This window comes from Enterobacter nematophilus (assembly GCF_026344075.1).
Taxonomy (GTDB): Bacteria; Pseudomonadota; Gammaproteobacteria; order Enterobacterales; family Enterobacteriaceae; genus Enterobacter; species Enterobacter nematophilus.
Map to the genome: position 1 here is coordinate 575,839 of NZ_JAPKNE010000002.1, position 57,671 is coordinate 633,509.

A 57,671-nucleotide genomic window follows, 5' to 3' on the forward strand; every position below is an offset into this window, starting at 1 on the left:
CAAAGGTAAACAATTTCTGGGAAACCTCGGGGCTGAACATTCTTGAAACGCTGGCGCGCCTCGACCACGAAAGCGTGCCGCAGCTGATTGATAACCTGCTCTCCGTGCGCACCAACATCGCGACTATCTTTATTCGCACCGCTTTCCGTCAGCATCCTGAAGATGCGCTTGCGGTGCTGGCCAGCGCGAATGAAGTTGAAGATCACGCCGATGCTTTTGCCACCCTCGATTACAACGTGTTTCGCGGCCTGGCGTTTGCCTCCGGCAACCCGGTTTACGGCCTGATCCTCAACGGTATGAAAGGGCTCTATACCCGCATTGGTCGTCACTACTTCGCCAACCCTGAAGCCCGCAGCCTGGCGCTGGGCTTCTACCATAAGCTGAGCAAGCTCTGCACCGAAGGCCTGCACGATCAGGTTTATGAAACCGTTCGCCGCTATGGCCACGACTCCGGTGAAATCTGGCACCGTATGCAGAAAACGCTGCCGGGCGATTTAGCGATTCAGAGCCGTTAAAAGAAAAACCTCTCAAGTGAGAGGTTTTTTTTCGTCGGGTGGCGCTTCGCTTACCGGGCCTAGAGCGTATTCAGCCGCGCCGGGCACCGATCCAGCAGCTCCACGCTGCCGTCCTCATTCTGCTGCTCCAGCTGCACGTCAAAGCCCCACAGGCGGTGCACGTGCTTCAGCACCTCTTTGCGCCCTTTATCCAGCGGCGCGCGGTTGTGAGGGATATAGCGCAGCGTCAGGGAACGGTCGCCGCGCAGGTCCACGTTCCACACCTGAATATTGGGTTCAAGGTTGCTCAGGTTGTACTGGGAGGAGAGGCGCGAGCGGATCTCACGGTATCCCTCCTCGTTATGGATCGCTGAGATCTCCAGATAGTTGTTGCGGTCATCGTCCAGCACGGTGAAGAAGCGGAAATCACGCATGATCTTCGGCGACATAAACTGGCTGATAAAGCTCTCATCCTTAAAGTCGCGCATCGCAAAATGCAGCGTTTCCAGCCAGTCAGAACCGGCGATATCCGGGAACCAGTACTTGTCCTCTTCCGTTGGCGACTGGCAGATGCGCTTAATATCCTGGAACATCGCAAAGCCCAGCGCATACGGGTTAATCCCGCTGTACCACGGGCTGTTGTAGGGCGGCTGGAACACCACGTTGGTATGGCTGTGGAGGAATTCCATCATGAACCGCTCGGTGACTTTTCCCTCGTCATACAGATGGTTGAGGATGGTGTAGTGCCAGAATGTCGCCCAGCCTTCGTTCATCACCTGGGTCTGTTTCTGCGGATAGAAATACTGGCTCACCTTACGCACGATGCGCAAAATCTCGCGCTGCCACGGCTCCAGCAGCGGGGCGTTCTTCTCCATAAAATAGAGCAGGTTTTCCTGCGGCTCGGACGGATAGCGACGCGCTTCGGCGATCGTTTTTTCCTCCTCACGCTTCGGCAGGGTACGCCACAGCATGTTCACCTGGCTCTGCAGATACTCCTCGCGGCTTTTCTGCCGGGCTTTCTCCTCCTGCAGAGAAATTTTCTGCGGGCGTTTATAGCGGTCCACGCCGTAGTTCATCAGCGCGTGGCAGGAGTCGAGCAGCTTCTCCACTTCGTCCACGCCGTAGCGCTCTTCGCAGTCGGTAATGTATTTACGCGCGAAGATCAGGTAATCAACGATGGAGCTGGCGTCCGTCCAGCTGCGGAACAGATAGTTATTTTTAAAGAAGGAGTTATGCCCGTAGCAGGCGTGCGCCATCACCAGCGCCTGCATGGTAATGGTGTTCTCTTCCATCAGATAGGCGATACACGGGTTGGAGTTAATGACGATCTCATAAGCCAGCCCCTGCTGGCCGTGCTTGTACAGCCGCTCCGTTTCAATGAATTTTTTACCAAACGACCAGTGCGGATAGTTGATCGGCATCCCGACGCTGGAGTAAGCGTCCATCATCTGTTCGGAGGTAATCACCTCAATCTGATGGGGATAGGTATCCAGACGATACAGTTTTGCCACCCGGTCGATTTCGGCGAGGTAGACATCCAGCAGCTCGAAGGTCCAGTCGGGTCCATCGCTCAGACGTGTGTTGTCCTTGTTCAGGGAATCAATAGTAGCCATTAGCGCGCCCTCGTTGTGGGTGCTCTCTCTGTCTGGAGAGCCTCCTTTCAAGCATAGATCAACGTGTTAAAAAGCGTGCTGGCGCAGAAATTTTTTCTTTGCGATTTCCCGTTTTTGATACGGCAAAAAAAGCGCACTCATCAGAATTTTATGCTGGTTAAAAATAAAGCTCAGCAGGAGATCCCAAATTACACCTGTCCCCTGATGCTGGGGGATGTGTGAGGCAAGTCACCATAAAAAAGTCGTATGTTGAATAATATTTTCAACTAGGTTATCAATCTGTAATTAGATGATTGTTCTTTTGCTCATAATGGAGTGGCTATGCGTGTTGTCATACTGGGAAGTGGTGTCGTTGGCGTAACCAGCGCCTGGTATTTAAGTCAGGCGGGACATGAGGTTACCGTTATCGATCGTGAATCCGGCCCGGCGCTTGAAACCAGTGCGGCAAACGCCGGTCAAATCTCTCCCGGCTATGCGGCCCCGTGGGCGGCTCCCGGCGTGCCGCTGAAGGCGATCAAATGGATGTTCCAGCGCCACGCGCCGCTGGCCATCAGCCTTGACGGCACGCAGTTCCAGCTGAAGTGGATGTGGCAGATGCTGCGCAACTGCGACACCCGCCACTACATGGAAAACAAAGGGCGCATGGTGCGTCTGGCGGAATACAGCCGTGACTGCCTCAAAGCCCTGCGCGCGTCGACGGGGATCGAGTACGAAGGCCGTCAGGGCGGCACGCTGCAGCTGTTCCGCACCGAGCAACAGTATGAAAACGCCACCCGCGATATCGCCGTGCTGGAAGATGCGGGTGTACCTTACCAGCTGCTGGAGGCCAGCCAGCTGGGCCAGGTTGAACCCGCGCTGGCCGAAGTGGCCCACAAGCTGACCGGCGGCCTGCGTCTGCCGAATGACGAAACCGGCGACTGTCAGCTCTTTACCCAGCGTCTGGCGCACATGTGCGAGCAGGCGGGGGTGAAATTCCGCTTTAATACCTCCGTCGACAAACTGCTGTCTGAAGGCGAAAAAATTTACGGCGTGAAGTGCGGCGACGAGGTGATCAAAGCCGATGCCTACGTGATGGCGTTTGGTTCCTACTCCACCGCCATGCTGAAAGGCATCCTCGATATCCCGGTCTACCCGCTCAAGGGCTACTCGCTCACCATCCCGGTGAAAGAGGAGAGCGGGGCGCCCGTGTCGACCATTCTGGATGAAACCTACAAAATCGCCATTACCCGCTTCGATAACCGTATTCGCGTCGGCGGCATGGCGGAGATTGTCGGCTTCAACACCGAACTGCTGCAGCCGCGTCGTGAAACGCTGGAGATGGTGGTGGGCGATCTCTTCCCGCGCGGCGGTTTTGTTGAGCAGGCGACGTTCTGGACCGGCCTTCGTCCGATGACCCCGGACGGCACGCCGATTGTCGGACGCACGCCGTTCAAAAACCTGTGGACCAATACGGGACACGGCACGCTCGGCTGGACGATGGCCTGCGGATCGGGCCAGCTGCTGAGCGACCTGATTTCCGGGCGCACGCCGGCAATTCCGTTTGACGATTTAAGCGCTGCGCGCTATCAATCAGGATTTACGCCATCGCGTCCTCAGCACCTGCACGGCGCGCATAACTAAGGAGCTGTCATGTCCCGTCCTGTTCTGGCTCAGCTGGATCTGCAGGCCCTGAAGGAAAACCTGCAAATTGTTCGCCGGGCAGCACCTGGTTCGCGCGTCTGGTCAGTCGTCAAGGCAAACGCCTACGGCCACGGTATTGACCGTATATGGAGCGCGCTCGGCGCGACCGACGGTTTTGCGTTACTGAATCTCGAAGAGGCCATCCTGCTGCGCGAGCGCGGCTGGAAAGGGCCTGTTCTGCTGCTGGAGGGGTTCTTCCACGCGGACGATCTGCCGCTGCTGGATAAATACCGGTTGACCACCAGCGTGCACAGCAACTGGCAGATTAAAGCCATTCAGGATGCGAAGCTCCACGCTCCGCTGGATATTTATCTCAAGGTGAACAGCGGCATGAACCGCCTGGGCTTCCAGCCCGAGCGGGTCCATACGGTCTGGCAGCAGCTGCGCGCCCTGAAAAACGTCGGCGAAATGACGCTGATGGCGCACTTTGCCGATGCGGAAAAAACGGACGGTATTGCTGATGCCATGGTCCGCATTGAGCAGGCGGCTGAAGGGCTCGATTGTCCGCGCTCCCTGTCGAACTCGGCGGCGACGCTTTGGCATCCTGAAGCCCACTATAACTGGGTACGTCCGGGGATTGTTCTGTACGGTGCATCACCTTCAGGCCAGTGGCAGGATATCGCCAACAGCGGCCTGAAGCCGGTCATGACCCTGCGCAGCGAGATCATCGGCGTGCAGACGCTGAAGGCGGGCGACACGGTGGGCTACGGCAGCCGCTTCCGGGCGAAGGGCGAGCAGCGTATCGGCATCGTCGCGGGCGGTTATGCCGACGGCTATCCGCGCATCGCGCCGACCGGCACGCCGGTCTGGGTGGATGGGGTGCGCACGGGCACGGTTGGGACCGTCTCAATGGATATGCTGGCGGTTGACCTGACGCCATGCCCGCAGGCAGGGATCGGTTCACCGGTCGAGCTGTGGGGCAACGAAATCAAAATTGATGACGTGGCGGCCGCGGCGGGAACGGTAGGGTATGAACTGATGTGCGCGCTGGCACCGAGAGTGCCGGTTGTGACGGTGTAACTTGTACCTTTGCCGGGTGACGCGAAGCCGCCACCCGGCAAAAAAAACTACTCCGCGTCCTCTTCCATCGGCCTCAAACCGACCTTCCGCACCGCGTTATCTTCTTTTTCGGCAACCGTCCAGATCATCCCGGCAAACTCCACCTGGTCACCCACAACCGGCGCAGCGCCAAGCCGCTGCTGAATGATTTCGCCCAGCGTTTGCGGGTTATCGCCGTCTTCAGCACCTTCATCCAGGCCATAAATGAGCGCTACATCCGCAAATTTGGCGCTGGCTTCCAGAATAAAATCGCCGAAGAAACGCTGATCCAGCGCCACGGGAGGCGACTGGCTGAACAGCTTGCCCAGCGCGGGCAGGTCGCGCTCGCGGCCAATCACGCACAGAATATCCCCTTCGCGCAGGCGGGTGCTGCCGGTAGGGTGCAGCAGGACATTATCGCGAAACAGGGCGGCAATGCGCGTTTCGGCAGGCATGTGCAAATCGCGCAGCGAGGCTCCCACGCACCATTTGTCGGCGCTCAGCTGATAGACGAACTGCTCCCACGGGTTTTCCGGGTGAATATCCAGCCCCACGCGGGAGACCGGCCAGCCCACGGGCGGCACCACCACTTTGGCCTTTTTCGCCGCCCACCCGAGCGACGTGCCCTGGAACAGCAGGGAAATCAGCACCACGAAGAACGCCACGTTGAAGAACAGCCGCGCGTTGTCCAGACCGGCCATCATCGGGAAGACCGCAAGGATAATCGGCACCGCGCCGCGCAGGCCGACCCAGCTGATAAAGACGCGCTCGCGCAGGTTAAAGCCGCGAAACGGCAGCAGGCCCGCAAACACGGAGAGCGGACGGGCGAAGAAGATCATCCACGCCGACAGCAGCAGCGCCGGAACGGCGATCGGCAGCAGGTCCGACGGCGTCACCAGCAGGCCCAGCACCAGGAACATGCCGATTTGCGCCAGCCACGCCAGGCCGTCGAAGTTTTGCAAAATGGCATGGCGGTTGCGAATAGGGCGGTTGCCCATCAGGAACCCGCAGAGGTAGACGGCGAGAATACCGCTGCCATCCAGCGCGGTGGTGACGGCAAAAATCAGGATCCCGCCGCTGAGCGCCAGCAGAGGGTAAAGCCCCGAGGGCAGAGAAATGCGGTTGATCGTCTGCTGTAGCAGGTATCCCCCCGCCAGGCCGATGACAATCCCCAGCCCGAACTGCTGCAGAATATGTAGGGCAAACATCCAGCTCAGGCCCGTCTCGTGCTGCTGGATCATCTCTATCAGCGTGATGGTCAGGAACACCGCCATCGGATCGTTACTGCCGGATTCAATCTCAAGCGTTGAGCCAACGCGTTCGTTAAGCCCTTTACCGCCAAGCAGGGAAAAGACCGCCGCCGCATCGGTAGAACCCACGATTGCGCCAATCAGCAGTCCTTCCATCAGATCGAGATTGAAAAGCCAGGCGGCCATCATCCCGGTGAGGCCGGAAGTGATCAACACGCCGACGGTCGCCAGCGACAGCGCAGGCCCTAAGGCCACTCGGAAGGAGCTCGCCTGAGTGCGCATCCCGCCGTCGAGCAGGATCACCGCCAGCGCGAGGTTACTCACCATATAGGCGAAGGGATAGTTATCGAAGGGGATACCGCCGATGCCGTCAACGCCGGCCAGCATGCCGATGGCAAGGAAAATAACAAGAATGGGTATGCCGAGACGCGATGAAAATGAACTTAATAAAATACTGCTGGTTACAAGCACAGAACCCAAAATGAAAAGGCTGATTATCGCTGCGGCATCCAATGTTCTCTTACTCCCACCTCAATGTTAACGCTGTTACTAAAACCCTAACATATTAACAACGGTAACAGCGTTTTATTAAGGGGGTTTTTTATGCTTTTATGACCGGATGACCGCCGATCGTTAACCGACTGCCTGAAACATCGTGTGTCAGTGTCGCCTGCGCGCCCAGCGCAAGGGTAACGGTCTGCTGTTCATGACCAAAATCCAGTCCGGTGATAACCGGAATATCCAGCCGCGAGCGGATAAAATCGACCATCGTTTCCAGGGAGTAACCCGCGTCATAGTCGTTCGGGGCAGAGCCGCTAAAGCTGCCCAGCACAATTGCGGACTGGCGATCGAGAATACCGGCATGATAAAGCTGCAGTAACATGCGCTCGACGCGGAAGGGATGTTCGTTAATATCTTCCAGCACCAGAATGCCGTCCTCGATTTGCGGCATCCACGGCGTGCCGATGAGCGAGACCAGCATCGCCAGGTTACCGCCCCACAGCTGGCCCTCACATTCCCAGTGCGGCCCATTCCCCTGCCATTCCACGCTGTAGGTGGGGTTGCGCAGCGCGCGCCAGAAATGCTCCACGGTGAACGCGTCCAGTTCCGGCGCGCCGAAGTTGCCGGCCAGCATCGGGCCGCTAAACGTGATGACGTTATGCAGCGCCAGCAGACCAAGCTGGATGGCGGTGAAATCGCTGTGGCCGCATATCAGCAGCGGATCCTGCTGCTGGCGCTGCGCCAGGCCCTGCCAGTCAATGCTCTCCAGCAGCCTGCTCGCACCGTAGCCGCCGCGCACCGCAAGGACTATTCGGTTTTCGCCCTTCAGGTTTACCAGGCTATTGATATCATTCAGCCTCTGCGCTTCCGTTCCGGCAAAACGCTGCTGGCGGCGGGGGATAATTGTCTGATTTTCTACCTGATGGCCGGAATCCAGTAAGCGCTGAACGCCCCGCTGCGCCGCGTCCTGGTTAATACAGTAGCCCGACGGCGCGATGAGATGAAACTGAGACATGGCAATTCCTTGCTGAATGAGAAACTAATTGTCTATATCATGCCGCGTATACGCTGCCTGCTTCAAGGGCGGCGCACCGCGATGACCGGCTATAAGGATAGATGACGTGAAATTGAGATGGTTTGCTTTTTTGATTGTGTTGCTGGCTGGCTGTAGTTCAAAACATGATTATCAAAACCCGCCCTGGAACCCGGAAGTGCCGGTGAAACGGGCCATGCAGTGGATGCCGATCAGTGAACAAGCCGGAAAGGCCTGGGGCGTCAGCCCGCGTCTGATCACCGCCATTATTGCGGTGGAGTCCGGCGGCAATCCCACGCTTGTCAGCAAATCCAACGCGGTGGGGCTGATGCAGCTGAAAGCGTCAACGGCGGGGAGAGAGGTCTACCGCTATATGGGCTGGAGCGGCCAGCCGTCGACCAGCGAGCTGAAGAACCCGGAACGCAACATTTCTATGGGTACCGCTTACCTGAGCATTCTGGAACATGGCGTGCTTAAGGGCATCGAGGATCCGGAAGTGATGCAATACGCGCTGGTGGTCTCGTACGTGAACGGCGCAGGGGCGCTGCTCAGAACCTTCTCCTCTGACCGCAAAGAGGCGATTGAGGAGATTAACGACATGGACAAAGACGAGTTCGTCGAGCATGTGGCGAAAAATCATCCGGCACCGCAGGCGCCTCGCTATATCTGGAAAGTACAGAAAGCGATGGATGCCATGTAATGCCGCAAACGGGCGGCGCTCGCTGCCCGACTTCTCTCAAAGTACCTTATTCGCACGTTCCCGTGCTTCCCGCTCCAGCGAATAGATAATGCGCTGCAGCTCGCGCTCCGCGCCTGGCCCGACGTTCAGGAAACGAAAGCTCAGCCGCGGCGAGGTAATCGTTTCATTTTTGCTGTCCACCACCGTGCGCTCGCTGATGGCGATCAGCTGTGCATCGAAATAAAAACGTCCCCAGCCCGCCATGTCCAGTTCAATTTGCGTGAACCGCATGCCTTCGACCAGGCCCTCCGGCTTCGGGGTATCCATCAGCGCGCCCATTCCGCCCAGCGACAGGTCAAAGAGACGGAAGCGGATCTCTTTTTTGTCCGGCATTTTTGCCTTACAAAAATAGGCAGGGTGAAGCGGGGCGCTGATGCGGAAATATTCACGACGCTGAACAAACCAGAGGTTGCCAGGAAGGGGGGTAACAAAAGCCGGAAGTCCCTGGTATTCGCTCAGCTCCAGTCGCGGCAGGACAAACTCCACTTTGGCACCGTGGGTTTCGGCCATGACCACGATATTCTCTGCTTTCAGCGCCGCGCGGTTTTCATACTCCTGGCTGCCCAGGTCAATAACCAGCCGCTCCTGCGAGACGTCAAGGATTTTGCTGATGAACTGATTATTCGACCAGCTGATGCGCAGCGGCACTTCGCCTTTTTGCAGGTCGCGTAATACCCCTAATACAGCCAGCGGATTTTGCTTGAGGAACTGCTCACTGTAATGACTCACGCCGGATGGCTCCTTGATTAATGACAGACTGTCTTAGCGTTATCGGCAATCCACCCCCAAACTTAATACAAACCGGTGAGTTTTTTTTACCGTTGCCCGCAGGATAAGTCGGTGAGACGAAACTGGTTTTCCGGTGATGACCTATACTTAAGTTAGCTGTGCAGAAGGTTTTCTGCACATGCGTTTAATCTGCAAGAGGGCATTGCTATGGGTATCATCGCCTGGATTATTTTTGGCCTTATTGCTGGCGCTATCGCAAAACTGATCATGCCGGGAAACGATGGCGGCGGCTTTATTTTGACCTGCGTACTCGGGGTCGTTGGTGCGGTTGTAGGCGGCTGGCTGGCGACGATGTTTGGTTTTGGTGGTGACATCAGTGGTTTTGACATGCACAGTTTCCTTGTCGCAGTCGTGGGGGCCATTGTCGTGCTGGGCATATTCAGATTACTGCGACGAGCATAAAGTGACAGAACGGCTCTCTATGGAGGGCCGTTTTTTTTGCCGCCATATTGATTTGCTAATCTAAATGATAATAATTGTCGTTCCGTATTGCATCTAACAACAAGACGACATTATGAACACCTCACGTTTTAGGTTATGCGCCCTGGCGGGTGCCGTCACGCTGGCACTGCAGGTCCAAGCTTTCGCCGAAGAATCCACCATCGTCGTCACGGGCTCAGAGCAGGGCAGCGCGCTGCCGGCCTGGACCAACAGCGCCACAAAATCGGCCGTTGCCGAAAGTAAAACGCCGCAGGTTATCAACACGCTCTCTGCGCCGGAGATCGAAAAGCGTCACGCGAACTCCGTGAACGAAATTCTGCGCTATGCGCCGGGCGTCTCAACCGAGGTGCGGGGTAACACCTCCTATATGAGCGAATACAAAATTCGTGGCTTTACCGTTGACCAGGAGTTCTACAACGGGCTGCAGCTGCCCTATAACGTCACCGGCAACACCAAGGCGCGCATCGATCCGCTGCTAATAGACAGCGTCGATATCCTGAAAGGGCCTTCATCGGTGCTTTACGGCGGCGGTTCGCCGGGCGGGCTGGTAAATATTCAAAGTAAAAAGCCGCAGCGGGAAGCCCGAACCGAGGTCGGTTTTAACACCGGAAACCGTAATCTGAAAGAAGGCTACCTCGATTCGACCGGACAAATTGCCGACAGCGACTGGAGTTACCGGCTGCTGGGCAAGGCGACGGAGAATGACGATCAGCCGCACACCAGCCGCTATGAAAATTACCTGGTCGCCCCGTCCGTTACCTGGCAACCCGACAGCAAAACCCGCCTCACCCTGGATGCGCTGGCGCAAAACTCCCCGAGCCTGACGCCGTCGAACCCGCTGCCGCTCGCTTATCTGCGTTCGAAATATGCCGATCGCCGGGATTACGCCGGAGACGAGTGGAGCGGGTTTAAGCAGCGCCAGTGGATGCTGGGCTACAGCTTCGAACACGAGTTCGACAGCGGCTGGGGCTTTAGCCAGAAAGCGCGCTATTTCGACGTCGATACCCACCAGAACAGCGTCTACGCGACGGGAACGGGAAGTGAGGTTTATCAGCTTAACCGCTTTGCCTATACCACCGATGAAGATCTTAAGAGCTTCAACATCGACAACCAGGTGACCAAAACCGTTGCGCTGGGCGGCTGGAAACACCATCTGCTGGCCGGGTTTGACTATCAGAGGCTGAACTCCCATTTCCACTACCGTTACGCGTCGACCACGCCGGGCATGGATATGCGTAACCCGGACTATTCGCAAATCCACGAAAGCGCGCTGGGGCTCTACACCGCCCAGAAAAACCGCCTCAGCTATCAGCAGAACGGGTACTACCTGCAGGATCGGGTGGAATTTGGCGGCTTAAATCTGCTGGGCAGCCTGCGTTACGACGATTACCGATCCGTGACCACCGATTACCTGCAAAACGGCGATAAGGCATGGGTATCGCAGGATCGCGTGACCAAACGTCTGGGGGCGCTTTATGCCTTCGAAAACGGTATTTCGCCGTTTATCAGCTATTCAGAAGGTTTTGCGGCGGTGTCGCCGCAGGGGACGCTCACGGCGAAAGACGTCAAGCCGACCACCAGCAAGCAGGTAGAAGGCGGGGTAAAATATCTGCTGGCCGAGTATGCCACGACGTTTACCGCCTCGGTGTTTAACATCCGGCAGAAAAACGTCGTCACCTCCGACCCGGGCTTCCTGAACTATCGCCAGACCGGTGAAGTGGAATCCAAAGGTGCGGAGCTCTCCGCCATCAGCCGTCCGACGGACAACCTGACGCTGATTGCCAACTATGCCTACACCCACGCAATCAATACCGAAGATGATAAGTACCAGGGCAAGCGTCCAACCCAGGTGCCGGAGAATGCGTTCAACCTGTGGGGAGACTACACCTTCGAGAGCACGCCGCTGAAGGGGCTGATGCTGGGGGCAGGGGCGCGCTACACCGGCCCGATGGAGATTTCACCGTCTAACGATGCGGGTAAGCTGGGGGGCACCACGCAGTACGATCTGGCGGCCTCGTACCGGATGGGCGAAATTCTGCCTTCGCTGGCGAGGTTAACGCTTAAGGCGAGTATGCAGAACATCACCAATAAAGAGACGCTGACCTGCTACGACGCGACCAACTGCTGGATTGGGCGCGACAGGACGTATCAGCTAGGGGCGAGTTATAGCTTCTGAGGATCTAACCCTCTCCCCATTGGGGAGAGGGTTACCCCTTACTGTGCTGCGCTTTTCGCTGGCGCAGCCTCATCGTTCGCCGCAGGCTGATTTTCCGGCACGCTGTCGCACGGTTTCTCCTTAGGACAAACCAGATCCAGCATTTTCAGCGTCACGCCGTTACTCCAGCCGAAACCATCCTGAAGCGGATATTCACCGCCGCCACCGCCGGTACCGGTAGAAGAGACATCATACTTCTCCACCAGCTTCTTCTCGCGGTCGTAAGTATGCTGAACGTTCTTCAGGAAGCGCCAGGTTACGTCCATCGCCACCTTGTTCTGCCCATAGTTCTGCAACCCTTCCGTGGCCACCCACTGCAGCGGCGCCCAGCCGTTTGGCGCATCCCACTGCTGGCCGCTGTTGATGGTGGTGGTGGCGATCCCGCCCGGCTTCAACAGGCGCGCGGAGGTGGCCGCGGCCACTTTATCGGCGCGATCCTGCGCCGCTGCCTTCACGTAGAGTGGGAAGAGCGCGGCGGCCGTGAGCTGGTTGCGCACCTTCTTGCTCTTGAGATCGTAATCGGCGTACCAGCCCTCTTTATCGTTCCACAGGTGGCGCTCAATGGCTTTTTGACGGGCGGTTGCCAATGCCTCATATTTACTCGCCGCCGCGCTGTCGCCGGCCTCCTGGCCCGCTCGCGCGAGCAGTTTTTCCATTTTAAACATCAGGGCGTTCAGATCGACGGGCACAATGCTGGTGGTGCGGATAGTGCCGAGCTTTTGCGGGTCGTCCATCCAGCGGGAGCTAAAGTCCCAGCCCGAGGCCGCAGCGGAGCGCAGATCGCGGTAGATTTCCGTCGCAGGCCGGTTAGGGTTGCTCTTCGCCGTGGTAATATCGTCAAGCCAGGACTCCGGGCGCGGGGTATCGCGATCGTCCCAGTAGCGGTTGAGTACCGAACCGTCATCCAGCTTCACCACGCGCTGGTTAGCCTGCCCAGGCTGAAGGTTTTCTACACCCTCCATCCAGTAGGTGTACTCTTTTTCCATTTGTGGACGGTATTTTTTCAGCGCGTCTTTATCATGCGTCGCCAGCAGTTCCACCATCAGGGAGAAGAACGGCGGCTGGGAGCGGCTCAGGTAGTAGCTGCGGTTGCCGTTGGGGATATGGCCGAAGGTATCAATTTCCCAGGCGAAGTTATCCACCATATCGCTGATTTTGTCCCAGTGACCGCTTTCGGCTAAGCCCAGCATGGTGAAATAGCTATCCCAGTAGTAGATCTCGCGGAAGCGCCCGCCGGGCACCACGTAAGGTTTCGGTAACGGCAGCAGGGAATCCCACTTGTTGCTGGCTTTATCCGTGGTGCGCGTCAGCACAGGCCAGAGGTCGTCAATGTGTTCACGTAAGCTTTGTCCCGCAGGCGGCACATATTTTTCACCTTCCGCAGGCAGCGTGAAGTTCATCTCCACAAAGTGGCGCAGGTCAAAGCTGGTCTGGGTGTGCTGCATCCGATAATCCGCCAGAATCATCAGCGGGTCGCTTTTGGGAACGGCATCGGCAAAGGTTTTTTGATCGGGAAACAGTTTGGCACTCTGCACGTCGTTAAACAGAGGGCCAAGCAAAATATCGGGTGAATTTTTCTGGTAGGCTGGCTTTTCGTCAGCATAACCCATCGTTGCCACACCGAGCAGCGCGCCTCCCAGCGCGAGGTGCAAAAGAGCAGGGCGTAAAGTACGAGGTCTTATCATCGGTTCGTCTCCTGTATTCCTGAGCAGCGTGACCGCTGTTATCAATCACCTGAAAACCTTAGACGAATATCGCCCGCTTCGCGTGTTGAATATCCCATTTTGCGCAGAACCAGACAAATTACCGCTTCGCACGCCCTGTCCGGACGGATTTGTTGGGCAAATGGAATTGGAAGAATTATATTTTTAAATAATCATATATATTTCGCATTAAAACATTGATGTGATTAATGGAATAAGAGTGTGAAGTAAAGGGTGTTTCTTCTGTTCATCATGAGATGTTTTCTCCTCGGCGATCACACAAGTTAAAATTCATAATTCACTTACCAAAAAACATAATAGAACCCACAAGGCTATTTAGTCGAAATGGCGATGCTCAATATTTGCGTATTCACTTTTATAATCAGGATGGATTCTATGAAATTAAAAAAAGCGGTAATATTGATAAGTGCTTTCTATTCCGGCGCGCTTTTTGCAGCACAACCCTCGACGAACGTGGAAGAAAAACTGGCGCAACTGGAAGCGCAAATTCAGGCGCTTAAACAGCAGCAGGCGGCCGCCGCGCAGGCAGCACCCGCCGTTGTTGTGCAGTCGCAAGAGCCGGTGAACAAAGCCGAACCGCCAAAGCTGACGCTTTCAGGGTTTGGTGATATTAAATTTTATGGTGACGTTGAATTTAATATGGATGCCGCCAGTAAAACAGGCAGCCTGACGTCCGTTAAGCAAAGCGCTAATAGCGACTGGGCACCGGGAGATAAAGAACGCTGGGATATTAACGGGCGTATTTTATTAGGTTTTGACGGTTATCGTAAAATGGACAACGGCAATTTTGCCGGATTTTCCGTTCAGCCCCTCGGCGATCTCGTCGGGAAAATGTATCTCGATGATGCGGTATTCTTCTTCGGTTCCGAGAACGACTGGGAAATTAAAGTCGGACGTTTCGAAGCGTACGATATGTTCCCGCTCAATCAGGATACCTTTGTGGAATACTCAGGAAATACCGCAGACGATCTCTACAGCGACGGCTACGGCTATATCTACATGCTGAAAGAGGGGCGCGGGCGAACCGACAGCGGGGGTAACTTCCTGATGAGCAAAACGCTGGATAACTGGTATTTTGAGCTGAATACCCTGTTTAAAGACGGCAGCGATTTGTACGTCGACCAGCGTTATCACGGCGCAGAACTTGAGAATGATAAAAATGTGGCCTACGTGCGCCCGGTCATCTCGTGGCAGAACGGGCCGTTCTCCACCGCGGTCGCCATGGAGACCAACCTGGTGAACAACGCTTACGGCTACCGTGACGACGCAGGGCGCTGGGTCGATCAGTCCGACCGGACCGGCTACGGGTTTACCATGACCTGGGACGGGCTCAAAACCGATCCGGAGAACGGCGTGGTCATGAACCTCAACACGGCTTACCTGGACGCGACGGGCGAAACCGACTTTACCTCAGGCATCAATGCCCTCTGGCGCAATTTTGAGCTGGGTTATATCTACGCCCACAACGAAATCGACGAATTTAATACATCGACGTTTGACGCAGAGTGCGAAAACGACTGCTGGATCACCGACCCGGGCGAGTACGACATTCATACCGTCCATACGTCGTACCTGATCCCGAACGTTATGAAGATGAAAAACTTCAACATCTATCTGGGCGCGTATGCGTCGTGGGTCAACTCTTCCCCGAAAGAGGGTGATAAGAAAAACGACGACCGCTACGGTGGCCGCGTGCGCTTTAAATACTATTTCTGATGCCCGCCTTCCGGTCAGACCTCTTCCGGGGTCTGACCGGCTTCCCGCAGCGTGCCCGGCGCATGGCCAATGATGCGCTTAAAGGCCCGGCTAAACGCCGCCAGCGATCCATAGCCCAGCCTAAGTGCGACCGTTTCAATCGGCTGATTTTCGTGGCGAATGTACTGAATCGCCAGCCGCATTCTGAGTTCGCTGAGATATTTTGCCGGGGTCGTCCCCGTCGCGGCCAGAAACCGTTCGGCAAACACGGAGCGTGAGGTGCCCGCTTCTTTCGCCAGATCCGCCACGCTCCAGTTCAGGCCAGGCTGCTGGTGCATGGCGTAAATGGCCCTGCTCAGCCGCGGGTCGCGTAAGACCTGCACCCAGCCGGTGGCTTTCCCGCAGCCAGCCTCAACCCAGCCGCGGACGATCAGCGCCGCCACCACGTCAGCCAGCCGGGCCAGGATCCCGGCAAACCCAACCTGTCGCGTCATCGACTCGCGCTCCATCGCCGCCAGCAGCGGATGGATTTCCGGCCAGGTGGACATCAGTCGGCTGACCATCATCACCTCCGGCATTGCTTTGATCAGCGGCTGCATCCCGCCGAGCTCGAAATCCATACACCCGCTAAAGATGATGGTGTTCTCGCTCTCCGGACAGGGCTCGCAGGTAATCGCACAGACCGAGCCGCAGATAGGCTCGCTGGGAAAGGCGTTCACCGGAGTAATGGCTGCCTGCGCGTCAGAGAGCAGGGCATGGGAATTGCCGCCAGGAATAAACAGCGCGTCGCCGCTGCTCAGTTCAAACGTTGCGCCGCTGTCCATTCGGAGCAGGGCGTTTCCGTGGCTCACAAAATGGAACTGTGCCTTGCCGGGCGCCTGGTGGAACGCCACGCCAAACGGCGCGCTGGCTTCAATCCGTCGGTATTTCACGCCCGACAGGCGCATGCCGCGTAAAAGTTCGCTGATCAAATCGGGGGACTGTACGGTCATGGCGCAACTCCGGACGAATAATCAATAAGTGGAGATTATATGTCATAGATCGTCCATGGTGAACCCTCTATGCTTTTGCGACAGTTGTCACATTTTTATAACGGGAGAACAACAGATGAATTCATGTGTCGTGGCGAGAGAAGCCGTCGCGCCTGCCAGACCGGCATGGCGGGCCGTCTATTCACTGGGGCTGGGCGTGTTTGGTTTGATAACGGCAGAGTTCCTGCCAGCCAGTTTGCTGACGCCGATGGCCGCGAGCCTGGGCGTCAGCGAGGGCATGGCCGGGCAGGCCGTCACCGCTACCGCGCTGGTGGCGCTCGTCACCGGGCTGCTGATCACCCCGGCGACCAAAAGTATTGACCGCCGCTGGGTACTGATGTTTTTCTCCGTGCTGCAAATCATCTCCAGCCTGCTGGTGGCCTTTGCGCCCACGCTGCACGTCCTGCTAATGGGGCGCCTGCTGTTGGGGGTCGCCATTGGTGGCTTCTGGGCGATGTCAACGGCCACCACGATGCGCCTGGTTCCGGCGGATAAAGTGCCGAAAGCGCTGGCGGTGATCTTCTCCAGCGTGTCGATTGCCACCGTGGTTGCCGCCCCTCTGGGGAGCTATCTGGGCAGCCTGATCGGCTGGCGCAACGTCTTTGTGCTCTGCATTCTGCCGAGCGTACTGGCGCTGCTGTGGCAGATCTGGGTGCTGCCGTCCATGAAGCCCGAAAGCAGCGGTAGCCTCAGCACGTTGTTCCGCGTGCTGCGTCGACCGGGCATGATCGGCGGCATGCTGGCAACTATTCTGATCTTCAGCGGCCATTTCGCCTTCTTTACCTACCTGCGCCCGTTCCTGGAAACGGTGGGGCAGGCCAACGTTGAAACCATTTCACTGATTCTGCTGGGCTTTGGGCTGGCGAACTTTGTCGGTACTTCCGTTGCCGGACATCTTCTGGCACGTAATCTGCGCCTGACGCTGGCGCTGGTGCCGTTCGCCATGGGCATACTGGCGCTGACGATGGTGGCGTTTGGCCATCTGGCGATGCTGGACGGGTTCCTGGTGGCGCTGTGGGGCTTTGCGTTTGGTCTGGTTCCGGTGGGCTGGTCAACCTGGCTTGCCACCACCGTTCCGGATGAAGCCGAAAGTGCAGGGGGGCTGCTGGTGGCTTCAATCCAGCTGGCGATAAGCGCCGGTGCGGCAGGGGGCGGGGCGGTATTTGACCTTAACGGTGCCAGCGGCGTATTCGCCGGAAGCGGGTTCCTGCTGGTGACGGCGATGGTGATTGTGTTGATGGGCGTGAAGGTTAAGGCGGAGTGATCGTTTCCCTCTCTTCAGGGAGAGGGACTTAACGGGTGTCCATTCTTCTATGCTACTGCTCTTTCATTCCATGTGTCTTTAAACATGATGTTCCCGTCGCAATATTTCCATTCAATCGATTCATAGCGGAGTTCGACTTCTTCCATATGCGCACTTGCGATACCGAGCGGGTGCAATACTGGCGAGATCCTTGTTATCTTTACGTTTTCCAGAGTGATATTGAAATATTCGCGCTCAATACCGGCATCATCAATTTTATACATTTTAATTAATGCCGTTTTGAAGGTTTTACCTGTACATACGGCACGAAACAGATAGGGAGTGATGCGGTCTATTTCTTTTTCAAAGGTGATTGGGACATGAAGGCGCGTTCCCGTCAGTTTTCCCGTGTTGGAACAGGTGGGGATCCAGACCGAATGGTTAAACGATTTTAGTTCGGTAGAGCCCAATCTTGTAGGCATTAAACACTCCCCTATGACGGGAGCATTATTTTCATCAGTAAACCATATATGTGCTGGAGTAGACATTTATTCATCCTTTGTTTTGTGACGAAATGCAATGAAGTACACAACTAATACAATAATCCCAACGATTCGTAGTGCAATTTTTTCGTTTTCTATAAAACTCACTACGACAGCACCAAGAATGATGACGAATATTCCAGTGCCATACCAAAAAAAATCATCCATAATGTCTTGTAAGAAACTTTTTAAAAATTGTATCAAAAATGCTTTTATTGATTGCCACATTATCGCATCATTCTATTCAGCGCATCAGCAATTTCGCTATCGGATGCAGTGTTCAAGTTAAGATACCCGGCTTTCATAATCACCGGTTCAATAAGGAAATACATCATTTCCAGTTTTTCAACATACAGCGCATGGTAAAATAACGGTTGAAATTTTTTAAGTGTATTTGCGCTGTCTGCCGCATGCTGAACTATAGCGTAAAGGTTTAATGCGGTAATTACACCTCCTGTGCTCAAACCAACCTTTTTCATAAATGCACTTTTTACGGCCACGTTCATGTTATTACCATAACAGATGTATGACGTGACGGCATAAATCAATCCATTCTTAGATACTTGCTTTACTGAATAGTTTGTTGTAAATGGTATTAATTTTTCGAGAATAATTCTTCTTTGAGTAATGGATTTGTTCTGAAGCAATGTTTCAATATAAATCCTTACCATTCTAAAAATTACATCTCTATGCTTAACAAGCTCGGCGACTCCTGCTAAGAACCTCAAATCTTCCGAACCCAATTTTGTACAGACATCCTGATAATTATCGGTGAAGCAAGATGTATAATAAAGCACGCGCGTAGTAGCATCGCCAAGATTATTTAAATACTCTATGGCGCCATCCTTGACCCCCGTGACGGCGCGATCGAGCCTTAATGCGAGGTCTTTATCGGATCCGATTCTATCTATAATTTCCTTGCTGTAATACATAATATGTCCCTGTGATGCGTAGGGTTTATCATGGTCTACGTTATCGTCTAAGGACAGTGATCGTACTCGCACTTTTAAAAGTGAAATAAAGAATAACCGCTAACCTATTATCTTAGTTAATCGGTGTTTTTTTATAATTGATATGATGAATTGGAAAGCATTGAATAAACTTAAGATTATCTTGAATTATATATTCTGCGAGGATTGAGGCGATATTACTGAATGATGTCATCATTCATAGGCCGGGTAAGCGCAAGCGCCACCCGGCATTAAGGTAAGGCTACAGCCCTTTCTTATCCATCAGCACCGCCAAATCCACCAGGCGGTTAGAGAAGCCCCACTCGTTGTCATACCACGCCAGGATCTTCACCATGTTTCCGCCAATCACCAGCGTGGAAAGCCCGTCGATAATGGAGGAGCGCGGGTCGCCCTGGTAGTCGCTGGAGACCAGCGGTTCATCGCTATAGCCCAGGATCCCTTTCAGCGGCCCGCTGGCGGCCGCGTTGCGGAACGCCTCATTCACCTCTTCGGCGGTCACGCTACGGCTGAGCGTTACCGTCAAATCCACAATCGACACCACCGGCACCGGCACGCGCAGGGAGTACCCGGTCAGCTTGCCGTCCAGGGAGGGGATCACTTTGCCCAGCGCTTTCGCCGCGCCGCTGGAGTAAGGCACAATCGACAGCGCCGCCGCGCGCGCGCCGCGCAGATCTTTCTCCGGCTGGTCGTGCAGCGCCTGGCTGTTGGTGTAGGCGTGCGTCGTGTTCATCAGACCATGCTCAATCCCGAACTGCTGATGCAGCACCTGAGCCGCCGGGGCCAGGCCGTTCGTGGTGCAGCTCCCGTTACTGACGACCACGTGCTGAGCCGGGTCGTACCGGTCGTGGTTCACCCCCATCACAACCGTCAGATCGTCATTCTTGCCGGGCGCGGAGATGATGACGCGCTTTGCGCCACCGTGCGTGACGTGCACCGCCGCTTTTTCCCGATCGGTAAAGAAGCCGGTGGCCTCAATCACCACGTCAACGCCGACATCGCGCCACGGGATATTTGTCGGATCCCGTTCGCTAAATACCACGATGCGCTGACCGTCCACCTGCAGCGCGTCGTCAGCCGCTTCAACGGGCGCAGGCAGTTTGCCCAGAAGGGAATCATGTTTCAGCAGGTGGGCGAGGGTTTTACTGTCCGTCAGATCGTTAATGGCCACAATCTGAAGATCCGGGTTACCCAGCGCCGCGCGCAGGAAATTACGTCCGATACGGCCGAAACCGTTAATACCGACCTTAACCATGGTGCACTCCTTATCTCTGTTGTCTGGAGTCACTGTAGGCGCGGGGCCGGTTGGCGTAAACGACAAAAAAGGATCAAATTACGCCAGCTTGCGGCAGTGGAAGCGCTGGCGATATTCGCCAGGAGTGAGGTGGAGCTGTTTCTCAAATACGCGGCGCAGGTTAATGCTGGTGCCAAACCCGCTTTGCTCGGCAACGCGCTCAAGGGGATCGTGGGTCTGTTCAAGCAGCTGTCGGGCGGCGGCCAGACGCGCTTCGGTCACGTAGCGGGCAGGCGAGACGCCCGCGTCACGGGTAAACACCCGGGTGAAATTGCGCGGGCTCATCGCCGCCTTTTCGGCCAGATTTTCCACGCACAGGTCGGCGGTGAGGTTCTGCAGGATCCAGGCTTGCAGCTCGCTGATGGGCCCCGATGCGCCAGCCTGCTGCAGGCTATAGCGGCTGAACTGCAGCTGTCCGCCGGGGCGGCGCAGATACATCACCATATCCTGCGCCACGTCGCGGGCGAGGGTAAATCCGTAGTCGTCTTCCACCAGCGCCAGGGTCAGATCGAACCCGGAACTTACGCCGCCGGAGGTCCAGATGGGGCCATCCTGAATATACAGCGGGCCGCCTTCGACGCGGATAGCCGGATACTGGGCCTGCATTGTCTCCAGCAGCCGCCAGTGGGTGGTCGCGCGGCGGCCGTTCAGCAAGCCGGTCTGGGCAAGCAGCATCGCGCCGCCGCAAATCGAGGCGATCCGCCGGGCGTGCGGCGCAGCGAGGTGCAGCCAGTCCACCACCGCCGTGCTCTCCTGCTCGTTCATTCCGCGTCCGGTGATGATAATGGTGTCCAGCGGTTCGCGCGGATCCAGCTCCGGCAGGCGATAGTCCGCCAGCAGGTTCAGGCCGGACTGGCCGTGAATCACCTGATGGGGCTGCGTGGTGGCGATGATGATACGGTAGCGCGGCCGGGTAAGCCCTTCCGGATGCAGCCGGTTGGCCTGCATCAGAATGTCGGCGATACCGGCGGCCTCAAACAGCATGCCGCCGTCGGGAACAATAATCAGGATCTTCTTCATGTCCTGAAAAGTACCTTTATTGCAAAATAAGTCAAGAGGCGCGATCCCGGCAAAGCAAAGCGATTTAAGTTCTTTGTCATTTCAGGCGTTATCCCCGATCGTCAGGGCATTGTCTCTGGCGAAACGGCGTCTGAAGGAATGCGTAAACGAAGCTCCCTCTATTTACATCCGCAGCAGCGCAATCACATCCACCGTCTTGCATCCGGGATGCTGTGGCGAAGCGAACTCCCCACGTGGCTGCTGATCGTTACCATTTATACCGGCTGGTTTACCACGCTAACGTTCTGGCAAACGCTCGGCCTGCTGCCCGCCACGCTGCTGCTTATCTGGTTTACCGCCTGGTATATGTCCCTGCAGCACGAGCTGATCCACGGGCATCCCACCCGTTTTGCCCGGCTTAACCAGCTGTTTGGCACGCTCCCGCTGGCGGTCTGGTATCCGTATGGCCTGTACCGGGATTCCCATCTGGCCCATCACCGTCACGATAGCCTGACCTTTCCGGCGGATGACCCGGAGTCGTACTATTTTACCGAGGCGAGCTGGGCGCGCTTTTCCCCTTGGCAGAAGCGCGCGATCCGGGCCCGAAATACCTTTGTCGGGCGGCTGGTGCTGGCACCGCTGCTGGATATCCTTCAGGCGCTGGGCGGCGCCGTGGCGGCGTTTCGTGATTTTCACCTGCGGGCGATGGCGATGTGGCTGGTTCATGTTCTGCTGCTGGCGGCACTTTTCGCGTGGATGGCGCATCACGGCTTTTCACCCGTCTGGTTAGTGCTGGCGGTAAGCTATCCGGCGCTGGCGCTGACCAAGGTCCGCTCGTTTTACGAGCATCGGGCGGCGGACGATCCGCTCGCGCGCTCGGTCATTAACGAGGCCGGGCTAGTCTGGCGGGTGCTGTTTTTGAATCTCAACTATCATTCAGTCCATCACGATCTGCCGGGCGTTCCCTGGTACGGGTTGCCGACGATCTACCGGCAAAATCGGGAGGCGTACCGGCAGCGTAATCACGGCTTTGTGGTCCGGGGCTACGGTGAATGGCTACGCCAGTTCTGGACCCGGCCAGTGGAGGTCACCGTCCATCCCGGAAAACAACAGGAGGAGAGGCATGAGTAACCTGCTGGCGTTGCCCATGTACGCCGTGGATCGCGCCGATACCCGCGCGCTCTGGCTGGCGCTGCAGCATCTGCTGGCCGCGCGCGGCGTGCCCGTCGATGGTGCTCCCGGCTGGCCGGAGTTTGACCTGCTGACCCACTGGCAGCAGCCTGCGCTTATCCTCAGCCAGACGTGCGGCTACCCGCTGGTGACGCTGCTCCCTGAGGTACAGGTGGTGGGCTGTTTTCACTACACGGCACCGGGCTGCGAAGGGTTCCAGTACCGCAGCTTTCTGGTGGCGCGCGAGGAGGATCGGCACCTGACGTTGGCGGATTTTCGCGGACGTCGGGCGGTCTGTAATTCGGTAGACTCGCAGTCCGGCTATAACGCGCTGCGAAAAAAGGTGGCTCCGCTGATTGTTGACGGGCCATTTTTCTCACAAACGTCCTTCAGCGGCAGCCACCGTCAGTCGCTGATTGACCTGCAGCGCGGGAAGAGTGATATCGCCGCCATCGACTGCGTGACCTAGGCGCTGCTGGCGCGTCATGAGCCCGAACGGCTTGCGGGACTGGCAGCGTTCGATCGAACGCCGCTGACGCCAGGGCTGCCGTTAATCACGTCGCGACGCACGCCCCCCGAAACGCTCAGCGTCATTCGCGATGCGCTCCACGCGCTGGTCAGTTCACCGGAACATCGGGAGATTTGCGCCGCGGTGCTGATCGGCGGTTTTAGCGCGGTGTCGCGTCAGGCCTACGCCTCGTTGCTCGCGTGATAAATCGCCTGCGCGTCGGTAAAACAGCGCAGCGCCAGCGAAGAGACGGGTTTCTGCCTGCGCATAATCAGGCCGACGGGAGCCTCGATGTTCGCATCGGCGATGGGAACGATCCTGAAAGTGCCGTTCAGTTCTTCAAGCCCGTTGTTCAGCGGCATCACGGCGCAGCATACGCCGCTCTGAACCGCCTGAATGATCTGGTACGTGGAGTCGCTCTCAAAAACGGACGTCGGTTCGATGCCGGCAGCGTTAAAGCTGGCCTCCATATGCGCCCGGTAATGCATCCCTTTGGTCAGGAACCCCAGCGGAAAATCCGTCAGGTCGTGCCAGGTCAGCGCTTCCCGGCCGGGCTTGAAATGGCGGGTGTCGTGAAGCAGGCCCATTTTCGTTTTGGGAAGCTGGATAATGTCGTACAGGCTGGTGTCGATGCTGTTCAGGTAGCAAATCCCCAGCTCAAGCTGGTTACGGCTGACGCCGTCGGCAATCTGCGCCGAAGACATAGAATAGAGGCTGTAGGTCAGCTCCGGATATTTTTGCGTCAGCTGGCGGATGAAGATCATCGGATCCACGCTCGCCAGCGGCACCATCCCGAGACGTAATTCCCCCACCACCTGGCCTTTGCACAGCGCGGCTTCCGCCTGCAATCCGTCGTGCGCGGCAAGAAGCGCGCGCGCCCACGCCAGAATACGCTCGCCCTCCGGCGTAAACCCTTCAAAGCGTTGACCGCGCACGATCAGCACCAGCCCCAGCTCCTCTTCCAGGCTGCGGATGCGCATGGAGAGGGTCGGCTGGGTGATGTTGCACCGCGAGGCCGCTTTACCAAAGTGGCGGGTCTCGTCGAGCGCGAGTAAATATTTTAACTGTTTTATGTCCATCACTCTTCTCTGCGCGTGAAGCCTTACAGCATGCGGATCTCTTTCGAGCGCAGGGTAATGCGTACCGGAACCGATTTATACGACGGCGTACCGCTGTCCTTATCGAGATAATCGAGCGGCACCAGCACGTTGGCCTCCGGGTAATAGGCGCCGACGGAGCCCGGGGCGATGTTGTACGCCACCACCGTAATATCCTCCAGACGCTGAGCGCTGCCGGGGAGGGCGGTTTCGATATCCACGCGGTCGCCGTGTTCCAGCCCTGACTGCGCCATATCCTCTTCGTTCATAAACAGCACGTCGCGGCGGCCAAAGACGCCGCGGTAGCGATCGTCCAGGGCGTAAATGGTGGTGTTGTACTGATCGTGGCTGCGCAGGGTGATCAGGCGCAGCACATGCTCGCCTTCACCGCTGGCGTTTTCCTGTACGCCGTCGAATACAGAGAACATCGCTTTGCCCGTTGCGGTCGGCCAGATGCGCTGCGTGGGCGGCAGCGGCATGCGGAAGCCGCCGGGAACGCGGATCCGCGCATTGTAGTTCTCAAAGCCAGGAATGGTCTGCTCGATCAGATCGCGGATGCGGTCGTAATCTTCGACCAGCGTCAGCCAGTCCACGCGTGTCTCCGGCAGGGTCGCCTTCGCCAGACCAGCGACGATGGCAGGTTCCGAACGGAGCAGCGGTGAGGCGGGTTTCAGCTTGCCGGAAGAGGCATGCACCATCGACATGGAGTCTTCGACGGTGATGGACTGGCGGCCGGTGGCCTGCATATCCAGCTCCGTGCGGCCGAGGCACGGGAAAATAAAGGTCTCTTTGCCCACCAGCAGATGGGTACGGTTCAGCTTGGTCCCAACGTGCACGCTGAGATCCAGAGACCCCATCGCCGGGAAACCGTTCTCGTGATCGGGCATCGCAACCGCAAAGTTACCGCCGAGGCAGATGAGCGCTTTTGCGCGACCGTCGATCATGGCCTGCGTCGCCTGCACCGCATCGTGTCCGTGACGGGAAGGAGGCTCAAAGCCAAACACCTCTTGCAGGCGGTTCAGGAAGGCCGGGGCAGGCTTCTCGCTAATCCCGACGGTCCGGTTCCCCTGAACGTTAGAGTGGCCTCGCAGGGGGCAGATCCCCGCCCCGGGCTTGCCGATATTCCCGCGCAGAAGCAGCAGGTCAGCAATCAGGCGGACGTTCGCCGTGCCTTTATTGTGCTGGGTAATCCCCATTCCGTAAGTAATGATAGTGGCGTTTGATTTCGCATAGGCCTCGGCCACCTTTTTAAGCGCCGCCTGGCTGAGCCCGGACTCGCGCTCGATATCATCCCAGCGGGTCTGCGCGATATCGGCGGCAAAGTCCTCAATGCCCTGGGTGTGTTCGGCAATAAACGCGCGATCCAGCACGCCACCGCGTTCGGCCTCCATTTCCAGAAGATGTTTGGCAATACCCTTCAGCGCGGCGGCATCGCCCCCGGCCTTCACCTGGAAATAGGTGGAGGCAATATCCGTAGAGCTATAGGTTGCCATTTCAATCACGCTTTGCGGGTCCGCAAAACGTTCGAGGGCGCGCTCGCGCAGCGGGTTAAAGACGATAATCGGCACGTTGCGGCGAGCCAGCTCGTGGAGGGTACCCATCATTCGCGGATGGTTGGTGCCGGGGTTATGGCCGATGGAGATCACCAGCTCGGTCTTGTCGAAATCGTCCAGCGAGACGGTGCCTTTCCCAATTCCGATGGAGCGCGGCAGGCCAACGCTGGTGGCCTCGTGACACATATTCGAGCAGTCCGGGAAATTATTGGTGCCGTACTCGCGGGCGAACAGCTGGAACAGATACGCCGCTTCGTTGGAGGCGCGCCCGGAGGTATAGAACTCGACCTGGTCCGGTTCGAGCCCGCGCAATATTTCCCCGATGCGTTGAAACGCTTCGTCCCAGTCGACGGGCCGGAAGGTATCGCTTGCCCGGTCGTAGCGCAGGGGATGCGTCAGACGACCGTAACCTTCCAGCTCAAAGTCCGATTTAGCCAGCAGCGAGGAGACGCTGTTTTCCGCCAGAAATGCGGGGGGCACGCGTTTGCTGGTGGCTTCCCAGGTCACCGCTTTCGCGCCGTTCTCGCAGAACTGGAATGTCGATTTGTGCTCTTTATCGGGCCACGCGCAGCCGGGGCAGTCAAAACCGTCAGGCTGGTTGGTGCGCAGCAGCGTAGCGGGGGCTTCAAAGGTATCCATTTGAGTACGTACCGCAATGGCCGTCGCCTTCAACGCGCCCCAGCCGCCGGCAGGACCATCATAGTGTCTGATACCGGGAACTGAGCGTCTTTTCGTGTTCATACATACTCCTGACGTGTTTGGTCGCGCAACGGCTGGGTAATAAGCAAAAGCAATGACACGCAGGGATAGAGATCCATGCGGTCGAGTTACGGCTCTTGCCTTTAATCATATTTCATAACAATGAGTTAAAAGGATGAGTGCGTAACTATTTAAAGAAATTATAACGATTTTTTAGCATTTTAATAATAAATTGTATCTATCATCCGGTAGGCAGGATAGATAGCGTGGAGCGAGAAAGTATGTAGCGCAGGTAAAGTTTCGAATGAAAATGGCTGTCGCTCAAAAAATGGAAGCTTCGCGGCTGACAGGTGCTGTAACAGCTTCGGCATTCGAAATAGTGGCGGGAAGGTTTACTGAGGCTTAATGATTAATGGAAATGTATAATGACTTACAGGGTAATTATCACAACACGAAATATAAGTTATTTTGAGCCGTGAAATTAAAGGTGCGCGGCGTAAGTAAAATAGCGATGCTGTTGTCAGGTAATGCAGGTATTATTAAAGTTACCCTGTTAGTGCAACAAATAATTCATCGTCGATATATTCTTCTGATATCACCAAAACGACAATTCTACTAATTATGGTAGTGGCGATAATAGCATTAATGCGTTAATGAAATCAGTTCTCTTTTGTCTTTTCTGCTTTAATAACATTGGGTTATGTGGTTATAAGTTGATGAAATAAGTAGAACCAGGTCATTACGGGTTTTTTTATCAGATAAATCCTATAATGTTTCGACTGCTTCAATTACCACCACTTACGAGGCGGTAAATATTGAATTGAAGCAAAGCTCATGTAAACTTGTTTACCGTTTGTCAAAATATGTCAGGAAGACGCTGGGCCTTATTCTGAAGGGCTCGTGCGGTAGCTATGCCTTTAAATTAGTAACACACCGAAATTATCCTGACTATTTTAACAATACCACCTAAGTCAAATTTCATCCCCTTATCTCCATCATCAAAATATCGCTACGGAAAAGCATATGAAAATGCGCGTACTGTTTTCACTTCTGTTTGTAATGGCGGTGGCGGGCTGTAAAGCGCCACAGAAACCGGCAATCACCGACGACACGATCGTGACCAGCCAGGTCAACGGTGTCACCCTGACCCACCGTCACGCCGTGGTGCCGCCAACGGAATTCACCCAGCTTAACGAGCCCTATCGCGCCATGTATCCGGCCTCCCTGATGAGCCGTCCTGATTTTGGCGGAAAGGTTATCCGTACGCTGGAAACCGGAAAAACCTATGTCGTGCTGGGGCAGGTTGAACACTACTGGATGGCGCTCGCCGATGAGGGGAACGACCAGCTGATTGGCTACGTCCCGATGCGTGCCGTTATCAAAGCCGACCAGTACGAAGCCACCGTTCGCAAACAGGCCATTCGTCCTAAGGCGCGTAAAAAAGCGACCTGCGTCGATGTGGATGGCAACAGCAAAGCCTGCAAAGACAGCGCTAACGGTACCTGGATCCTGAACTAAACGGCTTTCGTGGGCGTATTTTTATGAATAATAAAAAGTTTCATCGGCTGTGGTTAGTCTTTTACGCGGCGATTTTCGCCCTTGTCAGTGGTTGTACGTCGTCTTCACACAGCGACCCTTCCCGCTACAATCTGCAGTTTCAGGCTCATCCACAAATCAATGATTCTGCGCCACTTAAAGTCCGGGTGCTGTTGTTGAAATCCGATGCGGATTTCATGTCCAGCGACTTCTATTCCCTGCAGAACAACGCGTCAGCAACGCTTGGCGCGAATCTGCTGAACAGCGACGTTTTCTTCCTGATGCCGGGACAGCTCTCCAAAACCCTCAGCGGTCAGAGCGATCCCGAGGCGCGCTACATCGGCGTGATGGCGGAATATCAGAAGCTGGACGGTAAAAAATGGCGCGTTTCACTCCCGCTGCCTGTGCCAGGCGAAAATCATATCTACCAGTTCTGGAAATGGTCCGCGGATGAACTCCAGGCCAACGTTTTTCTCGACGTAAACGGCATTCGGGTCATCAGCCAGTAACGCGCTTCACAACAGGAAACACATCATCATGACCAAAGCAGAAAAGGTCGTCTGGACCGAAGGCATGTTCCTGCGTCCACACCATTTTCAGCGGACTGAAAGTTATCTGCTCAACCATGTTCGTGAGTGGGGTGCGCTGCAGCGTTCCTATCTCTGGGGCTTTCTCGACGTAGAACTGGACGAAGCGATGCTTCGCCAGGGATGCATTGCCCTGAGCTACTGCAGCGGGTTACTGCCGGACGGCACCTTTTTCCAGGTACGCAACGGACGCAATGGTCCCGCGCCGCTAAAAATTCCTGACAATCTCACCAACGAAAAGGTGGTGCTCGCGCTGCCGGTTCGTCGCGGTGAGCGGGAAGAGGTGATTTTCAGCGAAGAGCCGGCCTCGCTGGCGCGCTTCGTCGCGTTTGAGCAGGAGGTGGAGGACGATAACGCCATGTCGGTGGGGGATGCCACCGTCCAGTTTGGCCGCCTGCGCCTGACGCTGATGCTGGAAAAAGACCTCACGGCAGAATGGACAGCCATCGGCGTGGCGTTTGTGACGGAAAAACGCAACGACAACCACGTGCGGCTGGACAACAGCTACATTCCGCCGATGCTGAACGCCAATAACAGCCCGCAGATCTACAGCATGATCAACGATCTGCACGGCCTGCTGGTGCAGCGCAGCCAGCAGATTGGCGGCCGCCTGCGCCAGCCTGGCCGCTTTAACACCTCCGAACTGATTGAATTTACGCTGCTCTCGCTAGTGAACCGTCATTTGGGCGAGGTTTCACATTTGAAAACGCTGCCGCTGCTGCACCCGGAAACCCTCTGGCGCAGCTGGCTGCCGTTTGCCACCGAGCTCACGACCTGGACGTCGCAGCGCACCACCGAGAGCGTGCTGCCGATTTACGATCACGACGATCTGGCGAACTGCTTCAGCAAGCTGATGCTGATGCTGCGCCAGGGGCTGGCGCTGGTGATGGAAGATCACGCGATCCAGCTGCCGCTTAACGAGCGCTCGCATGGCCTGAACATCGCCACCGTTCCTGAAACCAGCATGGTGCGCGAATTTGGCTTCGTGCTGGCGGTGAAAGCCAACGTGCCTGGCGACCATCTGCAAACCCATTTCCCGGCGCAGATGAAAATCGCGCCGGTGTCGAAAATTCGCGATCTGGTTCAGCTTCAGCTGCCGGGCATTATGCTGCGCGCCATGCCTGTCGCGCCGCCGCAGATCCCGTGGCATGCCGGCTACAGCTACTTCGAGCTGGAGAAGGGCAGCGAGCTGTGGCACGAGATGGATAAGTCCGGCGCATTCGCCCTGCACCTTGCGGGTGAATTCCCGGGGCTGGATATGGAGTTTTGGGCCATCCGTAGCCCGACAGAATAATAAAGCGAGCGCTTAATATGCAGGAACGACAGGACACCGGCAGTGATGCCACGTTTACCAGAGCCAGTAGCAACAACCCGCTGGTGGCGGCCGCCAATCCGCTGCTCAATGCGATTCCGCAGATCCGTCATTCGGTATCACATGACGATCAGGTGGCGTTACGCCAGCGCCTGATCGATGAGATTCGCCGTTTTGAAGTCCGCTGTCAGCAGGCGGGGCTTCCCTACGAAGTGATCGTCGGGGCGCGCTACTGCCTGTGCACGGCGCTGGACGAGGCCGCCGCGCTTACCCCTTGGGGCAGCAGCGGCGTCTGGTCCAGCAATGGCCTGCTGGTGACGTTCCATAACGAAACCTGGGGCGGCGAGAAGTTCTTCCAGCTGCTGGCGCGCCTGTCGCAGAACCCGCGCGAGCATATTCTGCTGCTGGAGATGATCAACTACTGCCTGCTGCTCGGCTTCGAGGGGCGCTATCGGGTGCTGGACAATGGCCGTACCCAGCTTGAAACCATCAAGCAGCGGCTGTGGCAGATGATCCGCGGCGTGCGCGGCAGCTATCCGCCACCGCTTTCTCCCCATCCGGAAGATCGCCCGGTGCTGCGCAAACTCTGGCGACCAATGGTTCCCCTGTGGGCCTGCGTGGCGCTGGCCGGGTTTATCGCCTGCCTGTTTTATATCGTGCTTAACTGGCGCCTTGGCGACAACACCAGCCCGGTGCTGGCGAAGATTTATCAGTCCCAGCTGCCGGAAACCACCATCCAGCAGCCGGCGCGCCAGCTGCCCGCGGTGCTTAACCTGCGCGGCTTCCTGAAGCCTGAAATTGAGGCGGGCCTGGTGGCGGTGAAAGACGAAGCGGATCGCAGCGTCGTGATCCTGAAGGGCGACGGGCTGTTTGCCTCCGCCTCGACCGTCGTGCGCGACCGCTATGAACCGGTCATCAACCGCATTGCGCAGGCGATGAACAACGTCAGCGGCAAAATTCTGGTGGTGGGCTACAGCGATAACGTGCCGATCCGCAGCGCGCGCTTTGCCTCTAACTACGAGCTCTCACTGGAACGCGCGCGCTCCGTACAGAAAATGCTGCAGGGAAGCCTCTCTCAGCCCGGCCGCGTGAAGGCGGAAGGGCGGGGCGAGATTAACCCGGTAGCGCCGAACACGACGCCGGAAAACCGCGCCCGTAACCGCCGTGTGGAAATTACTCTGCTGGTGTCGCCTGAAAACACGCAGGCCGAGCTGAACGGATTGCCGCAAGGAAACTAAGGATGCTGACTACACTTCTTTCCATTCTGACTAACCGCATTCTGTGGAGCTTCCTCGGCGTAACGGCGCTGGCGGCGGTGATCTGGATGATTGGTCCGCTGTTGTCCATCGTGGACACCCGACCGCTCGAATCCGAACAGAACCGCATCATCAGTATCGCCGTGGTCTACCTGCTGTGGGCGCAGGGCCATATTCTGCCGCGTCTTTATAACGCCTGGCTGAACCGCAAGCTGATGGACAAGCTCAACGAGAACACCGCCAGCCAGGAGGCGGCGGATCCGCAGCAGCGCCTGAACAGCGAGGAGCAGATCCTCGCCAGCCGTTTTGATGAAGCCGCGCAGATGCTTAAAAAAGCGCACTTCAGCAAGGCGGGTCAGGGCGCCCAGTGGACGCAGCGCTTCAGCACGCAATATCTCTATCAGCTGCCGTGGTACGTCATTATCGGCGCGCCGGGCTCCGGTAAAACCACGGCGCTGGTGAACTCCGGGCTGCAGTTCCCGCTCGCCGACCGTTTCGGTAAAACCGCGCTGCGCGGTATTGGCGGCACGCGCAACTGCGACTGGTGGTTCACCAACGAGGCAGTGCTGCTGGACACCGCGGGTCGCTATACCACCCAGGAGAGCGAGCAGGCGCAGGATGCCGGTGAATGGCTGCAGTTCATGGGGCTACTGCGCAAGTACCGTCGCCGCCAGCCGATCAACGGCGTTATCGTCACGATCAGCATTTCGGACCTGCTGACCCAGTCCGCCGAAGCGTCCCGCCAGCAGGCGGTGAACCTGCGCCAGCGTCTGTCCGAGCTGCATGAACAGCTGGGTATCCGCTTCCCGGTGTACGTGATGGTGACCAAGGCCGACCTGCTCAAAGGCTTCCGCGCCTGGTTTGCCGACTACGATAAAGCGCAGCGCGACCAGATCTGGGGCTTTACGCTGCCGTGGGAGCAGACCAAACACGCCGACTACGACCTGATGGGCAACTTCCAGCAGGAGTTTTCTCTGCTACAGCAGCGCCTTGATGCCGGGCTGCCGGAAACCATGCTCAAAGAGCATGACGCGAAAACCCGCGCCGAAGCGTATCTCTTCCCGCAGGAGTTCGCCGCGCTGCGTCCGCTGCTGGCGGATTACCTCAGCACGGTCTTCGCCCGCTCCAACTTCGAAACCGAGTTCTCGCCGCGCGGGATCTACTTCGCCAGCGGGACGCAGGAAGGCATGCCGTTCGACCGCGTAATGGGCGAACTGAACCGCGCGCTCTCCCTGCCGGAAGGGGCGGAGAGCGATAACTGGGATTCGGTCAGCAAAGAGGCACCAATCCCGGGCGCGAAGGGCCAGAGTTTCTTCATCAAGAACCTGCTGCAAAACGTTATTTTCCAGGAAGCCGGGATCGCCGGGGAAAACCGCTGGTGGGAACTGCGCAACCGGGCGGTGATCTGGTCCGGCTACGCGGCGCTGCTGGCCCTGCTGGCGATCCTCGGCGGGCTGTGGCTGACCAGCTATGCCAAGAACAAAGCCTATCTGGAAGAGGTGGATGCGAAGGTGCCGCTGCTGGACCAGCAGAGCAAAGCGCTGCAAAACCAGCCGCAGCGTGACCTGTTCGATCTGCTGCCTCTGCTGAATGGCCTGGTGGACCTGCCGAAAAGCGACGCGTTTGATGTCAACGATCCGCCAGTCTCCCGCCGCATGGGGCTTTACCGTGGGGATGACGTCAGCGATGCTTCCCAGTCCCTGTACCAGAAGGCGCTGGATCAGCTGCTGTTGCCTGCCGTTGCGATGCACATCACCACCTGGCTGCGCAACGACAACGGCAGCGACGTGGAGTATAGCTATGAGGCGCTGAAAGCCTATCAGATGCTCTATCAGCCGAAGCACTACGACGGTAAATTCCTGCACTCCTGGGTGATGCTCAACCTGCAGCGCAACCTGCCGCAAAACGTCACGAAGGCGCAGCTGCAGCAGCTCGAATGGCATCTCACCCAGCTGCTGGAGCCGAAAATTCAGGCCTCGCCGTACGCGCAGGACGAATCCCTGGTGGCGCGTGAAAGAGCGCTGATCAACCAGCAGCCGCTTTCAACCCGCGTCTACGGTCGCCTGAAGCGCCTGCTGGAACATGACGACAACCTCAAGCCGGTCTCTCTTTCCGACCTGGGCGGGCCGCAGAGCGAGCTGGTGTTTTCCCGCAAAAGCGGCAAGCCGGTGAGCGAAGGCGTGCCGGGTCTCTACACGCCGGACGGTTACTGGAAAAGCTTTAACAGCCAGATTGACAGCGTGACGACCGCCCTGCATGAAGACGACGCCTGGGTGCTGGGCGCCGCGACCGCGCAGGAAGATAAACAGCAGATCGATAACGCCGTGCGCCAGCTTTACATGCGCGACTTTATTGCGAACTGGGATCGCTTTCTCGCCGACATCCAGCTTAACAACAGCGCCGATCTTTCCCAGCGCATCAACACCGCGCGCCTGCTCTCTGGCGCAAATTCGCCCCTGCGCCGTCTGGTGCAGAACCTGAGCCAGGTGCTGACGCTCTCCCGCGATACCCCGGCACCGGAAGATGCCGGTAAAGCGCAGGCGCAGAGCAACCGCGCCACCCGCACGCTGGAAGCGCTGTTCAGCAATAATGACAATGCCCCGACGCAGGCCGCCGCGATGACTCAGGCGCCGGAGCAGCTGGTGACGGACCACTACGCGCCGATGATTGAGCTGGCCCAGCCGCTGGAAAAGGGCGGCAAGACCATCGTCTTTGATGATTTTCTTAAGCAGGTAGACGAGCTTTATCGCTACCTGACCGCCGTGCAGGACGCCGCCAACAGCGGCATGCCGGCACCGGGCGGCGAGGCGATCAGCCGTCTGCAGGCCAGCGCCGGTCGTCTGCCGGGCGGGCTGCAAACCATGTTCAGCAACATGGCGGTGGGGGCCAGCAGCGATACCCAGCGCCGCGATCTGGAAAACGTCCGTAAGCGGATTAACGTCGAAGTGGGCGGGTTCTGCCGTCAGGCGATCGCCGGTCGCTACCCGCTGGTGCGCAGCGCCAGCACCGAGGTGACGCCGGACGATCTCGCCCGCATGTTTGCGCCGGGGACCGGGCTGATGGACACCTTCTTTCGCGACAACCTGACCAACAAAGTGGATACCACGCAGGCGAACTGGCGCTTTATGCCGGGCATCGACGGTAAAACCCTGCCGGGCAGCGAAGGGCTGCTGAGACCGTTCCAGCAGGCCCAGTCGATTCGCGACGCTTTCTTTGCTAACGGTGCAACGACCCCGTCTTTCAAGGTGACGGTTCGCACCGTGCGAATGGATAACACCATTCTGAACCTGACCCTGGACGTCGACGGCCAGCTGCTGCGCTACAGCCACGGCCCGCAGGCCGTACAGATCATGAACTGGCCGGGACCGGGCGGCACCAACCAGGTCCGTATGCAGCTGGGGCTGGCTAACGGCAGCACCGCGACGCTTACGACCAACGGCTCCTGGGCGCTCAACCGCTTTTTCGACAAAGCGAGCACCAGCCCGGGCGCGGGAAGCCTGAGCCGTCAGGCCACCTTCAACGTTGACGGACATCAGGTCACGCTGGAGTTCGCGCCAAACAGCATTCGCAACCCGTTCCAGCTTCCCCGTTTCTCATGCCCATAACCGCAAGGACAGCCGTATGACGAATACCCCTGCGATGAACCGCTACAGCTGGTATGGCAAATTACCCAGCGCCGGAGATTTCCTGCAGCGTCGCTTTCCTGACACCTTACAGCGCCAGTGGTCGCACTGGTTTCAGGTTGGCCTGCTGGCCTGGCAGCAGGAAGAGCAGCGCAGCGGCGAACGCCAGTTCACCAAAGCTCCGGTCTGGAACTTCGTCGTCCCGCCGATGCTGGGCAGCCAGATGATCCAGATGGGCTGCCTGCTGCCCGGCCGCGACAGCGTCGGCCGACAGTACCCGGTTTGCATTCAGCTGAGCTTCGCCCCGTCAGAGTGGTCGACCAGCCTGCTCAGCCAGGCGGAGAACTGGTATCAGCAAATTGGTCGTCTGGGGCTGCACGCGGTGCGCAACAGCTTTTCCGCCTCGCAGCTGGATGAGATGCTGATGTCCATTCCGGCGCCGCAGCCCGTCGAGCCGCAGAAGCGTTCCGACATCCTCGACGTGATTGGCTACGACGAGGATGGCCAAAGCACGCTGGGCTGGCCGCAGGCGGCAGAGTGTTTTGACCCGCTGCGTCAGACCAGCTACTGGTGGACCAACCGCTGCGACGGTTACCCGCTGTACACCCACGTTCACAGCGGCAACTTCACCGGGCAGCTTTTCACTCTGCTGTTCGACCCGGCAGGGGGCGCCCGTCCGGGACGTCACGGTCTCTATCCGCCCATGTTTGAATAAGCAGGGAACGTATGAATATCGAAGAATTTCTCGCGCCAATAAGCCCCGACAAGCCCTGTGGCGACAATCTGGAATATGACGCTGACTTCCAGGCGATGAACCAGGCAAGCCAGGGCAAAGCGGAACAGCAGTTTGGCGACACCATCATTCCGGCAGAGCCTGCGGACTGGAACACGGTAGAAAAATTCGCTACCAGCCTGCTGGCGCGCACCAAAGATCTTCGCGTAATGCTGGCGTTAACCCACGCCTGGACCCGTCGTCGCGGCCTTGCGGGCTACGCGGACGGTCTGCTGCTGGTGCAGGAAGCGATCGCGCGCTACTGGGAGCCGCTCTATCCGCTGCTGGAAGAGTATGGCGAAACCGACCCGTTCTACCGCATTAACGCCCTGGCGGGGCTGAGCGATAAATCCGAGCTCACCGTCGCGGTACGTAACGCCTCGCTGCTGCGTTCAAACGGCGATGAAATTTCGCTGCGTGACGCCCAGGCGCTGCTGGACGGCAGTAAAACCGAGTGTCCGGACTATCCGGGCGGCCGTCCGCGGCTGATTGACGAGCTGGCCCGCGGCGACCAGCCGGGGACCGCGGCTGTCATTGTGATTAACGAACGGCTGCTGGCCATCCGCGAGCTGCTTACCGGGCATCTCGGTGAAAGCGGCGTACCGGAAATGGAACAGCTGCTGAAAACCGTGGGGCTGGTCGCCAGCGCGTGTCAGGTGACAGACATCAGCAAGCTGCTGCCGAACCGCGACGCGCAGGCTGAACAGCACGCTGAGCCGCAGCCTGCGGCAGCGCAGCCCGTTCAGCCGGTAACCGACTGGCGCAGCGTGCAGGTCACCAGCCGCGCCGACGCGCAGCTGATGCTGGAAAAAGCGAAGCAGTATTTTGCGCAGTACGAACCGAGCCACCCCGCGCCGCTGATGATTGAACGGGTGCAGCGGCTGTCAGAACTTAACTTCATGGACATTATTCGCGACCTGGCGCCAGACGGCGTTAACCAACTGGAAAACATCTTTGGACGCCGCGAATAACGCGTCCAGGCATTATGACGACAGGCATGGAGCCTGCCGTTTCACCTTCACCGCGCATCTTTGATGGAGAACATCATGGCAATGAGTAACAGTGGGCAGAAATTCATCGCACGTAACCGTGCCCCCCGCGTGCAGATCGAGTACGACGTAGAGATCTACGGTGCAGAACGTAAGATTCAGCTGCCGTTCGTGATGGGCGTTATGGCCGATCTGGTCGGCAAACCGGTAGAAAACCTGCCGGCCGTCGACGAGCGTAAATTCCTTGAAATCGACATCGACAACTTTGACGAACGCATGAAGGCGCTGAAGCCGCGCGTGGCGTTCCAGGTGGATAACACCCTTACCGGCGAAGGTAAGCTCAACGTGGATCTGACCTTCGACAGTATGGACGACTTCCTGCCGGACGCGGTGGCCCGCAAGGTTGAGCCGCTGAACAAGCTGCTGGAAGCCCGTACACAGCTCTCCAACCTGCTGACCTACATGGACGGCAAAAACGGCGCGGAAGAGCTGATCGCTAAAATTCTGCAGGATCCGACGCTGCTCAAATCTCTGAGCCAGCTGCCGAAAAATGACGACAGTGCGAAAGGTAGCGAGGAATAATCATGAGCAACCAGACTCAACAACATGAGCAGCAGGCGGGTCAGGCGTTCAGCCAGGATGAGTTCAGCGCGCTGCTGAACAAAGAGTTCCGCCCGAAAACCGATCAGGCGCGTTCCGCCGTGGAGAGCGCGGTCAAGACCCTGGCGCAGCAGGCGCTGGAAAATACCGTTACCTTCTCGAACGACACCTACCGCACCATTCAGAACCTGATCGCCGGTATCGACGAGCAGCTGTCGCAGCAGGTGAACCAGATTATTCACCACGAAGAGTTTCAGACGCTGGAGAGCGCCTGGCGCGGTCTGAGCTACCTGGTGAACAATACTGAAACTGACGAGATGCTGAAGATCCGCTTTATGAGCATCTCCAAGCAGGAGCTGGGCCGCACCCTGAAGCGCTTCAAGGGCGTGGGCTGGGACCAGAGCCCGATCTTCAAGAAAATTTACGAGCAGGAGTACGGTCAGTTCGGCGGCGAGCCGTTTGGCTGCATCGTGGGCGACTATTACTTCGACCACAGCCCGCAGGACGTTGAGCTGCTGGGCGAGATGGCGCGCATCGGCTCTGCGGCGCACTGTCCGTTCATCACCGGCACCGCGCCGGGCGTAATGCAGATGGAGTCCTGGCAGGAGCTGGCCAACCCGCGCGACCTGACCAAGATCTTCCAGAACACCGAATACGCCGCCTGGCGTTCGCTGCGTGAATCCGAAGACGCCCGCTATCTGGGGCTGGTGATGCCGCGCTTCCTGTCGCGCCTGCCGTACGGCATTCGCACTAACCCGGTGGACAGCTTTGATTTTGAAGAGCAGACCGACGGCGCGAACCACAACAGCTACTCGTGGGCGAACGCGGCCTATGCGATGGCGGCCAACATCAACCGCTCCTTCAAAGAGTACGGCTGGTGCACCTCGATTCGCGGCGTGGAGTCCGGCGGGGCGGTGGAAAACCTGCCGTGCCACACCTTCCCGAGCGATGACGGCGGCGTGGACATGAAGTGCCCGACCGAGATCGCCATCAGCGACCGCCGCGAAGCCGAGCTTGCGAAAAACGGCTTTATGCCGCTGGTTCACCGCAAAAACTCCGACTTTGCGGCCTTTATTGGCGCGCAGTCTCTGCAAAAACCGGCCGAGTACCACGACCCGGATGCCACCGCCAACGCGCGTCTGGCCTCTCGTCTGCCGTACCTGTTCGCCTGCTGCCGCTTTGCTCACTACCTGAAGTGCATCGTGCGCGACAAAATCGGCTCCTTCCGCGAGCGCGAAGAGATGGAGCGCTGGCTGAACGACTGGGTGATGAACTACGTCGACGGCGACCCGGCTAACTCCTCTCAGGAGACCAAGTCCCGTAAACCGCTGGCGGCGGCGGAAGTGCAGGTGCAGGAGATCGAAGACAACCCGGGCTATTACGCCGCGAAGTTCTTCCTGCGTCCGCACTACCAGCTGGAAGGTCTGACCGTTTCTCTGCGTCTGGTTTCTAAACTGCCGTCGCTGAAGACGAAAGACGCGTGATGATGGTAACCGGCCCGATAGGGCCGGTTAGCCAAAAGCTATATTTCGGTTAATTACTGTCAGTGAATAAGGATATCCGGTGATAAAAAATCTATTAATCGCTACCAGTTTGCTGGCAGTTTCAGCACTGGCTAGTGCGCAACCAGAAAAATATACTTACCCGCGAGCGGAAGCATTGCCGCAGGATGACACATCAAACATGCTGCGCGATCCGGCTCTTTTAACCGGATATGATTTAAACCTTACGGCAGAGCGGTTTGCTAATGCCTGGCTTTCAAAAACCAATGAACGTGAACGCATTAAGGCCAATATGTATCTTCTGGGGGTTGTGGATGCCTCCGAGGGGACCGTCTGGTGCAAAGGAAAGCCTTTTTTACCCAATACCCTTCATGAGTTTCTTTACCCGCGTTTCGCTAACTTAACGGCAGAGCAAAAAGAAGAGCGCGCCTCGAAAATTATCACCGATGGCATGAAAGAATTACGCCCTTGCAAAAAAGAGAGTAATAAATGAGACCATTATACGAACAACTGAAACGTCAACATTACTCTTCAAATCATGCTCGTGCGGGATTTGCCTCTGGTGAACAGCTTTTCTCAGAAATTGGCTACGACTATTCAACGATTATCAAACAGCAGCCTGCCTACGAAAATACGTGTGCGGTCAGGATGAGTTTGGCTTTGTTAAAATGTAATGTTGAATTTACTGGGCGTCTCCCCATAAAGTCAGGGCCCTATAAGGGAAAAACAATTGAGCCGGGTGCAAAATTGCTCGCCGATCAACTGTATAAATCTCACGTTTTTGGGAAAGCAGAAATCTATACCGATCGTCAGGCAGGTGCACGGTCGATGATCGGCAGAAAAGGTGTGGTTTTCTTTAATAAAATTGATGGTTACGGTGGTGGTCATATCGATCTCATTGAACCCCTAAGTAATAATTCTTTTATATGTAACTCCGATTGTTTCCCTTACTGTCAGGAAATCTGGTTTTGGGAATTAAAATAATTTCACTAATGAATTTGAAGAGAGCATTTATTCTGCTCATGTTTTTAACGTTTTCGGCTCTTGGCGATAAGCCACAATTTGATTTTTACCAGCAGCAAACATACCGGCAGGTTGTAAAAGATTTAGTTCTGGCGCGTTGCCTTGCGCAGGTGGCCGATAAAGGCAGCCAGTTTTCTGCTGACGCGGCTCGCAGTGCGAGTGCTTTCATTGAGTGGATACCGTTTGATGCCGAAAACGGTACAGAGAAGGTAGAAGCCATCATTGGAAAATATAAAAATCAAATTAATGGTTTTCATTCGGAGCGAAAACCCGATGTAAAAGGCGTAACCTTAAACTGTCTACGTCTTTATCATAGTGACGAACTTAACAAACTTGTTCCTCAATTAATTATCGGAAATCCTGATCGCACCTGGATTCAGGACAACCCGCAGTAGTAAAGACTTCACATTCTTTCCGTTAATTCAGGGGGAATGTAAGACTGTCAAATGACACGGGTCATTTGATGTGAGGCAGAGGTAAAATATGGACGGTTTTATTCAGCCCCATGCTTTCCTGTTTGCCATATAAGTGCTTTTTCGAAAGCAATATTGTTCATCCACGAAGAGTAGATATTATGGCTATTGATATGTTTCTGAAGGTCGAGGGTGTTACGGGCGAATCTAAAGATTCTAACCACACCGGCTGGACTGATATTACCTCCTTCTCCTGGGGCGCTTCCCAGCCAGGTAATATGAGCGTTGGCGGTGGCGGCGGTGCCGGTAAAGTTAACTTTAACGACCTGCACGTTAACGCGCTGATCGACAAATCCACCACCGCTATTCTGAAACACTGCGCCAGCGGTAAACACCTGACTAAGGTTGAGCTGTCCGTCTGTAAAGCGGGTGGCCAGCAGGTGGAATATTCCCGCATTACGCTGGAAGATGTGCTGGTGACTTCGGTTCAGTACACCGGTGCAGACAACGGCGATACCGTTGGTGTGACCTACGCATTCCAGGCTGCGAAAGTGAAACAGCAGTACTGGGAGCAGACCACGTCGGGTGGTAAAGGTGCTGAAAGCAGCGCTGGCTGGAACATCAAAGAAAACAAAGAAGCATAATTGCGTATATGGCCGGGGAGTTTTCCCCGGTCATTATCAACCGGGGAGTCAGATAGCATGACAAGCTTGCAGTAAGAAGGTGCCCGTCCTCTCACCATTTGCAAATTTCAAACACCCTGAGGATCGGCGGGTATGGTTATGAAACAGATATTCGGTGTGTTGGCGGTCACGTTAATGGTAAGCGCTTGTGTGTCTCATCCTGCACAATATCGGTCGCTTGCGGTTACGCTTAAAAACAATGAACCCTGCTTTGCTATTCCCGCTAACCACGGGTTAGAAGCGCCAGTTACCAGCCATTCGCCCACCATTATGAAACGCGTGGGAAATGAATGGAAAACGATATCGCCGCCGTCTACGTTTAGCCCTGAGGTGACGTTAATGACCCAGCAGTGTCATCAGTGGAAGGATGTCGCGTGGCAAGCCGGAGAATATGATGTTGCTCTGAAGGTGTCAGGGAAAAACGATTCTATTCGCTATGCGGCCCGCTTCACCTTACAAGAGGCTCCCTCAGGCCAGTTTAAGCTTATGCAAACTGAATAGAATGTGTTAACCCCAAACGCCGCGTTTCACGCCCCGGGCAGACGCCGATATTCTCGGTAAGGGGGGATTGTTTATTTACTGAAAGAGAAAGCGGGCGGCACTGAACAGGGTCGTTATCAGGTGTTGAAGTGCAACTTAATCGTCAATAGCGACGCGATTCGGGCGCTGAATGCCTAAAATAGCATTTATTTATTTGTGCGAAGCATAAGGAGTTTTTCATGGCAAATCAGTCAAACGTTGCTCCGGGTTACTGTGTGGTACAGCAACCGGGTACGCTGGACTTCCAGACAAGACAACTGTTTGGGAATTCACGTAATGAAAAATCCGAATATTTTATGCAGCTGAATAAAGATACAGCGTGGGTCAAACCTGGACAGATATTAATTGTTGCGGATCCGCATAATGCTAATCAATCACATCAGATTAATGGGTTAGCTAGTGCCAAAAAGAAAGTCAACAACGCACTTGCAACAATTGATGGGGATGCGGCAGAATTTTTAAAGAATAACTTTGATAATATTGCCGCCATAACTGCATGGGGTGATACCTTAGTGGGAAATGCAAGCAGTGCGGGGGAGTCTTACTTTAAACAAATTGAAAGTATTTTGATTAAAATTGAAAAAACCTACCAAAATCAGTATCGAACACAAGGTGCTCTTATTGGGCAGCAGTTTTATGCAGAACGTAATGCCCTTCTTGCGCAACTCAAGCCGCTATTAAACAAACTGACAAAAAAACAGCTCAAATTTAGAGATTATGCGGATCTTAAAAGAGCATTGGGACTTTCCACAAAATCTATTGTTCATGAATGGAGTACGGTTGGTATTGGTGCGATTCCAGGGTACTCAACGTATATTGACCGGGCGTCCAAAATTACAGCTTATATGAAAGCAGGTGGATGGGTTGCGTTAGGTTTTTCTTTTGCGAATACGACTAATGAAGTCTATCATGCATGCACCCTGGGTAGAGAACATGAATGTGGTAAGGTTGCAGTGAGCGAATATAGCAAATTTGGGGGCGGTGTTGCTGGTGCAGCGTTAGGCTCTTCACTTGCGGCTCCTGTTTGTCTTGCATTAGGCGTACCAACAGCGGGAACAGGCACCCTCGTTTGTGGTCTGGTCGTCGGCGCAGTGGGGGCCGCCGGGGGAACAAAGGTTGGAGGGTTTGTAGGAGAACAAATGAATAATTTAATATTTAGCGGAGAATAGTGTGATTGCTGATAATATTTACTCTGCTTTTATTATTTGTGTTTTTGCCGTTTTTATATTTCTTGTGCTAACGTTCTATGTTGATTACCGTAAACATTCCGATCAAGTTGATAAAATCTATGACTTGCTAATTCAGAAGAATTTGCTCAAGGAAGACGATTATCAGGCCTGGAAAAATCTTGGGTTTTGGGGATTTGGTTTTCGCACCACAATTTTATCAAGGCTTGTGCGGGGCAAGCGTATAAAATTGACGGAATCACGTTGGCTTGAACCTCAACCGTGCAACAGTGTTTTATCTAACTTCGAATTATCATGGATTAATTCATATAACACAAAGGTTAAAGTTGCCACGGCTTTGTTTGTACTGCTTTTAATATTAGCAGGCGTTAATGAAATTTAATTATACATTTAAAATTTAAATGATGCTTTTTGGGGTTGATCTCAAACGCCGCCGTTCTCACCCCGAGAGCGGCAGCGTTTGAGCGCTAATCATACCAGCAGGAATACGCCATGCGATTCACGATTATTTCTACGAAACCCGGTCATCAGCCGCCGCAGAGCAGCTGTGATTTTTACGCCCCGGGCGGCACCATTGGGCGCGGTACGGATAACAATCTGGTATTGCCGGACAATGACCGCACCATCTCGCGTTTGCAGGCCATTGTCCACGTTGACGCCCAGGGCGAATGCCGCGTCACCAACCGTGGCAGCGTCACCCGCGTGGTATTAAATGATATTCCGCTGGAGCGCGGACGTCAGGTTGAACTCCAGGATGGCGACATCCTCGGTATTGATGACTACCGTATCGAAGTGACCGAACTGATCCACGATACGCAGCCGGTAAGCCGTATGGCGGCCAGCATGCAGCAGCAGTCACGTCCAACAGCCGCACCCGCTGCGCCGGCAGCGCAAGCGAAGCCTGCTAACCCCGCGCCACGCTGTAAGGCGGAACCGACCGCCGTGCCTTCCGAAATCTGGGACAGCCTGATGCAGGAGTTCTCCATCTCCGACAGCATCTCCAGCAACCGCGCAAAACCCCAGCCTGCGGCCTCACAGGATCCGTTCTCCCAGCCCGCCGCGCCGGAGCGTAATGCCGAAGATCCGCTCGCGATGTTCAACGACAGCGATCCAACGCTTGAGCGTAAGAACGTCGACCCGGACACGCTGTTCAGCGACGAAGCGCTGTTCAAAAAAGAGAGCATTTTTGACGACGTGACGCCTTCCACGCTGGTGCCGCCGGTTGAGGGTCAACCCGCCCCTAAAGAAGACGCGGCGGACGAGCTTGACCCGCTGGCGCTGTTCGGTGGAAAGGCCAGCGCGCCAGCCGCGCGCAATGATGACCCGCTCGGGCTGTTGGGCGGGGCGCCGTTAACCCACCCGGATGACATTGCTGACGAAAAGCCAGCCCCAGCGCCTGAACCGGAGCAGGAAGAGGACGTCCTTGCCGATTCTCCGCTGTTCGCTCCAGAGCCGCAGGAATCGCCGCGTGAAGAAGAGCCGGCGCGGCCGGATTACACAGGCTTCACCATGCCTACGCCGCAGGCCGTTGCGCGCAGCAGCGCTCAGGCACCGAAGGGGCGCCTGCGCATCGACCCGGTCAATAACGCGGCGTCCCCAACCGCCAGCGCGAATAACGGCGAGAAGGGCGAAGTGCTGCAGGGCGAGCTGCTGCAGGCGCTGCTTGAAGGCATGGGCTTGAGCGAAATGCAGCCCGTTCCGCAGTTTGACCGGGAAAATATGCGTCAGCTGGGGCAGATTCTGGGCATGTTCTCGCAGGGGACCGTGGCGCTGCTCTCGTCTCGCTCCATCCTGAAACGCGGCGTAAAAGCCGATATGACCATGGTGCTGGACGATGCCAACAACCCGTTCAAGCTGTTGCCGACCGGGAAAACCGTCTTAATTCAGATGTTCGGCACCCCGATGCCGGGCTTTATGCCGCCGACCAAATCGGTGCGCGATGCGCTTATCGATCTTCAGGCGCACCAGCTGGGGATGATCTCCGGTATCCGCGCCATCATCGCCGCGATGCTGCAGTCCTTTAACCCGGAACAGCTGGAGGAGCAGGCGAAGCAGAACGGCATGACCTCTCGTCTGGCGCTGCCGGGCAGCCGCAAGGCCGCCCTGTGGGACTATTTTGTTCGCAGCTATGGCGAGACGGCGGGCGAAATTGAGGATGACTTCCACACCCTGTTCGGCGAAGCCTTCCTTCATGCGTATGACATGGAGGTGAATCAGTACAAAGACTCACAGAGCGGATCGGAAGACAAATGAATATCGCAACCGCTTCTCTCTCCCGCCAGGGGACGCGCGCCAGCAACCAGGATCAGACGGGAGAAACCATAGGGGAACGCTCGGCCTGCTTTGTCGTCTGCGACGGCATCGCGGGTCTGCCCGGTGGTGAAGTCGCCGCTGAACTGGCCCGCAACAGCATTATCTCCCGCTTCGATGGCGACAAGCACCTGAACGCGCAGCATATCCGCGACTACGTGCAGACGGCGAACCGCACCATTCTGAGCGAACAGCAGGCCGTTCAGGGCTATCGACGGATGGGCACGACGCTGGTCAGCCTGTTCATTGACCGGGACTACGGGCTGGCGTACTGGGCGCATGCCGGCGACAGCCGCCTGTACCTGTTTCGCCGGGGATGGCTGTGGCACGTCACCACAGACCACAGCCTGGTGCAGCAGATGAAGGATGCCGGGCATCAGACGGACGATCTCAACAGCAACCTGCTTTATCTGGCGCTGGGAATTGAAAACGGCGGACCGGAAGCGAGCTACAGCGACGTGGTGCAGGTGGAAGACGGCGATGCCTTTTTACTCTGCACCGACGGGTTCTGGCACGGCGTCAGCGAAGAGCAAATGAAGCAGTCGCTGCACATGGTCAATACGCCGCAGGAGTGGCTGACCTTAATGAACCAAATCATTCAAAAGAATGGCGAACTGGAGGGGAATGCGCAGGATAACTATACCGCCCTGGCGGTATGGATGGGCAACCCTCAGGACACCACTTTGCTGCATACCCTCTCTGACGCAGCACAATTTCTTCCCTGCGGAACTGATTAGACACACAAGGAACGATATGAAACTTTGGCTATCGGGTTTGGCACTTCTGGCGGTGACCTCCACCGCGCAGGCTGAGAATTTCCGCATCGTGCAGTCTCCTGCGCAGAAGCTGGATATCTGGATCGACAATATCAAAGACAACACTCCGCAGAGCTGGTGTAAGCCAGAGGTGGCGCTGCGCATTGTGGCGAACGGCAAGAAAGACGTCTCTGTGCTGGAAAACTTTGTGCCGCGTCTTGGCTCGCTGCTGGAACACCAGTGCAGCAAACTGAATAAACTCAGCTGGACGCTCAACGATCCCGAGGGGACAACGCTGGCGCAGGGCACGGCAGCCAAAGCGCAGGAGTGGGCGCTGGTGGTGAAACAGCAGCAGGCTGCGCCTGCCGTCACCGCGACCACTTCCAGCGGCGCGTTATTGCCTCCGGATCAGAACGTTGCCGCCCATACGGTTGCCGCGGACCGCACGCCGTGGCAGGAGTTTACCCTGCAGGACGGCTGCCACCTGCGCACCTTCTGGGAGGGCGGCGCGTCCGCTCCGGCGCTCTTTATTCCGGATTCTGAAACCACCCGCTGCGGTAACGGCAGCTGGCTGAGCGGTCACACCGTTATCTCTCAGTCCCGCAACGGCGGGCAGAAAGAGATGGCGGTGACGTACATTCACGGCTTCCCGGTGATGGGGCTGAATCAGAGCGCCGATCCGGAAAACGCGCTTATCACCTCCGTTAACAAAGAGCGCATGGTATTCAGCACCCCTGATAGCGACCAGAGCTGGATGATCCTGCCTTACGACAGCACTCTGAACAGCTGGAAGAGCAACGGCACGGTGGCGGTAGAAATTTCCCGCGAAACCGCCAGCGACGATGCAAAGCTGCAGGCGCGTATTGCGGCGGTGAAAAAGACCTGGAGCGCCTGGGTCGCACCCGGCACTCAGCTGAATATCGTTCTGATTGATACCCTGCGCCCTCAGCTGCGCGATCCGGCAGTGGGCGCCTGGCGCGCGGCGAATTAAGGAATGGCTATGAATACGCTCTATCAACACCTGGCGGGTGAAACGCTCAACGACGCGCTGGTGCGCCTCGAAGCAGAAATCAAAGCCCGTCCGGCAGATGCCGACCTCCGCGCCGCGTTCGTGCAGTTTTTAACCCTCAGCGGCAACTGGACGCGCGCGCTGACCCAGCTGAAAAGCTGGCTGGCGCTGAAGCCGCAGGCGAAGCCGACCGTCACGCTGCTGGAGCAGTCCATTCAGGGCGAGCTGCAGCGCGCGCAGGTGATGGCGGGGCAGGCGCGTCCGGCCATGCCTGAAACTCAGTGGCCGTGGCTGACCACCCTGGCCGCAGCGCTGAGCGAGGAGGGCGATCGCGCCCGGTCGCTGCGCCTTGAAGCGCTTGACCAGGCGCAGGCCACCCCCGGTCACGTCACCCTCGAAAACGAGGAGACACGGGCGTTTGACTGGCTGATGGACGGCGATGCCCGTCTCGGCCCGGTGTGCGAAACCATTGTGAACGGCCGTTATTTCTGGCTGCCGTTTAACGCTATCGCCGAGATCCGTTTCCAGGCCCCGGCGAGCGTGACCGACCTGGTCTGGCGTCACGCGCTGGTGCGCCTGACCGACGGTACGGAGCAGGTGTGTCAGATCCCGGCGCGTTACCCGTTTGCTGCCGAGGCTTCGGATGCGATCAAACTGGGCCGCACCACCGAGTGGCGCCCGCTCGACGAGGACGGCACCCTGTACGAAGGGATGGGCCAGAAAGCCTGGCTCAGCGAGCAAAGCGAAAGCCCGCTGCTGTCCTTAAGCCTCGTGTCGTTTGCGACGGATGGAGCCGATGAGTAATCCCGCTGGCGAAGGCGATCTGCTGCGCAGCGGCTGGCAAGCCCGCAGCAGGCAGGAGAAGGTGGGGGCGCGCGACAAAATGCAGCCGTCGCTGCTCGATCGCCTCACCGATAACGACCCGGAAAAAAAGCGCGAGCCGGCTAACAGCAACCTTATCACCCACGCTGCGCTGCGTCGTAACGTGCTGCGGGATCTGCAGTGGCTGTTTAACACCATCAATCACGATGCCTCCGGCGATTTGAGCGCCTTGCCGCACGTGAGCCGCTCGGTGGTTAACTTTGGCGTCGCGCCGCTCGCCGGGAAGAGAATGTCGGATATTGAATGGCACGATATTCAGCGCAAGCTCACCGAGGCCATCATCAATTTCGAACCGCGCATTTTGCCCCAGGGGCTGCAGGTCCGCTGCGTGTCGGATACCTCCTCGCTGGATCTGCACAACGTGCTCTCCATCGAGATTAAAGGGCGCTTATGGTGTGTGCCGTACCCGCTGGAGTTTCTGTTTCGCACCGATGTCGATCTGGAAAACGGCCATTTTGAACTGAAAGATGCGGGGTAATCATGGAAAGTAAACTGCTCGAATATTACAACCGCGAGCTGGCCTACCTGCGCGAAATGGGGGCCGAGTTTGCCGAACGCTATCCGAAGGTCGCCGGGCGGCTGGGCATGCGCGGCATCGAAGTGGCGGACCCGTACACCGAACGCCTGATGGAAGGTTTCGCGTTTCTGACCTCTCGCGTGCAGATGAAAATGGACGCGGAGTTTCCGCGCTTCTCTCAGCGTCTGCTGGAGATGATCGCGCCGAACTACCTCGCACCCACGCCTTCAATGGCGATTGCGGAAATTGAGCCCGACAGCAGCCGCGGCGATCTGAGCAACGGCTTTATCGTGCCGCGCGGCACCATGATGGACAGCCTGGCGCTGAAGAAAACCGGCGTAACCTGCAGCTATACCACCGCGCACGAGGTCAATCTGCTGCCGCTGAAAATCGACAAAGTGGAGCTCGGCGGCGTGCCCGCTGACCTGCCGCTGGCGCAGCTCGGCTTAAGCCAGCGGGGGATCAACAGCGCCCTGCGGATCCGCATTGCCTGCGACGGCCCGCAAAACCTCGGGCACCTGAATTTTGATCGGCTGGAGTTTTTCCTCAGCGGCCCGGACATTGAGGCGCTGAAGCTGCTGGAGCTGGTCATGGAGCACCACGCCGGGATCGTCTGCCAGACGGTCGGCCCGCAGCCGCAGCGACAGCTGCTGGCAACGGATGCGCTGCGTCAGGAGGGCTTTGCGCCGGACCAGGCGCTGCTCCCAGACGATCTGCGCAACTTTGACGGCTACCGTCTGCTGCAGGAATATTTTGCCTTTCCGGCCCGCTTCCGCTTTATCAGCCTGAGCGGTCTGGGCGCGCTCATCCAGCGCTGTGAAAGCGAAAAAGCCTTCGATATTTTCATTCTGCTGGATAAGACGGATGAACAGCTGGAGCGCGTGGTCGACGCCAGCCATCTGGCGCTGCACTGCACGCCGGTCATCAACCTGTTCCCGAAAGTGGCGGCCCGCCAGAAGCTGAATGAAGGGCAGCATGAATACCATCTTGTGGTCGATAACATCCGCCCGCTGGACTACGAGATTTACGCGGTAAATAAAATTTTTGGCAGCGCCGATGGCCAGCGCGACGACCAGACGTTTCGTCCATTCTGGAGCACCTGGAGCGGCGACGCGGGCAACTACGGAGCCTATTTTTCCCTGCGCCGGGAACAGCGCGTGCTCTCTGAGCATGCCCTGCGCTACGGCACCCGTACCGGCTATATCGGCTCGGAGGTCTTTGTCTCGCTGGTGGATGAGCAGCATGCGCCGTGGCAGGAAAACCTGCGCTATATCTCCGCCGAGGTGCTCTGCACCAGCCGCGACCTGCCGCTGATGCTGCAGCAGGAGCTCGGGCAGTTCATTATGGCCGACTCCATGCCGGTGAAATCCCTGACTCTGCGCAAAGGCCCGACGCCGCCGCGTCCGGCGCTGGCGGAAGGGTTCAGCACCTGGCGGCTCATCAGCCAGCTGCAGATGAACTATCTCAGCCTGATGGACAGCGAGAATGAAGAGGGGGCAGCGGCGCTGCGCCAGCTGTTAGGGCTGTACGCCAACCTGGCCGAAACGCCGGTTGCGCGTCAGGTGGAGGGGGTACGCCACTGCGTGCTGGAGCCGGTGCACCGCCGCGTGCCTGAACCCGGCCCGGTCGTTTTCGCCCGCGGAATTGGCATCACCCTGACGGTGGACGAGCGTGCGTTTTCCGGCGCCAGCCCGTGGCTTTTCGGCAGCGTGATGGAGCGCCTCTTTGCCCGTCTGGTATCCATCAACAGCTTTACGGAGTTCACCCTGAAAAGCCAGCAGCGCGGCGAGATAGGCTACTGGGCGCCGCGCATGGGTAAAAGGGCGCTGGTATGAGTGACGCTGCGACCGCACCGCTGCGCGTGCATCGCCTGACGAAGTTGCCGGATACGTTCTGGCACGGGGTCCGCGAGACGCCCTGGCGCTACGATCTGTTTCAGCTGTTAAGGCGCATTGATGCCCAGGGCGGCGAGCGCTACCCGCTGGGACGCGCGCCGCTGCCGAAATTTGAGCCGCTGCGCATTGGGCAGCAGCCCTCAATGAGCTTTGCGCCGTCGACGCTGGCCCAGGTACGACAGCGCGAGGAAAGCGGTCTGCATGAGGTGTCGATCCTCAGCTTTGGCCTGTTTGGCCCGAACGGCCCGCTGCCGGTGCACATGACCGAATACGCCCGCGAGCGTATTCATCATCACCAGGACACCAGCCTTAGCGCGTTTGCCGATCTGTTCCATCATCGCCTGGCGCTGCTGTTTTACCGCGCCTGGGCGGACGCACAGCCCGCCGTTTCCCTCGATCGCGCCGACAACAGGCGCTTTGAGGGCTACCTGGCGTCGCTGATCGGCATGGGGCAGCCGGGCCAGATGAGCAAGGGCAGCCTGAGCGCCCATGCCCGCTTTACCCACGCCGGGCACCTGACCCGTCACGGGCGGGATCCGGAGGGGCTGGAGAAGATCCTGCGCAGCTATTTTAAAGCGCCGGTTAAGCTGGTGAGCAACGTGCCGCAGTGGATGCCGCTCTCCGCGCGCGAGCAGGCGCAGCTGGGAGCAGGACGCCGCATGCCGCGCATGGGGGAATCCGCTTTTCTCGGCGTTGCGGTGCGCGACGTGCAGCATAAGTTTCGCATCGAGATTGGCCCGCTGAGCGCACAGGAGTACAACCGTTTTCTGCCGGGCGAAGCGTGGGTCACCGAGCTGCGCGACTGGGTGCGCCAGTACGCGGGGATTGAGTTTGAATGGGAAACACGGGTGATCCTGCGTGAAGACGCGGTGCAGGGCACCACGCTCGGCGGCACCGGGCGATTAGGCTATAACACCTGGCTGGGGCATCAACCCCAGCCTGTCCCGCGTGGCGATCTGGTGTATCGCGCAGAGCGGTAATCCTTCCGTATACCGAATCATTGTTAATGGAAACTAACATGTCAGAAATTAGCCGTGCCGTGCTTTTCGGCAAACTGGATACGCTGTTATTTACCTCTCTGGAAAGCGCGACTGCCTTCTGCAAGCTGCGCGGCAACCCCTACGTTGAGCTGGTGCACTGGCTGCATCAGCTGATGCAGCAGCAGGATGGGGATCTGCAGCAGGTCATCCGCCATTTTGCCCTCGACGAACAGCAGCTGACGCGCGATATCGTGGCGGCGCTGGACGCCCTGCCGCGCGGCGCAAGTTCCGTTTCCGATCTCTCCGAACATATCGACAGCGCCGTGGAGCGCGCCTGGGTCTTCGGCTCGCTGAAGTTTGGCGTCAGCCGCATTCGCGGCGGCCATTTGCTGATCGGCATCCTCAAAACCTGGAATCTGGCCAACGTGCTGAAGAGCATCTCGGCGCAGTTCACCCGTCTTAACGTCGAAGTGCTGATTGAGCAGTTCGATGCCATCTGCGCCAACAGCAAAGAGACGCAGCAGGCCGCTGCCGCCGTCGACGCGCCCGCGGGTGCGGTACCGGCGGCGCAGGGTACGCTGGCCCAGTACGGCCAGGACCTGACCGCCCGCGCTCGCGACGGGAAGATTGACCCGGTTGTCGGGCGCGACGAGGAGATCCGCCAGATGGTGGATATCCTCATGCGCCGCCGCCAGAACAACCCGCTGCTGACCGGGGAAGCCGGGGTCGGGAAAACGGCGGTGGTGGAAGGGCTGGCGCTGCGTATCGCCGACGGTGACGTCCCGGAGCCGCTGCAAAATATTCAGCTGTGGCTGCTGGATATCGGCATGCTGCAGGCCGGCGCGGGCATGAAAGGCGAATTTGAAGCCCGTCTGCAGGCGCTCATTAACGAAGTCCAGTCCAGCGCCACGCCGATTATTCTGTTTATCGATGAGATCCACACCCTGATTGGCGCAGGCGGCCAGCAGGGTACCGGCGATGCGGCGAACCTGCTGAAGCCGGCCCTGGCGCGCGGTCAGCTGCGCACCATCGGCGCCACCACCTGGGCGGAATACAAAAAGTACATTGAGAAAGACCCGGCGCTGACCCGTCGTTTCCAGACGGTGCAGGTTCACGAGCCGGACGAAGCGAAAGCGATTCTGATGCTGCGCAGCACCGTGTCGCCGCTGGAGACGCACCATCAGGTCCTGCTGCTCGACGAAGCGGTCAGCGCGGCGGTGAAGCTGTCCCATCGCTACATTCCGGCGCGTCAGCTGCCGGACAAAGCCGTTGCGCTGCTCGACACCGCCTGCGCCCGCGTGGCCGTCAGCCAGAGCGCGCCGCCGGCGCAGCTGGAAGACTGCCTGCGCCATCTTGCCGCGCTGGACGTAGAAATTGAGATCGCTGAACGTGAAGCCCGCGTCGGTGCCGGTGATGCCGATCGCGTAACGGCATTAATCACAGAGCGCGACGCGTATGAAACAAAACGCGAAGCCCTGTCCCGTCGCTGGGAAGAAGAGCGCAGCCTGGTGCAGGAGATTATCCGCCTGCGCGCCGCGCTGTTTGCGGCGGGCGAGGAAGAGACCGCTGATCTGCGCAGCCAGCTGGCGGAGCAGCAGCAGGCGCTGAACGCCTTACAGGGTGACGAGCCGCTGCTGTTTGCGGCGGTAGATGAAAACGTGGTCGCCGCGGTGGTCTCTGACTGGACCGGGATCCCGCTGGGCCGGATGGTGAAAAACGAGATCGACGCGGTACTCAACCTCGCCGATACGCTGAACCAGCGCGTTATCGGCCAGCGTCACGGGCTGGATCTCATTGCCCGCCGCGTGAAAACCTCGCGGGCGAAGCTGGACGATCCGAACAAACCGGTGGGCGTATTTATGCTGTGCGGCCCGTCCGGCGTCGGGAAAACCGAAACCGCGCTGGCGCTGGCGGAATCCCTGTACGGCGGCGAGCAGAACGTTATCACCATCAACATGAGCGAGTTCCAGGAAGCGCATACCGTTTCCACCTTAAAAGGTGCGCCTCCGGGGTACGTAGGGTATGGTGAAGGCGGCGTGTTAACCGAGGCCGTGCGCCGCCGCCCTTACAGCGTGGTGCTTCTGGACGAAATTGAAAAAGCGCACCCGGACGTACATGAGATTTTCTTCCAGGTCTTCGACAAAGGCTGGATGGAGGACGGCGAGGGGCGCCACATTGATTTTCGCAACACCATTATCATTCTGACGTCCAACGTGGGCACCGAGCTGATAAGCGCCATGTGCGCCGATCCGGAGCTGATGCCGGAGCCTGACGCGTTAAGCGGCGCGCTGCGTCAGCCGCTGCTGGAGGTGTTCCCGCCGGCGCTGCTGGGCCGTCTGCTGGTGGTACCGTACTACCCGCTCAGCGACGAGATGCTTGGGCAGATTGTGCGCCTGCAGCTCAAGCGCATTCAGCGTCGTCTGGAAGAGAATCACAGCATTATTTCTGAGTTTGACGACAGCGTGGTGGAACAGATTGTTCAGCGCTGCACCGAGGTGGAGTCCGGCGGCCGCATGGTGGATGCTATCCTGACTAACACCCTGCTGCCTCAGATGAGCCAGATCTTACTTACTGCCAGCCGCAGCGACGAGCAGTTCCGACGTCTGCACGTCACCTGCGAGCAGGGCGAGTTTCACTGTCAGTTTGCCGCGTAATAATCATCAAGAGAACTGTAAAAGATGACGGATAATGATAACAATCGGACTGTCCCAAACGCGCTCCCGGTCGGGTACCGCTTCAACGAGTTTGAAATCAAAGAGGTGATCGGCGGCGGCGGTTTTGGCATTGTCTATCGCGCGTGGGATCATCAGCTCGAACGCACTATCGCTATCAAAGAATTTATGCCTGCCTCGCTCGCCGTGCGCGGCGACGACATGACCCTGGTGCTGCGCAGCGAGCGCTTTGGCAAAGCGTTTTCCGCGGGCCTGAACAGCTTTATTCAGGAAGCGCGTCTGCTGGCGCGTTTTAACCACCCGAACCTGCTCCACGTCCTGCGCTTCTGGGTGCAAAACGACACGGCCTACATGGGGACGCTGTTTTACAGCGGCACCACGCTTTCGCGCCTGCGCGAAGAAAAGCCGGAGCTGATCAACGAAGCCTGGATCCGCCGCACGCTGCCGATGCTGTTCGGGGCGATCAAGACCATCCACGATGAAGGCTATCTGCACCGCGATATCTCGCTGGATAACATTCAGATCCAGGATAACGGCCTGCCGGTGCTGCTTGATTTCGGCTCCGCGCGCCGCACCATCGGTAACCTCTCCGACGAAACGGAAACCATGCTGCGCCCCGGCTTTGCGCCGATTGAGCAGTACACCGACGACAACGAGAGCGAGCAGGGCCCGTGGACGGATATTTACGCCCTCGGCGCGGTGCTGCGTACCCTGATTGTGGGCTCTCCGCCGCCGGTCAGCGTGGTGCGCTCTATTCAGGATACCTGCAAACCTCTGGTGGAAATCATGCCGCAGGGCTACTCCATCCCGCTGCTGCAGGCCATCGATCGCGCGCTGGCGCTGCACATGGAGGATCGTCCGCAGTCTATCGACGAATTCGCCGCGCTGATTGAGATGCCGGTCGCCGGGATCAACGATGTGCTGACCGCCAAAAAGACCGGCACCATGCTGGTTCCGGTTGAGGAAGAGAAGCCGGCTTCGGCACTCGACTGGCGGCGTTACAAGATCCCGGGCATGGTTGCCGCGGGCGTGCTGGTGGGCGTTGTCGCCGGCGCGATGCTGTTCAGCGGTGGGAATGATGCGCCTGAGCAAGCTGCACAGGCCCCGGCAGAGACGCGTCCGAGTGAAACCGCTGCGAACACGCCAGACGTGAAGCCAGAAGCGCCGAAGGCGAGCCAACAGGCGGCGCAACAGACGCCACCACCTGTCGAGAGCCCTGTTGCGCTGGTCTATATCCGTATCCAGGACGGCGAAACGCTGAAAGTGAACGGCGAGCCAAAAGCGCTGCGTCCGGCGACCAACGGCTATGCATCTCTCAAGCTGCCAGCCGGAGAGGTGAAGATTGAACTGCAGGGCAACGGGAGAACGCGCAGCCAGACGCTGGAGATCACCAAGCCGGGCACCTGGCTGGTGAATCCGTAGAATTTCGCTCAGTCACAGATGCGAACCTCTTTTCTGAATCGCATAAGCTAGATGGAATAAAGATTATGCTCAACCGAATTACCGTTCAGCTCCCGGTGGAGGGGCTTCTGTTCTGGAAACTGACGGGCCGCGAGGCGATGTCCGAGTCGTTCGCCCTGACGCTGACCGTGCTCGGCACGGACGCGCGCATTGACCGCAGCAGGCTGCTAGGCCAGCCGGTCACGGTGACCATCCCGACGCAGAACCTGCTGACCTCCCGCTACATTAACGGCAAGATTACCCGCGTGGCGGTCAGCGCCGTTGAGCTGACGGGCACGCGCTATGCGGTGTACCAGCTGACGGTGGAGCCGGACCTGTGGCCGATGAAGCGCGACCGCAACCTGCGTATTTTCCAGGGGCAGACGGTGCCGCAGATTGTGAAAACCCTGCTGGGCGAGCATCAGGTTAACGTTGAGGATAAACTCACCGGCAGCTACCGGGTGTGGGACTACTGCGTGCAGTATCAGGAGTCGAGCCTGGACTTCATCAGCCGCCTGATGGAGCTGGAGGGAATTGCGTATCACTTCAGCCACGAGGCGGACAAGCACACCCTGGTGCTCACCGACGCCGCCACGCAGCATCAGCCGTTCAGCGGCTATGAGGTCATTCCTTACCACCAGACGCCGTCCGGCGGCAGTACGGATGAAGAGGGTATCAGCCAGTGGGCGCTGGAGGACAGCGTGACGCCGGGGATTTACAGCCTCGACGACTATGACTTCCGCAAGCCGAACGCGTGGCTGTTCCAGGCCCAGCAGAACCCGGCGTCGCCGAAGCCGGGGAGCATCGACGTGTACGACTGGCCGGGGCGCTTTGTGGACAAAGGTCACGGGGAGTTCTATGCCCGTATCCGTCAGGAGCGCTGGCAGGTTGAGCACCAGCAGATTCAGGCCACCGCCACGGCGGGGGGAATAGCGCCGGGGCACACCTTCACGTTAGCCAACGCGCCGTTCTTCAGCGACAACGGCGAATATCTGGTGACGGCGGCGGGCTACCACTTCGAAGAGAACCGCTATGCGAGCGGCGAGGGGGAGACCATTCACCGCACCGATTTCACTGTCATCCCGTCGGCGGTGGTGTACCGTCCTGCGCAGAGCACGGCGTGGCCGCGCACCTACGGCCCGCAGACCGCGAAGGTGGTGGGGCCGAAGGGCGAGAGTATCTGGACGGACAAATATGGTCGCGTGAAGGTGAAGTTCCACTGGGACCGTCTGGCGAAGGGGGATGACACCAGCTCCTGCTGGGTGCGCGTGTCGAGCGCGTGGGCGGGCCAGGGCTACGGCGGGGTGCAGATCCCGCGCGTCGGCGACGAGGTGGTGGTGGACTTTATCAACGGCGACCCGGACCGCCCGATTATAACCGGCCGCGTGTACAACGACGCGAGCATGCCGCCGTGGGCGCTGCCGGCTGCAGCGACGCAGATGGGCTTTATGAGCCGTAGTAAGGATGGACACAAAGATAATGCCAATGCCCTGCGATTCGAGGATAAGGCCGGGCAAGAGCAAATCTGGATTCATGCTGAAAAAAACATGGACACCGAGATTGAGAACTGCGAGACGCATGACGTAGGAGTAGACCGTAAAAAAATCATTGGCCGGGATGAGCACGCAACGGTTAAGCGTAACCACGACGTGAACGTGGGGGCGAATTCAACCAGCAATACGGGTAATCAGCACAAAATCAATGTGGGTAAAAACCAAACCGTACTGACTATGGATAAAGAGGGAAATGCTCTGCTGGAAGCAACAACCTCGATTAAGTTAAAGGTGAATGATAATTACATTCTTATCACGCCATCGACCATTGAAATTATTGTTTCCGAAGGTACTCTCAAGGCTGAAAGTATTACTGAGGCATCCTTTAAAGGGACAGAATTCACGAAGTTAGGCGGTGGAATAAATGCCGAGATGAAAGCTAAAGATACGCTTAATCTCAATGGCACAAATCTGACGGATATTAAAGGCGCTGTTGTTAAAATCAACAGCTAATATGTAGAAGGATTTTTGAACATGGGACAGCCTGCCGCCAGAGCGACCATAGATGTCAGTGCACATTCTGGGCCAATACAGTCAGGAAGCCCGGATGTTATCATCGGTGGTTTTCCCGCCGCTCGAAAGGGTGATACGTTATCCTGCTCGACTCACAGCAGCGGCATTATTGTGGGGGGCTCCGGTACTGTCTTCGTGAACGGTATGCCACTTGCGCGTCAAGGAGACAAGACGCAGTGTGATGCTAGCGGCTCACCGGCACCTGCCGTACCAAAAGCTGCAGCACCTCAATACTGGGGGGGCACGCTGGCGAAAAATGCCGGTGAAGATGGCATGATGCACGGCGAACGTTATGATGCCCGTGTTCTGGGTGCCTACTCCAGCCTCGAAGATAAAAACCTCAACGGTGATTTTGATACCGCTTCGGCTGGTTTTGCGTTGGCGGATATTACCGTGGGGAACATGAAAAGTAAGGATCTGCTGCGGGCAGAAATGCGTAATAAACTCGCCGTCGCCAATGCGACGGGGTCTCTGTATGGTGGCGGCAACGATATTTATGGCTTGAATGCGAATGCCGCTGCGACAGGTGAACAATACGGCGGCTCGGTCGCTGCGGGTAAAGAAGGAACGCTGTATGGCGGGGTATCAGGGGATGTAACTATCGGTACAGCAGAAGCTAAAGCTGTATTAGAAGTCTATACCGGCAATGATGGGAAGTATGGTTTGACGGCTGATGCTGGTGCGGAAGCTAAAGGAGTGAAAGGCGAAGTATCGGGCAACCTCGATATTCTGGGCATCGTTTCCGGAGAAGCAAAAATCGACGGTAGCTTTGGGTCTGCTGGTCTCGCGGGAGGCGGAAGCGCTTT

Annotated in this window: 48 protein-coding genes and 1 pseudogene (2 of these 49 only partly in view); 37 read left to right on the top strand and 12 right to left on the bottom strand. The window is 57.4% G+C overall.

The genetic code is table 11. From position 1 onward, the window contains the following. Positions 1 to 515: the 3' portion of a fatty acid metabolism transcriptional regulator FadR gene (fadR, locus tag OSH03_RS09410; RefSeq protein ID WP_028013515.1), read on the top strand. It extends 205 nt beyond the left edge of the window; only the last 515 of its 720 coding nucleotides appear in the window; its start codon lies beyond the left edge, outside the window; the stop codon is at positions 513 to 515. A gap of 59 nt (positions 516 to 574) precedes the next feature. On the opposite strand, the gene OSH03_RS09415 is transcribed toward fadR, so the two are convergent. Beyond that, complete coding sequence (locus OSH03_RS09415; RefSeq protein WP_100170101.1) at positions 575 to 2,107, bottom strand: SpoVR family protein; 1,533 nt, start codon at positions 2,105 to 2,107, stop codon at positions 575 to 577. 321 nt (positions 2,108 to 2,428) lie between these two features. On the opposite strand from OSH03_RS09415, the gene OSH03_RS09420 reads away from it, so the two are divergent. Both OSH03_RS09420 and dadX read left to right on the top strand, forming a co-directional pair. After that, entirely contained in the window at positions 2,429 to 3,727 is a 1,299-nt protein-coding gene (locus OSH03_RS09420) for a D-amino acid dehydrogenase (protein ID WP_061097916.1), read from the top strand. 9 nt (positions 3,728 to 3,736) lie between these two features. Then, positions 3,737 to 4,807 carry a catabolic alanine racemase DadX gene (dadX, locus tag OSH03_RS09425; RefSeq protein WP_266178877.1) on the top strand — a complete coding sequence of 357 codons (1,071 nt, stop codon included), beginning with the start codon at positions 3,737 to 3,739 and terminating at the stop codon, positions 4,805 to 4,807. Positions 4,808 to 4,854: 47 nt separating this feature from the next. On the opposite strand, the gene OSH03_RS09430 is transcribed toward dadX, so the two are convergent. Next, complete coding sequence (locus OSH03_RS09430) at positions 4,855 to 6,588, bottom strand: potassium/proton antiporter (RefSeq protein ID WP_061097918.1); 1,734 nt, start codon at positions 6,586 to 6,588, stop codon at positions 4,855 to 4,857. Between the two features lie 88 nt (positions 6,589 to 6,676). Continuing rightward, positions 6,677 to 7,591 carry a muramoyltetrapeptide carboxypeptidase gene (gene ldcA / locus OSH03_RS09435; RefSeq protein ID WP_266178878.1) on the bottom strand — a complete coding sequence of 305 codons (915 nt, stop codon included), beginning with the start codon at positions 7,589 to 7,591 and terminating at the stop codon, positions 6,677 to 6,679. 106 nt (positions 7,592 to 7,697) lie between these two features. Between ldcA and emtA the strand changes: the two genes are divergently transcribed. Then, positions 7,698 to 8,309, top strand: coding sequence for a membrane-bound lytic murein transglycosylase EmtA (gene emtA, locus OSH03_RS09440; RefSeq protein WP_041909508.1), 612 nt, complete (start codon positions 7,698 to 7,700; stop codon positions 8,307 to 8,309). 36 nt (positions 8,310 to 8,345) lie between these two features. Here emtA and ycgR read toward each other — a convergent pair whose 3' ends face one another. Continuing rightward, positions 8,346 to 9,077 (bottom strand): flagellar brake protein YcgR, encoded by a 732-nt coding sequence (gene ycgR, locus OSH03_RS09445; RefSeq protein WP_266178879.1) that lies wholly within the window; start codon positions 9,075 to 9,077, stop codon positions 8,346 to 8,348. 207 nt (positions 9,078 to 9,284) lie between these two features. Between ycgR and OSH03_RS09450 the strand changes: the two genes are divergently transcribed. Both OSH03_RS09450 and OSH03_RS09455 read left to right on the top strand, forming a co-directional pair. Then, complete coding sequence (locus OSH03_RS09450; RefSeq protein ID WP_028013508.1) at positions 9,285 to 9,539, top strand: GlsB/YeaQ/YmgE family stress response membrane protein; 255 nt, start codon at positions 9,285 to 9,287, stop codon at positions 9,537 to 9,539. A gap of 112 nt (positions 9,540 to 9,651) precedes the next feature. Beyond that, positions 9,652 to 11,754 carry a TonB-dependent siderophore receptor gene (locus OSH03_RS09455; RefSeq protein WP_266178880.1) on the top strand — a complete coding sequence of 701 codons (2,103 nt, stop codon included), beginning with the start codon at positions 9,652 to 9,654 and terminating at the stop codon, positions 11,752 to 11,754. Between the two features lie 38 nt (positions 11,755 to 11,792). Here OSH03_RS09455 and OSH03_RS09460 read toward each other — a convergent pair whose 3' ends face one another. Then, positions 11,793 to 13,478 carry an alpha,alpha-trehalase gene (locus tag OSH03_RS09460; protein ID WP_266178881.1) on the bottom strand — a complete coding sequence of 562 codons (1,686 nt, stop codon included), beginning with the start codon at positions 13,476 to 13,478 and terminating at the stop codon, positions 11,793 to 11,795. Positions 13,479 to 13,892: 414 nt separating this feature from the next. Between OSH03_RS09460 and OSH03_RS09465 the strand changes: the two genes are divergently transcribed. Next, complete coding sequence (locus tag OSH03_RS09465; RefSeq protein ID WP_266178882.1) at positions 13,893 to 15,233, top strand: carbohydrate porin; 1,341 nt, start codon at positions 13,893 to 13,895, stop codon at positions 15,231 to 15,233. A 14-nt stretch (positions 15,234 to 15,247) separates the two neighbouring features. On the opposite strand, the gene OSH03_RS09470 is transcribed toward OSH03_RS09465, so the two are convergent. Continuing rightward, a complete protein-coding gene (locus OSH03_RS09470; RefSeq protein ID WP_266178883.1) occupies positions 15,248 to 16,204 on the bottom strand; it encodes an AraC family transcriptional regulator in 957 nt (318 codons plus the stop codon). Positions 16,205 to 16,319: 115 nt separating this feature from the next. Between OSH03_RS09470 and OSH03_RS09475 the strand changes: the two genes are divergently transcribed. Continuing rightward, positions 16,320 to 17,507, top strand: a complete 1,188-nt coding sequence (locus OSH03_RS09475; RefSeq protein WP_061097925.1) for an MFS transporter — start codon at positions 16,320 to 16,322, stop codon at positions 17,505 to 17,507. Positions 17,508 to 17,554: 47 nt separating this feature from the next. Here OSH03_RS09475 and OSH03_RS09480 read toward each other — a convergent pair whose 3' ends face one another. The 4 genes from OSH03_RS09480 to OSH03_RS09495 form a co-directional block, all read right to left on the bottom strand. Then, complete coding sequence (locus tag OSH03_RS09480) at positions 17,555 to 18,034, bottom strand: Hcp family type VI secretion system effector (RefSeq protein ID WP_266178884.1); 480 nt, start codon at positions 18,032 to 18,034, stop codon at positions 17,555 to 17,557. 221 nt (positions 18,035 to 18,255) lie between these two features. After that, the gene (locus OSH03_RS09485; RefSeq protein ID WP_266178885.1) at positions 18,256 to 18,960 is read right to left on the bottom strand and encodes a hypothetical protein; all 705 of its coding nucleotides are present in this window, start codon (positions 18,958 to 18,960) and stop codon (positions 18,256 to 18,258) included. Between the two features lie 280 nt (positions 18,961 to 19,240). Further along, the gene (gene gap / locus OSH03_RS09490; protein WP_266178886.1) at positions 19,241 to 20,251 is read right to left on the bottom strand and encodes a type I glyceraldehyde-3-phosphate dehydrogenase; all 1,011 of its coding nucleotides are present in this window, start codon (positions 20,249 to 20,251) and stop codon (positions 19,241 to 19,243) included. Between the two features lie 78 nt (positions 20,252 to 20,329). After that, positions 20,330 to 21,310, bottom strand: coding sequence for a GlxA family transcriptional regulator (locus OSH03_RS09495; RefSeq protein ID WP_266178887.1), 981 nt, complete (start codon positions 21,308 to 21,310; stop codon positions 20,330 to 20,332). A 138-nt stretch (positions 21,311 to 21,448) separates the two neighbouring features. Here OSH03_RS09495 and OSH03_RS09500 point away from each other — a divergent pair, with 138 nt between their 5' ends. Continuing rightward, positions 21,449 to 22,420: a fatty acid desaturase gene (locus OSH03_RS09500; RefSeq protein WP_266178888.1), complete on the top strand. Its 972-nt coding sequence runs from the start codon at positions 21,449 to 21,451 to the stop codon at positions 22,418 to 22,420. After that, a pseudogene (locus OSH03_RS09505) lies at positions 22,413 to 23,171 on the top strand (phosphate/phosphite/phosphonate ABC transporter substrate-binding protein). The gene OSH03_RS09500 and the pseudogene OSH03_RS09505 overlap by 8 nt, the downstream one beginning before the upstream one ends. On the opposite strand, the gene OSH03_RS09510 reads toward OSH03_RS09505, so the two are convergent. Then, positions 23,150 to 24,046: a LysR family transcriptional regulator gene (locus tag OSH03_RS09510; protein WP_266178889.1), complete on the bottom strand. Its 897-nt coding sequence runs from the start codon at positions 24,044 to 24,046 to the stop codon at positions 23,150 to 23,152. The pseudogene OSH03_RS09505 and the gene OSH03_RS09510 sit on opposite strands and share 22 nt — an antisense overlap. A 23-nt stretch (positions 24,047 to 24,069) precedes the next feature. After that, entirely contained in the window at positions 24,070 to 26,358 is a 2,289-nt protein-coding gene (locus OSH03_RS09515; protein ID WP_266178890.1) for an FdhF/YdeP family oxidoreductase, read from the bottom strand. Between the two features lie 981 nt (positions 26,359 to 27,339). Between OSH03_RS09515 and OSH03_RS09520 the strand changes: the two genes are divergently transcribed. The 27 genes from OSH03_RS09520 to OSH03_RS09650 all read left to right on the top strand — a co-directional run. Beyond that, positions 27,340 to 27,834, top strand: a complete 495-nt coding sequence (locus OSH03_RS09520) for a hypothetical protein (protein ID WP_045260279.1) — start codon at positions 27,340 to 27,342, stop codon at positions 27,832 to 27,834. A gap of 23 nt (positions 27,835 to 27,857) precedes the next feature. Next, on the top strand, positions 27,858 to 28,361 hold the full coding sequence (tssJ, locus tag OSH03_RS09525) for a type VI secretion system lipoprotein TssJ (protein WP_028013495.1): 504 nt from the start codon (positions 27,858 to 27,860) through the stop codon (positions 28,359 to 28,361). Between the two features lie 28 nt (positions 28,362 to 28,389). Beyond that, entirely contained in the window at positions 28,390 to 29,733 is a 1,344-nt protein-coding gene (gene tssK, locus OSH03_RS09530; protein WP_061097932.1) for a type VI secretion system baseplate subunit TssK, read from the top strand. A gap of 17 nt (positions 29,734 to 29,750) precedes the next feature. Further along, the gene (locus tag OSH03_RS09535) at positions 29,751 to 30,989 is read left to right on the top strand and encodes a DotU family type VI secretion system protein (RefSeq protein WP_266178891.1); all 1,239 of its coding nucleotides are present in this window, start codon (positions 29,751 to 29,753) and stop codon (positions 30,987 to 30,989) included. A 2-nt stretch (positions 30,990 to 30,991) separates the two neighbouring features. Beyond that, positions 30,992 to 34,612, top strand: coding sequence for a type VI secretion system membrane subunit TssM (tssM, locus tag OSH03_RS09540; RefSeq protein WP_266178892.1), 3,621 nt, complete (start codon positions 30,992 to 30,994; stop codon positions 34,610 to 34,612). 16 nt (positions 34,613 to 34,628) lie between these two features. Continuing rightward, a complete protein-coding gene (gene tagF / locus OSH03_RS09545; protein WP_266178893.1) occupies positions 34,629 to 35,345 on the top strand; it encodes a type VI secretion system-associated protein TagF in 717 nt (238 codons plus the stop codon). A gap of 11 nt (positions 35,346 to 35,356) precedes the next feature. After that, positions 35,357 to 36,373: a type VI secretion system protein TssA gene (gene tssA, locus OSH03_RS09550; protein WP_061097935.1), complete on the top strand. Its 1,017-nt coding sequence runs from the start codon at positions 35,357 to 35,359 to the stop codon at positions 36,371 to 36,373. Positions 36,374 to 36,448: 75 nt separating this feature from the next. Continuing rightward, entirely contained in the window at positions 36,449 to 36,973 is a 525-nt protein-coding gene (gene tssB, locus OSH03_RS09555) for a type VI secretion system contractile sheath small subunit (RefSeq protein WP_061099651.1), read from the top strand. A gap of 2 nt (positions 36,974 to 36,975) precedes the next feature. Further along, entirely contained in the window at positions 36,976 to 38,475 is a 1,500-nt protein-coding gene (gene tssC / locus OSH03_RS09560; RefSeq protein ID WP_266178894.1) for a type VI secretion system contractile sheath large subunit, read from the top strand. Positions 38,476 to 38,554: 79 nt separating this feature from the next. Next, entirely contained in the window at positions 38,555 to 38,986 is a 432-nt protein-coding gene (locus OSH03_RS09565) for a Rap1a/Tai family immunity protein (protein WP_266178895.1), read from the top strand. Beyond that, complete coding sequence (locus tag OSH03_RS09570) at positions 38,983 to 39,477, top strand: T6SS effector amidase Tae4 family protein (protein WP_248094228.1); 495 nt, start codon at positions 38,983 to 38,985, stop codon at positions 39,475 to 39,477. Before OSH03_RS09565 ends, OSH03_RS09570 begins: the two co-directional genes overlap by 4 nt. A gap of 14 nt (positions 39,478 to 39,491) precedes the next feature. Next, positions 39,492 to 39,911: a T6SS amidase immunity protein Tai4 family protein gene (locus OSH03_RS09575; protein ID WP_407065099.1), complete on the top strand. Its 420-nt coding sequence runs from the start codon at positions 39,492 to 39,494 to the stop codon at positions 39,909 to 39,911. 179 nt (positions 39,912 to 40,090) lie between these two features. Beyond that, positions 40,091 to 40,573 (top strand): Hcp family type VI secretion system effector, encoded by a 483-nt coding sequence (locus OSH03_RS09580; RefSeq protein WP_008502640.1) that lies wholly within the window; start codon positions 40,091 to 40,093, stop codon positions 40,571 to 40,573. Positions 40,574 to 40,705: 132 nt separating this feature from the next. Next, the gene (locus OSH03_RS09585) at positions 40,706 to 41,113 is read left to right on the top strand and encodes a putative T6SS immunity periplasmic lipoprotein (RefSeq protein ID WP_266178896.1); all 408 of its coding nucleotides are present in this window, start codon (positions 40,706 to 40,708) and stop codon (positions 41,111 to 41,113) included. Between the two features lie 218 nt (positions 41,114 to 41,331). After that, positions 41,332 to 42,321, top strand: coding sequence for a hypothetical protein (locus OSH03_RS09590; RefSeq protein WP_266178897.1), 990 nt, complete (start codon positions 41,332 to 41,334; stop codon positions 42,319 to 42,321). A 1-nt stretch (position 42,322) separates the two neighbouring features. Then, the gene (locus OSH03_RS09595) at positions 42,323 to 42,721 is read left to right on the top strand and encodes a hypothetical protein (protein ID WP_266178898.1); all 399 of its coding nucleotides are present in this window, start codon (positions 42,323 to 42,325) and stop codon (positions 42,719 to 42,721) included. A gap of 110 nt (positions 42,722 to 42,831) precedes the next feature. Further along, positions 42,832 to 44,592 carry a type VI secretion system-associated FHA domain protein TagH gene (gene tagH, locus OSH03_RS09600; RefSeq protein ID WP_266178899.1) on the top strand — a complete coding sequence of 587 codons (1,761 nt, stop codon included), beginning with the start codon at positions 42,832 to 42,834 and terminating at the stop codon, positions 44,590 to 44,592. Beyond that, complete coding sequence (locus OSH03_RS09605) at positions 44,589 to 45,386, top strand: PP2C family protein-serine/threonine phosphatase (RefSeq protein WP_266178900.1); 798 nt, start codon at positions 44,589 to 44,591, stop codon at positions 45,384 to 45,386. Before tagH ends, OSH03_RS09605 begins: the two co-directional genes overlap by 4 nt. 16 nt (positions 45,387 to 45,402) lie before the next feature. Continuing rightward, positions 45,403 to 46,395 (top strand): hypothetical protein, encoded by a 993-nt coding sequence (locus OSH03_RS09610; protein ID WP_266178901.1) that lies wholly within the window; start codon positions 45,403 to 45,405, stop codon positions 46,393 to 46,395. A gap of 9 nt (positions 46,396 to 46,404) precedes the next feature. Continuing rightward, on the top strand, positions 46,405 to 47,217 hold the full coding sequence (locus tag OSH03_RS09615) for a type VI secretion system accessory protein TagJ (RefSeq protein WP_266178902.1): 813 nt from the start codon (positions 46,405 to 46,407) through the stop codon (positions 47,215 to 47,217). Beyond that, positions 47,210 to 47,773 carry a type VI secretion system baseplate subunit TssE gene (gene tssE, locus OSH03_RS09620; RefSeq protein WP_028013485.1) on the top strand — a complete coding sequence of 188 codons (564 nt, stop codon included), beginning with the start codon at positions 47,210 to 47,212 and terminating at the stop codon, positions 47,771 to 47,773. The genes OSH03_RS09615 and tssE overlap by 8 nt, the downstream gene beginning before the upstream one ends. 2 nt (positions 47,774 to 47,775) lie before the next feature. Beyond that, positions 47,776 to 49,647: a type VI secretion system baseplate subunit TssF gene (gene tssF, locus OSH03_RS09625; RefSeq protein WP_266178903.1), complete on the top strand. Its 1,872-nt coding sequence runs from the start codon at positions 47,776 to 47,778 to the stop codon at positions 49,645 to 49,647. Beyond that, positions 49,644 to 50,687 carry a type VI secretion system baseplate subunit TssG gene (tssG, locus tag OSH03_RS09630; RefSeq protein ID WP_266178904.1) on the top strand — a complete coding sequence of 348 codons (1,044 nt, stop codon included), beginning with the start codon at positions 49,644 to 49,646 and terminating at the stop codon, positions 50,685 to 50,687. The genes tssF and tssG overlap by 4 nt, the downstream gene beginning before the upstream one ends. A 38-nt stretch (positions 50,688 to 50,725) precedes the next feature. Continuing rightward, complete coding sequence (gene tssH / locus OSH03_RS09635) at positions 50,726 to 53,341, top strand: type VI secretion system ATPase TssH (RefSeq protein WP_266178905.1); 2,616 nt, start codon at positions 50,726 to 50,728, stop codon at positions 53,339 to 53,341. Positions 53,342 to 53,365: 24 nt separating this feature from the next. Then, positions 53,366 to 54,781, top strand: coding sequence for a serine/threonine protein kinase (locus OSH03_RS09640; protein WP_266178906.1), 1,416 nt, complete (start codon positions 53,366 to 53,368; stop codon positions 54,779 to 54,781). Between the two features lie 65 nt (positions 54,782 to 54,846). Further along, positions 54,847 to 56,805, top strand: a complete 1,959-nt coding sequence (locus OSH03_RS09645; protein WP_266178907.1) for a type VI secretion system Vgr family protein — start codon at positions 54,847 to 54,849, stop codon at positions 56,803 to 56,805. 21 nt (positions 56,806 to 56,826) lie between these two features. Further along, positions 56,827 to 57,671, top strand: the 5' portion of a protein-coding gene (locus tag OSH03_RS09650) for a PAAR domain-containing protein (RefSeq protein WP_061097945.1). The gene runs 226 nt beyond the window's last position; the window shows 845 of its 1,071 coding nt (coding positions 1-845); the start codon lies at positions 56,827 to 56,829; its stop codon lies beyond the right edge, outside the window.

What these genes read in the sequence shown, in the direction of transcription:
- OSH03_RS09415 (WP_100170101.1), bottom strand. Translation starts at nt 2,107, where the DNA reads ATGGCTACTATTGATTCCCTGAACAAGGACAACACACGTCTGAGCGAT.
- OSH03_RS09420 (WP_061097916.1), top strand. Translation starts at nt 2,429, where the DNA reads ATGCGTGTTGTCATACTGGGAAGTGGTGTCGTTGGCGTAACCAGCGCC.
- dadX (WP_266178877.1), top strand. Translation starts at nt 3,737, where the DNA reads ATGTCCCGTCCTGTTCTGGCTCAGCTGGATCTGCAGGCCCTGAAGGAA.
- ldcA (WP_266178878.1), bottom strand. Translation starts at nt 7,591, where the DNA reads ATGTCTCAGTTTCATCTCATCGCGCCGTCGGGCTACTGTATTAACCAG.
- OSH03_RS09450 (WP_028013508.1), top strand. Translation starts at nt 9,285, where the DNA reads ATGGGTATCATCGCCTGGATTATTTTTGGCCTTATTGCTGGCGCTATC.
- OSH03_RS09455 (WP_266178880.1), top strand. Translation starts at nt 9,652, where the DNA reads ATGAACACCTCACGTTTTAGGTTATGCGCCCTGGCGGGTGCCGTCACG.
- OSH03_RS09460 (WP_266178881.1), bottom strand. Translation starts at nt 13,478, where the DNA reads ATGATAAGACCTCGTACTTTACGCCCTGCTCTTTTGCACCTCGCGCTG.
- OSH03_RS09465 (WP_266178882.1), top strand. Translation starts at nt 13,893, where the DNA reads ATGAAATTAAAAAAAGCGGTAATATTGATAAGTGCTTTCTATTCCGGC.
- OSH03_RS09470 (WP_266178883.1), bottom strand. Translation starts at nt 16,204, where the DNA reads ATGACCGTACAGTCCCCCGATTTGATCAGCGAACTTTTACGCGGCATG.
- OSH03_RS09475 (WP_061097925.1), top strand. Translation starts at nt 16,320, where the DNA reads ATGAATTCATGTGTCGTGGCGAGAGAAGCCGTCGCGCCTGCCAGACCG.
- OSH03_RS09480 (WP_266178884.1), bottom strand. Translation starts at nt 18,034, where the DNA reads ATGTCTACTCCAGCACATATATGGTTTACTGATGAAAATAATGCTCCC.
- OSH03_RS09485 (WP_266178885.1), bottom strand. Translation starts at nt 18,960, where the DNA reads ATGTATTACAGCAAGGAAATTATAGATAGAATCGGATCCGATAAAGAC.
- gap (WP_266178886.1), bottom strand. Translation starts at nt 20,251, where the DNA reads ATGGTTAAGGTCGGTATTAACGGTTTCGGCCGTATCGGACGTAATTTC.
- OSH03_RS09495 (WP_266178887.1), bottom strand. Translation starts at nt 21,310, where the DNA reads ATGAAGAAGATCCTGATTATTGTTCCCGACGGCGGCATGCTGTTTGAG.
- OSH03_RS09500 (WP_266178888.1), top strand. Translation starts at nt 21,449, where the DNA reads ATGCGTAAACGAAGCTCCCTCTATTTACATCCGCAGCAGCGCAATCAC.
- OSH03_RS09510 (WP_266178889.1), bottom strand. Translation starts at nt 24,046, where the DNA reads ATGGACATAAAACAGTTAAAATATTTACTCGCGCTCGACGAGACCCGC.
- OSH03_RS09515 (WP_266178890.1), bottom strand. Translation starts at nt 26,358, where the DNA reads ATGAACACGAAAAGACGCTCAGTTCCCGGTATCAGACACTATGATGGT.
- OSH03_RS09520 (WP_045260279.1), top strand. Translation starts at nt 27,340, where the DNA reads ATGAAAATGCGCGTACTGTTTTCACTTCTGTTTGTAATGGCGGTGGCG.
- tssJ (WP_028013495.1), top strand. Translation starts at nt 27,858, where the DNA reads ATGAATAATAAAAAGTTTCATCGGCTGTGGTTAGTCTTTTACGCGGCG.
- tssK (WP_061097932.1), top strand. Translation starts at nt 28,390, where the DNA reads ATGACCAAAGCAGAAAAGGTCGTCTGGACCGAAGGCATGTTCCTGCGT.
- OSH03_RS09535 (WP_266178891.1), top strand. Translation starts at nt 29,751, where the DNA reads ATGCAGGAACGACAGGACACCGGCAGTGATGCCACGTTTACCAGAGCC.
- tssM (WP_266178892.1), top strand. Translation starts at nt 30,992, where the DNA reads ATGCTGACTACACTTCTTTCCATTCTGACTAACCGCATTCTGTGGAGC.
- tagF (WP_266178893.1), top strand. Translation starts at nt 34,629, where the DNA reads ATGACGAATACCCCTGCGATGAACCGCTACAGCTGGTATGGCAAATTA.
- tssA (WP_061097935.1), top strand. Translation starts at nt 35,357, where the DNA reads ATGAATATCGAAGAATTTCTCGCGCCAATAAGCCCCGACAAGCCCTGT.
- tssB (WP_061099651.1), top strand. Translation starts at nt 36,449, where the DNA reads ATGGCAATGAGTAACAGTGGGCAGAAATTCATCGCACGTAACCGTGCC.
- tssC (WP_266178894.1), top strand. Translation starts at nt 36,976, where the DNA reads ATGAGCAACCAGACTCAACAACATGAGCAGCAGGCGGGTCAGGCGTTC.
- OSH03_RS09570 (WP_248094228.1), top strand. Translation starts at nt 38,983, where the DNA reads ATGAGACCATTATACGAACAACTGAAACGTCAACATTACTCTTCAAAT.
- OSH03_RS09580 (WP_008502640.1), top strand. Translation starts at nt 40,091, where the DNA reads ATGGCTATTGATATGTTTCTGAAGGTCGAGGGTGTTACGGGCGAATCT.
- OSH03_RS09585 (WP_266178896.1), top strand. Translation starts at nt 40,706, where the DNA reads ATGGTTATGAAACAGATATTCGGTGTGTTGGCGGTCACGTTAATGGTA.
- OSH03_RS09590 (WP_266178897.1), top strand. Translation starts at nt 41,332, where the DNA reads ATGGCAAATCAGTCAAACGTTGCTCCGGGTTACTGTGTGGTACAGCAA.
- tagH (WP_266178899.1), top strand. Translation starts at nt 42,832, where the DNA reads ATGCGATTCACGATTATTTCTACGAAACCCGGTCATCAGCCGCCGCAG.
- OSH03_RS09605 (WP_266178900.1), top strand. Translation starts at nt 44,589, where the DNA reads ATGAATATCGCAACCGCTTCTCTCTCCCGCCAGGGGACGCGCGCCAGC.
- OSH03_RS09610 (WP_266178901.1), top strand. Translation starts at nt 45,403, where the DNA reads ATGAAACTTTGGCTATCGGGTTTGGCACTTCTGGCGGTGACCTCCACC.
- OSH03_RS09615 (WP_266178902.1), top strand. Translation starts at nt 46,405, where the DNA reads ATGAATACGCTCTATCAACACCTGGCGGGTGAAACGCTCAACGACGCG.
- tssE (WP_028013485.1), top strand. Translation starts at nt 47,210, where the DNA reads ATGAGTAATCCCGCTGGCGAAGGCGATCTGCTGCGCAGCGGCTGGCAA.
- tssF (WP_266178903.1), top strand. Translation starts at nt 47,776, where the DNA reads ATGGAAAGTAAACTGCTCGAATATTACAACCGCGAGCTGGCCTACCTG.
- tssG (WP_266178904.1), top strand. Translation starts at nt 49,644, where the DNA reads ATGAGTGACGCTGCGACCGCACCGCTGCGCGTGCATCGCCTGACGAAG.
- tssH (WP_266178905.1), top strand. Translation starts at nt 50,726, where the DNA reads ATGTCAGAAATTAGCCGTGCCGTGCTTTTCGGCAAACTGGATACGCTG.
- OSH03_RS09640 (WP_266178906.1), top strand. Translation starts at nt 53,366, where the DNA reads ATGACGGATAATGATAACAATCGGACTGTCCCAAACGCGCTCCCGGTC.
- OSH03_RS09645 (WP_266178907.1), top strand. Translation starts at nt 54,847, where the DNA reads ATGCTCAACCGAATTACCGTTCAGCTCCCGGTGGAGGGGCTTCTGTTC.